General features: G+C 58.1%; 57 protein-coding genes and 4 tRNA genes (2 of these 61 only partly in view). 13 read left to right on the top strand and 48 right to left on the bottom strand.

Annotation, left to right across the window (positions count from 1 at the left end; all coding sequences use genetic code 11):
* The 10 genes from ACQR3R_RS28985 to ACQR3R_RS28940 all read right to left on the bottom strand — a co-directional run.
* Window positions 1-851: the beginning of a molybdopterin cofactor-binding domain-containing protein gene (locus tag ACQR3R_RS28985; protein WP_428277885.1), read on the bottom strand. 1,480 nt of this gene lie to the left of the window's left edge; only the first 851 of its 2,331 coding nucleotides appear in the window; its start codon is at window positions 849-851; its stop codon lies off the left edge, out of view.
* Complete coding sequence (locus ACQR3R_RS28980) at window positions 848-1,387, bottom strand: 2Fe-2S iron-sulfur cluster-binding protein (RefSeq protein ID WP_428277883.1); 540 nt, start codon at window positions 1,385-1,387, stop codon at window positions 848-850. The genes ACQR3R_RS28985 and ACQR3R_RS28980 overlap by 4 nt, the downstream gene beginning before the upstream one ends.
* A 182-nt stretch (window positions 1,388-1,569) precedes the next feature.
* Window positions 1,570-2,589 (bottom strand): UDP-N-acetylmuramate dehydrogenase, encoded by a 1,020-nt coding sequence (gene murB, locus ACQR3R_RS28975; RefSeq protein WP_428277881.1) that lies wholly within the window; start codon window positions 2,587-2,589, stop codon window positions 1,570-1,572.
* Complete coding sequence (locus ACQR3R_RS28970) at window positions 2,586-3,050, bottom strand: arsenate reductase/protein-tyrosine-phosphatase family protein (RefSeq protein WP_428277879.1); 465 nt, start codon at window positions 3,048-3,050, stop codon at window positions 2,586-2,588. The genes murB and ACQR3R_RS28970 overlap by 4 nt, the downstream gene beginning before the upstream one ends.
* Window positions 3,050-3,814, bottom strand: coding sequence for a 3-deoxy-manno-octulosonate cytidylyltransferase (kdsB, locus tag ACQR3R_RS28965; RefSeq protein WP_428277877.1), 765 nt, complete (start codon window positions 3,812-3,814; stop codon window positions 3,050-3,052). The genes ACQR3R_RS28970 and kdsB overlap by 1 nt, the downstream gene beginning before the upstream one ends.
* A complete protein-coding gene (locus tag ACQR3R_RS28960; protein ID WP_187677807.1) occupies window positions 3,815-4,000 on the bottom strand; it encodes a Trm112 family protein in 186 nt (61 codons plus the stop codon).
* A 24-nt stretch (window positions 4,001-4,024) separates the two neighbouring features.
* Window positions 4,025-5,029 (bottom strand): tetraacyldisaccharide 4'-kinase, encoded by a 1,005-nt coding sequence (lpxK, locus tag ACQR3R_RS28955; RefSeq protein ID WP_428277875.1) that lies wholly within the window; start codon window positions 5,027-5,029, stop codon window positions 4,025-4,027.
* Between the two features lie 5 nt (window positions 5,030-5,034).
* On the bottom strand, window positions 5,035-5,466 hold the full coding sequence (locus tag ACQR3R_RS28950) for a biopolymer transporter ExbD (protein WP_428277873.1): 432 nt from the start codon (window positions 5,464-5,466) through the stop codon (window positions 5,035-5,037).
* Complete coding sequence (locus ACQR3R_RS28945) at window positions 5,463-6,098, bottom strand: MotA/TolQ/ExbB proton channel family protein (RefSeq protein WP_428277871.1); 636 nt, start codon at window positions 6,096-6,098, stop codon at window positions 5,463-5,465. The genes ACQR3R_RS28950 and ACQR3R_RS28945 overlap by 4 nt, the downstream gene beginning before the upstream one ends.
* A 98-nt stretch (window positions 6,099-6,196) precedes the next feature.
* On the bottom strand, window positions 6,197-8,419 hold the full coding sequence (locus ACQR3R_RS28940) for a DNA internalization-related competence protein ComEC/Rec2 (RefSeq protein WP_428277869.1): 2,223 nt from the start codon (window positions 8,417-8,419) through the stop codon (window positions 6,197-6,199).
* A gap of 135 nt (window positions 8,420-8,554) precedes the next feature.
* On the opposite strand from ACQR3R_RS28940, the gene ACQR3R_RS28935 reads away from it, so the two are divergent.
* Window positions 8,555-9,073 (top strand): DUF2062 domain-containing protein, encoded by a 519-nt coding sequence (locus ACQR3R_RS28935; protein WP_428277868.1) that lies wholly within the window; start codon window positions 8,555-8,557, stop codon window positions 9,071-9,073.
* Window positions 9,074-9,125: 52 nt separating this feature from the next.
* Here ACQR3R_RS28935 and ACQR3R_RS28930 read toward each other — a convergent pair whose 3' ends face one another.
* The 4 genes from ACQR3R_RS28930 to ACQR3R_RS28915 all read right to left on the bottom strand — a co-directional run bounded on the left by ACQR3R_RS28930 (window position 9,126) and on the right by ACQR3R_RS28915 (window position 12,293).
* Window positions 9,126-9,905, bottom strand: coding sequence for an ABC transporter permease (locus tag ACQR3R_RS28930; RefSeq protein WP_428277866.1), 780 nt, complete (start codon window positions 9,903-9,905; stop codon window positions 9,126-9,128).
* A complete protein-coding gene (locus ACQR3R_RS28925; RefSeq protein WP_428277864.1) occupies window positions 9,902-10,834 on the bottom strand; it encodes an ATP-binding cassette domain-containing protein in 933 nt (310 codons plus the stop codon). The genes ACQR3R_RS28930 and ACQR3R_RS28925 overlap by 4 nt, the downstream gene beginning before the upstream one ends.
* A 132-nt stretch (window positions 10,835-10,966) precedes the next feature.
* Window positions 10,967-11,590, bottom strand: coding sequence for a glutathione S-transferase N-terminal domain-containing protein (locus ACQR3R_RS28920; protein WP_428277862.1), 624 nt, complete (start codon window positions 11,588-11,590; stop codon window positions 10,967-10,969).
* Window positions 11,591-11,633: 43 nt separating this feature from the next.
* The gene (locus ACQR3R_RS28915) at window positions 11,634-12,293 is read right to left on the bottom strand and encodes a transglutaminase domain-containing protein (protein ID WP_428277860.1); all 660 of its coding nucleotides are present in this window, start codon (window positions 12,291-12,293) and stop codon (window positions 11,634-11,636) included.
* Between the two features lie 247 nt (window positions 12,294-12,540).
* Between ACQR3R_RS28915 and ACQR3R_RS28910 the strand changes: the two genes are divergently transcribed.
* Entirely contained in the window at window positions 12,541-14,988 is a 2,448-nt protein-coding gene (locus ACQR3R_RS28910) for an acyl-CoA dehydrogenase (RefSeq protein WP_428277858.1), read from the top strand.
* Window positions 14,989-15,062: 74 nt separating this feature from the next.
* Entirely contained in the window at window positions 15,063-15,470 is a 408-nt protein-coding gene (locus tag ACQR3R_RS28905) for a PA2817 family protein (RefSeq protein ID WP_428277856.1), read from the top strand.
* Window positions 15,471-15,541: 71 nt separating this feature from the next.
* Here the strand turns inward: ACQR3R_RS28905 and ACQR3R_RS28900 are convergent, their stop codons facing one another.
* Window positions 15,542-16,531: a LysR substrate-binding domain-containing protein gene (locus tag ACQR3R_RS28900; protein WP_428277854.1), complete on the bottom strand. Its 990-nt coding sequence runs from the start codon at window positions 16,529-16,531 to the stop codon at window positions 15,542-15,544.
* A 92-nt stretch (window positions 16,532-16,623) separates the two neighbouring features.
* Here ACQR3R_RS28900 and ACQR3R_RS28895 point away from each other — a divergent pair, with 92 nt between their 5' ends.
* The 3 genes from ACQR3R_RS28895 (at window position 16,624) to ACQR3R_RS28885 (ending at window position 18,751) form a co-directional block, all read left to right on the top strand.
* Complete coding sequence (locus tag ACQR3R_RS28895; protein WP_428277852.1) at window positions 16,624-17,250, top strand: hypothetical protein; 627 nt, start codon at window positions 16,624-16,626, stop codon at window positions 17,248-17,250.
* Window positions 17,251-17,340: 90 nt separating this feature from the next.
* Window positions 17,341-18,111 (top strand): 2OG-Fe(II)-dependent halogenase WelO5 family protein, encoded by a 771-nt coding sequence (locus ACQR3R_RS28890; RefSeq protein WP_428277850.1) that lies wholly within the window; start codon window positions 17,341-17,343, stop codon window positions 18,109-18,111.
* Window position 18,112: 1 nt separating this feature from the next.
* Window positions 18,113-18,751, top strand: a complete 639-nt coding sequence (locus ACQR3R_RS28885; protein ID WP_428277848.1) for a LysE family transporter — start codon at window positions 18,113-18,115, stop codon at window positions 18,749-18,751.
* 1,568 nt (window positions 18,752-20,319) lie between these two features.
* Here the strand turns inward: ACQR3R_RS28885 and ACQR3R_RS28880 are convergent.
* The 14 genes from ACQR3R_RS28880 to ACQR3R_RS28815 are packed head-to-tail and all read right to left on the bottom strand — an operon-like array spanning window position 20,320 to window position 32,778.
* Window positions 20,320-20,907, bottom strand: coding sequence for an ATP-binding protein (locus ACQR3R_RS28880; RefSeq protein ID WP_428277846.1), 588 nt, complete (start codon window positions 20,905-20,907; stop codon window positions 20,320-20,322).
* Between the two features lie 12 nt (window positions 20,908-20,919).
* A complete protein-coding gene (locus ACQR3R_RS28875; RefSeq protein ID WP_428277844.1) occupies window positions 20,920-21,969 on the bottom strand; it encodes a hypothetical protein in 1,050 nt (349 codons plus the stop codon).
* Window positions 21,966-23,090, bottom strand: a complete 1,125-nt coding sequence (locus ACQR3R_RS28870; RefSeq protein WP_428277842.1) for a hypothetical protein — start codon at window positions 23,088-23,090, stop codon at window positions 21,966-21,968. Before ACQR3R_RS28870 ends, ACQR3R_RS28875 begins: the two co-directional genes overlap by 4 nt.
* 14 nt (window positions 23,091-23,104) lie before the next feature.
* Window positions 23,105-24,289, bottom strand: coding sequence for a hypothetical protein (locus ACQR3R_RS28865; RefSeq protein ID WP_428277840.1), 1,185 nt, complete (start codon window positions 24,287-24,289; stop codon window positions 23,105-23,107).
* Window positions 24,286-26,172, bottom strand: a complete 1,887-nt coding sequence (locus ACQR3R_RS28860; RefSeq protein ID WP_428277838.1) for a PEP/pyruvate-binding domain-containing protein — start codon at window positions 26,170-26,172, stop codon at window positions 24,286-24,288. Before ACQR3R_RS28860 ends, ACQR3R_RS28865 begins: the two co-directional genes overlap by 4 nt.
* 15 nt (window positions 26,173-26,187) lie before the next feature.
* Window positions 26,188-26,775 carry a dCTP deaminase domain-containing protein gene (locus ACQR3R_RS28855; RefSeq protein WP_428277836.1) on the bottom strand — a complete coding sequence of 196 codons (588 nt, stop codon included), beginning with the start codon at window positions 26,773-26,775 and terminating at the stop codon, window positions 26,188-26,190.
* The gene (locus ACQR3R_RS28850; RefSeq protein ID WP_428278050.1) at window positions 26,772-27,287 is read right to left on the bottom strand and encodes a dCTP deaminase domain-containing protein; all 516 of its coding nucleotides are present in this window, start codon (window positions 27,285-27,287) and stop codon (window positions 26,772-26,774) included. Before ACQR3R_RS28850 ends, ACQR3R_RS28855 begins: the two co-directional genes overlap by 4 nt.
* A complete protein-coding gene (locus ACQR3R_RS28845; protein WP_428277834.1) occupies window positions 27,287-27,625 on the bottom strand; it encodes a fatty acid desaturase in 339 nt (112 codons plus the stop codon). The genes ACQR3R_RS28850 and ACQR3R_RS28845 overlap by 1 nt, the downstream gene beginning before the upstream one ends.
* A 41-nt stretch (window positions 27,626-27,666) precedes the next feature.
* Window positions 27,667-28,266, bottom strand: coding sequence for a fatty acid desaturase (locus ACQR3R_RS28840; protein ID WP_428277832.1), 600 nt, complete (start codon window positions 28,264-28,266; stop codon window positions 27,667-27,669).
* Window positions 28,253-29,413, bottom strand: coding sequence for an SDR family oxidoreductase (locus ACQR3R_RS28835; RefSeq protein WP_428277830.1), 1,161 nt, complete (start codon window positions 29,411-29,413; stop codon window positions 28,253-28,255). The genes ACQR3R_RS28840 and ACQR3R_RS28835 overlap by 14 nt, the downstream gene beginning before the upstream one ends.
* A 1-nt stretch (window position 29,414) precedes the next feature.
* On the bottom strand, window positions 29,415-29,882 hold the full coding sequence (locus tag ACQR3R_RS28830) for an SRPBCC family protein (RefSeq protein WP_428277828.1): 468 nt from the start codon (window positions 29,880-29,882) through the stop codon (window positions 29,415-29,417).
* A 12-nt stretch (window positions 29,883-29,894) separates the two neighbouring features.
* Window positions 29,895-31,151 carry an aminotransferase class III-fold pyridoxal phosphate-dependent enzyme gene (locus tag ACQR3R_RS28825; RefSeq protein WP_428277826.1) on the bottom strand — a complete coding sequence of 419 codons (1,257 nt, stop codon included), beginning with the start codon at window positions 31,149-31,151 and terminating at the stop codon, window positions 29,895-29,897.
* Complete coding sequence (locus ACQR3R_RS28820) at window positions 31,148-31,708, bottom strand: DUF6031 family protein (RefSeq protein WP_428277824.1); 561 nt, start codon at window positions 31,706-31,708, stop codon at window positions 31,148-31,150. The genes ACQR3R_RS28825 and ACQR3R_RS28820 overlap by 4 nt, the downstream gene beginning before the upstream one ends.
* Entirely contained in the window at window positions 31,705-32,778 is a 1,074-nt protein-coding gene (locus tag ACQR3R_RS28815) for a DUF6001 family protein (RefSeq protein ID WP_428277822.1), read from the bottom strand. The genes ACQR3R_RS28820 and ACQR3R_RS28815 overlap by 4 nt, the downstream gene beginning before the upstream one ends.
* Before the next feature lie 408 nt (window positions 32,779-33,186).
* Between ACQR3R_RS28815 and ACQR3R_RS28810 the strand changes: the two genes are divergently transcribed.
* Window positions 33,187-34,302 (top strand): hypothetical protein, encoded by a 1,116-nt coding sequence (locus ACQR3R_RS28810; protein ID WP_428277820.1) that lies wholly within the window; start codon window positions 33,187-33,189, stop codon window positions 34,300-34,302.
* Between the two features lie 128 nt (window positions 34,303-34,430).
* Here ACQR3R_RS28810 and ACQR3R_RS28805 read toward each other — a convergent pair.
* The 4 genes from ACQR3R_RS28805 to ACQR3R_RS28790 all read right to left on the bottom strand — a co-directional run bounded on the left by ACQR3R_RS28805 (window position 34,431) and on the right by ACQR3R_RS28790 (window position 34,844).
* Window positions 34,431-34,506: transfer RNA gene (locus ACQR3R_RS28805), tRNA-Gly, on the bottom strand.
* Window positions 34,507-34,509: 3 nt separating this feature from the next.
* Window positions 34,510-34,585: transfer RNA gene (locus tag ACQR3R_RS28800), tRNA-Glu, on the bottom strand.
* 105 nt (window positions 34,586-34,690) lie between these two features.
* Window positions 34,691-34,766: transfer RNA gene (locus ACQR3R_RS28795), tRNA-Gly, on the bottom strand.
* Between the two features lie 2 nt (window positions 34,767-34,768).
* A tRNA-Glu gene (locus tag ACQR3R_RS28790) sits at window positions 34,769-34,844 on the bottom strand.
* Window positions 34,845-35,233: 389 nt separating this feature from the next.
* On the opposite strand from ACQR3R_RS28790, the gene ACQR3R_RS28785 reads away from it, so the two are divergent.
* Entirely contained in the window at window positions 35,234-35,992 is a 759-nt protein-coding gene (locus ACQR3R_RS28785) for a hypothetical protein (protein ID WP_428277818.1), read from the top strand.
* 94 nt (window positions 35,993-36,086) lie between these two features.
* On the opposite strand, the gene ACQR3R_RS28780 is transcribed toward ACQR3R_RS28785, so the two are convergent.
* From ACQR3R_RS28780 to ACQR3R_RS28765, 4 genes are all read right to left on the bottom strand, one after another.
* Window positions 36,087-38,051 (bottom strand): methyl-accepting chemotaxis protein, encoded by a 1,965-nt coding sequence (locus ACQR3R_RS28780; protein ID WP_428277816.1) that lies wholly within the window; start codon window positions 38,049-38,051, stop codon window positions 36,087-36,089.
* Window positions 38,052-38,159: 108 nt separating this feature from the next.
* Window positions 38,160-38,762 carry an aminotransferase class I/II-fold pyridoxal phosphate-dependent enzyme gene (locus tag ACQR3R_RS28775; RefSeq protein ID WP_428277814.1) on the bottom strand — a complete coding sequence of 201 codons (603 nt, stop codon included), beginning with the start codon at window positions 38,760-38,762 and terminating at the stop codon, window positions 38,160-38,162.
* On the bottom strand, window positions 38,716-39,552 hold the full coding sequence (locus ACQR3R_RS28770; RefSeq protein WP_428277812.1) for an aminotransferase class I/II-fold pyridoxal phosphate-dependent enzyme: 837 nt from the start codon (window positions 39,550-39,552) through the stop codon (window positions 38,716-38,718). Before ACQR3R_RS28770 ends, ACQR3R_RS28775 begins: the two co-directional genes overlap by 47 nt.
* 187 nt (window positions 39,553-39,739) lie before the next feature.
* Entirely contained in the window at window positions 39,740-40,501 is a 762-nt protein-coding gene (locus ACQR3R_RS28765; RefSeq protein ID WP_428277810.1) for an SDR family oxidoreductase, read from the bottom strand.
* A 237-nt stretch (window positions 40,502-40,738) separates the two neighbouring features.
* On the opposite strand from ACQR3R_RS28765, the gene ACQR3R_RS28760 reads away from it, so the two are divergent.
* Window positions 40,739-41,743 carry a zinc-binding dehydrogenase gene (locus ACQR3R_RS28760; RefSeq protein WP_428277808.1) on the top strand — a complete coding sequence of 335 codons (1,005 nt, stop codon included), beginning with the start codon at window positions 40,739-40,741 and terminating at the stop codon, window positions 41,741-41,743.
* Window positions 41,744-41,795: 52 nt separating this feature from the next.
* Here ACQR3R_RS28760 and pyrF read toward each other — a convergent pair whose 3' ends face one another.
* The gene (gene pyrF / locus ACQR3R_RS28755; protein ID WP_428277806.1) at window positions 41,796-42,494 is read right to left on the bottom strand and encodes an orotidine-5'-phosphate decarboxylase; all 699 of its coding nucleotides are present in this window, start codon (window positions 42,492-42,494) and stop codon (window positions 41,796-41,798) included.
* A 293-nt stretch (window positions 42,495-42,787) separates the two neighbouring features.
* On the opposite strand from pyrF, the gene ACQR3R_RS28750 reads away from it, so the two are divergent.
* From ACQR3R_RS28750 to xopAW, 3 genes are all read left to right on the top strand, one after another.
* Entirely contained in the window at window positions 42,788-43,546 is a 759-nt protein-coding gene (locus ACQR3R_RS28750) for a response regulator (protein ID WP_428277804.1), read from the top strand.
* Complete coding sequence (locus tag ACQR3R_RS28745) at window positions 43,546-44,595, top strand: ATP-binding protein (RefSeq protein ID WP_428277802.1); 1,050 nt, start codon at window positions 43,546-43,548, stop codon at window positions 44,593-44,595. The genes ACQR3R_RS28750 and ACQR3R_RS28745 overlap by 1 nt, the downstream gene beginning before the upstream one ends.
* A 112-nt stretch (window positions 44,596-44,707) precedes the next feature.
* On the top strand, window positions 44,708-45,562 hold the full coding sequence (gene xopAW / locus ACQR3R_RS28740; RefSeq protein WP_428277800.1) for a XopAW family type III secretion system calcium-binding effector: 855 nt from the start codon (window positions 44,708-44,710) through the stop codon (window positions 45,560-45,562).
* Between the two features lie 72 nt (window positions 45,563-45,634).
* Here the strand turns inward: xopAW and ACQR3R_RS28735 are convergent, their stop codons facing one another.
* The 10 genes from ACQR3R_RS28735 to ACQR3R_RS28690 form a co-directional block, all read right to left on the bottom strand.
* A complete protein-coding gene (locus ACQR3R_RS28735; protein ID WP_428277798.1) occupies window positions 45,635-46,690 on the bottom strand; it encodes an AI-2E family transporter in 1,056 nt (351 codons plus the stop codon).
* Between the two features lie 69 nt (window positions 46,691-46,759).
* Window positions 46,760-47,566: a DUF4892 domain-containing protein gene (locus ACQR3R_RS28730; RefSeq protein ID WP_428277796.1), complete on the bottom strand. Its 807-nt coding sequence runs from the start codon at window positions 47,564-47,566 to the stop codon at window positions 46,760-46,762.
* A gap of 8 nt (window positions 47,567-47,574) precedes the next feature.
* On the bottom strand, window positions 47,575-47,736 hold the full coding sequence (locus ACQR3R_RS28725) for a hypothetical protein (protein WP_428277794.1): 162 nt from the start codon (window positions 47,734-47,736) through the stop codon (window positions 47,575-47,577).
* Between the two features lie 50 nt (window positions 47,737-47,786).
* Window positions 47,787-48,641, bottom strand: a complete 855-nt coding sequence (locus tag ACQR3R_RS28720) for an alpha/beta fold hydrolase (protein ID WP_428277792.1) — start codon at window positions 48,639-48,641, stop codon at window positions 47,787-47,789.
* A complete protein-coding gene (locus ACQR3R_RS28715) occupies window positions 48,638-49,444 on the bottom strand; it encodes an alpha/beta fold hydrolase (RefSeq protein ID WP_428277790.1) in 807 nt (268 codons plus the stop codon). Before ACQR3R_RS28715 ends, ACQR3R_RS28720 begins: the two co-directional genes overlap by 4 nt.
* 105 nt (window positions 49,445-49,549) lie before the next feature.
* Window positions 49,550-49,993: a hotdog fold thioesterase gene (locus ACQR3R_RS28710; RefSeq protein WP_428277788.1), complete on the bottom strand. Its 444-nt coding sequence runs from the start codon at window positions 49,991-49,993 to the stop codon at window positions 49,550-49,552.
* A gap of 32 nt (window positions 49,994-50,025) precedes the next feature.
* Window positions 50,026-51,693: an AMP-binding protein gene (locus tag ACQR3R_RS28705; RefSeq protein ID WP_428277786.1), complete on the bottom strand. Its 1,668-nt coding sequence runs from the start codon at window positions 51,691-51,693 to the stop codon at window positions 50,026-50,028.
* 113 nt (window positions 51,694-51,806) lie between these two features.
* Window positions 51,807-52,259 (bottom strand): phosphohistidine phosphatase SixA, encoded by a 453-nt coding sequence (gene sixA / locus ACQR3R_RS28700; RefSeq protein WP_428277784.1) that lies wholly within the window; start codon window positions 52,257-52,259, stop codon window positions 51,807-51,809.
* The gene (locus ACQR3R_RS28695) at window positions 52,256-52,603 is read right to left on the bottom strand and encodes a DUF4389 domain-containing protein (protein WP_428277782.1); all 348 of its coding nucleotides are present in this window, start codon (window positions 52,601-52,603) and stop codon (window positions 52,256-52,258) included. The genes sixA and ACQR3R_RS28695 overlap by 4 nt, the downstream gene beginning before the upstream one ends.
* Window positions 52,604-52,621: 18 nt before the next feature.
* Entirely contained in the window at window positions 52,622-53,647 is a 1,026-nt protein-coding gene (locus tag ACQR3R_RS28690; protein WP_428277780.1) for an NAD(P)H-dependent glycerol-3-phosphate dehydrogenase, read from the bottom strand.
* A 196-nt stretch (window positions 53,648-53,843) separates the two neighbouring features.
* On the opposite strand from ACQR3R_RS28690, the gene ACQR3R_RS28685 reads away from it, so the two are divergent.
* Window positions 53,844-55,672, top strand: the 5' portion of a protein-coding gene (locus tag ACQR3R_RS28685; RefSeq protein ID WP_428277778.1) for a TonB-dependent receptor domain-containing protein. The gene runs 295 nt beyond the window's last position; 1,829 of the gene's 2,124 nt are visible here — the first part of the coding sequence; the start codon lies at window positions 53,844-53,846; the stop codon falls past the right edge of the window.

The raw sequence follows: 55,672 nt of genomic DNA, 5'->3' as shown, positions 1-55,672 counted from the left end.
AATTCCGATGGCAGCGCATGACCTTCAATCTGAATAACCTTGATCACACCCGGGACTTTCAGCGCAGCACTGGAGTCGACGGATTTAACCTTGCCGCCGTAGACCGCAGGGCGCGCAATAGTGGCGTAGAGCATGCCGTCGAAATGCACGTCGGCACCGTAAACAGCGCGGCCATTGACGATGTCGTCACCGTCGATGGCTTTGATGCCTTCCTTGCCGATGTAGCGAAACTGCGACGGCTGCTTGAGCAACAGGCTGTCACGCGGTGGCACCGGCAGTGCGCCAGCAGCCACGGCCAATGCGCCGTAACCCAGCTCACGACCGGTCGGCTGGTGAACCACTTTATGCAACTGCGCGTGGCACTCGCCAACGGGCACTTGCCACTGATTAGCCGCCGCTTGTTCGAGCATGGTTCGCGCAGCAGCACCGCAGCGACGCATTGGCTCGTACCAGTGACGCATGCTGCGTGATCCATCGGTGTCCTGGTTGCCGAAGCGAACCTCGTCGCCTGGCGCCTGCTGCACTTTCACCCTGGCCCAATCGGCGTCCAGTTCATCAGCTACCACCATGCTCAGGCTGGTGCGTATGCCCTGGCCCATTTCGGAACGGTTGCAAATCACCGTCACCGTGCCGTCAGCGGCAATGCTGACGTACACCTTCGGATCGTCTACCCAACCATTCGGCATGCCGTCTGCGCCAAACTTTTTGTCTTTCTCGCCAGCAAATGCATCCTGCCAGCCCCAACTGGCGGCAAGCACCAAAGCACTGGTCGCGCCGACGCCTTTAAGAAAGCCGCGACGGCTGAGGTTAGTCAGGTTGCTGAGCGCAAAATCATTGGGCAAGTGGTTCATGCCTTGGCCTCCTTCAGGTGAGTTGAGGCTTGGCGGATGGCGGTCTTGATGCGGTTGTAAGTGCCGCAACGGCAAATATTACCGATCATGGCTTCTTCGATCTGCTCATCGCTGGGGTCTGGATTGATCTTGAGCAGCGCCGTTGCCGACATGATCTGCCCGCCCTGACAGAAGCCGCATTGTGCAACGGCTGTGTCGAGCCAGGCTTGCTGGACGACTTGCCCCACCGGGTCGGCGTGCAGGTTGTCGATGGTGCTGACGTTCTGGCCGATCACCGAACCGATGGGCGTGATGCAACTGCGCGCAGGGGAACCGTCGATATGAATGGTACAAGCACCGCAAAGGCCCATGCCGCAACCGAATTTGGTGCCGTTGTACCCCGCAACATCGCGGATGGCCCACAGCAGTGGCATGTCTTCGGTGACGTCGAGTGAGTGATCTTGGCCGTTGAGTTTCAGGGTAATCATGGGCACGCCCGCATAGGTGTAGAGGTTATGGGGTCGAGCAATCTGCCGCCATTGACTGGCGGTTGGCATCACGCAGATCGACTCAGGCTAAGGAGGCTCTGTTACGCAAACGGCAACGTCTGCATCGGGCCTTTGATGAAACAAATGATTGCATCGTTGGTGAGACACGTTAACTCAGCGTTAACGAAAAAGCCCTGCACACTGGAAGATGTGCAGGGCTTTTCTTTGAGAGGACTCGTGGAAGCGTAGCTTCAATAACGGTTGGGCTCCATTTCCAGGTCAACATGGAAACGCTCTGCAATATCCTTCTGGATACGCTGTGCCAGGTTCAGCAATTGCAGGCCCGTCGCGGCCCCGTAATTGACCAACACCAGTGCCTGTAGCTTATGCACGCCGGCGTCTTCATCGCGAAAACCCTTCCAGCCTGCTCGCTCGATCAACCAGCCTGCCGCCAGTTTCATTTGCCCGTCCGGTTGCGTGTAGGCCACCAGGTCGGGGTACTCGACTTTGAGCCGGGCTACCAATTGCGCCGAAACCAACGGGTTTTTGAAAAAGCTGCCGGCATTGCCCAGTACCGTCGGGTCTGGAAGCTTTTCATTACGAATACTGCAAATCGCCTGGCTGACATCGGTGGCTGTCGGGTGCTCGATACCTTGCTCGGTCAGGCGCTGACGTACCGGGCCGTATTCCAGGTGCAAGTGCTGAGAACGGCTTAACGTAAATCGCACCCGCAAGATCAACCAACGGCCTGGCTGCTGTTTGAACAGACTGTCGCGGTAGGCGAAATTACATTCCTGCAGCGTAAAATCCCGCAGTTCACCGCTCTGGCGATCCAGCGCAGTAAGGCCGGCAAACACGTCCTTGATCTCGACACCGTAGGCGCCGATGTTTTGCATCGGTGCCGCGCCAACGGTACCCGGAATCAGGCTGAGGTTTTCAAGCCCCGACAATCCTTGCGCGAGTGTGTGCTGCACGAACGGATGCCAGGGCTCGCCAGCCTCGGCCTCGATTACCACCTTGTCGCCGTCTTCGCTGAGGACACGAATTCCGCGAGTCGCCATGCGCAGGACCAACGCCTGGATATCTGCGGTCAAGAGCAGGTTGCTGCCTCCGCCAATCACCAGTAACGGCACCTTGTGCTGGGTTGCATAGGCCAAGGCCTCGACAACATCGGCGTCGCTGTGGGCTTGCGCAAACAATTGGGCCTGTACATCTACGCCAAAGCTATTGAACGCTTTGAGAGAAACCTGCGGGCGTACCAGCAAACTCATAGCCGTCCCTTCAATTCGATCACTAGCAGATCAGCCGCGCGCTCAATCAGATCGAGGACGTACTCGAAACCCTGGTCGCCATCGTGATAAGGGTCTGGCACCTCATCGACTTCCGACGTGTAGCGACGCAAAAACAAGTCAAGCTCAGCCTTGCCCCTTGCGGGCCGCAGGGCCTGGAGGTTACGCAGATTATTCTTGTCCATCGCCAGGATCAGATCGTAAGCGGCGAAATCGGCACGAGTCACTTGCTGCGCACGTTGGGCGGACAAGTCGTAGCCGCGCAACTTGGCGGCTGCCTGGCTGCGTTTGTCTGGCGCAGTGCCGACGTGCCAGTCACCGGTACCGGCGGAGGCCACTTCGACTTGATCAGCCAGCCCCGCTTCGCGCAGCTTATGGCGCAACACGCCTTCGGCAGTGGGTGAACGGCAGATATTGCCCAGGCAGACGAACAAAATGCGCATCAGGCCTCCAGCAAGCGCCGAACGCGCTCAAGGTCTTCGGCCGTATCAACACCGGTCGGCGGGGCAATCAGCGCATCGGCGACGTGAATACGCACGCCGTGCCAAAGGGCACGCAACTGCTCCAGCGACTCGGTATTTTCCAGCCAGCACGGCCCCCAGCTAACGAAGTCATGCAGGAAACCGGCGCGGTAGGCATAAATGCCAATATGGCGCCGATACGGAACACCCTCCGGCAATTGTTCACGCGTCTTGGCGAAAGCATCGCGAGCCCAAGGCAACGTGGCACGGCTGAACGTTAGCGCCAGGCCATTAACGTCGCTGACGACCTTGACCACATTGGGATTGAACAGGGTTTCAACGTCTTCAATCGGCTCGGCCAGCGTCGCCATGCGTGCTTCGATATGGGCGGCCAGATTGTCGGCCACCTGATCGATCACACTGGGTGGAATCAACGGCTCGTCACCCTGGACGTTGACCACGATCGCGTCGTGCGCCAAACCCAGTTTAGCCGCGACCTCGGCCAGGCGATCAGTACCGGAGTTGTGGTCTGCGCGAGTCATCACAACTTCAGCGCCAAAGCCTTCACAGGCCGAAGCGATGCGCGCGTCATCAGTGGCGACGACTACGCGTTGGGCGCTGCTTTTACGGGCCTGCTCCCACACGTGCTGGATCATTGGCTTGCCAGCAATCAACAGCAGCGGCTTGCCCGGCAGACGGGTGGAGGCATAACGCGATGGAATGACGACGGTAAAGGCTGTGGTCATTTATTTATCCAGGCGCTCATCGGTGGTCAGGGTGCGGGCTTCGGTTTCGAGCATCACCGGGATGCCGTCACGAATCGGGTAAGCCAGGCCGGCGCCTTTGCTGATCAGCTCGGTTTTATCGGCACTGAGCTTGAGCGGGCCTTTGCAGATCGGGCAAGCGAGGATATCGAGCAATTTGGTGTCCATGAGCATTCCCTGGAAAAAACGGATTTAAGGCAAAAGACGAGCCGGCAACAGGCGCATCAACTGCGTATCGAACCAGGCCACGAAGGCTGGCGATGGCGCAGCATCGACCGCCAGGTACCACCAATCGGCGGCGGCGAAGGCACGGCACTTCACCGCGTCCTTTTCAGTCATCACCAGCGGCAATGACGGTGAGAAATTCAAGGCCTGCGCACTGTATTCGGCATGGTCGGCAAACGCATGCGGAACCGGTTGCCAGTGTAGCGTTTCGAGGGTCTTGAAGAAACGCTGCGGGTTGCCGATCCCGGCCACCGCATGCACTGCCTGGCCAGCGGCAAAATGGTCGAGCGGGCGACGCTCACCACTTTGCAGGTTGACCAGTTCGGTAGGCTGGAGCTGGAAAGCAAAGCCGCCATCGCGGTCCTCGGTGGCGCCGTTGTAAAGCAGCGCATCGACACTTTGCAAACGCTCGACCGGTTCGCGCAAGGGCCCGGCAGGCAGGCAACGCTGGTTGCCCAGGCCGCGTACGGCATCGATCAACACCAGCTCCAGATCGCGGGCCAAGCGGTAATGCTGCATGCCGTCGTCGGACAGAATCAGGTCCAGCTTTTCACTGGCCAGCAAGGCCTGAACGGCGCGACTGCGATCAGGGTCGATCATCAAGGGCACATCGGTGCGCTGCACGATCAGCAACGGTTCGTCGCCTGCGACAGCGGCGCTCTGGTCTGCCTCGACTCGCCAGGGTAATTGCGCTGGCTTGGCACCGTAACCACGGCTGACCACGCCAACCCGCAAACCACTGCGCTGGCAGTGTTCGATCATCCACAGAATAAGCGGCGTTTTACCGGTGCCGCCAACCGTGATATTGCCGACCACGATCAGCGGCACCGCAGGCTGATAGATATCGCCCTCGCCTGCCAGAAAGCGTTTGCGCTTATTCATGACCACCCGCCGATACAGCCATTCCAGCGGCCGCAACAACTTCAGGGCCGGATGACCTTCGTACCACGCGGCGAGTAAACGATCAGACATGGCCATCAGGGCGCGGTCGGTGCCGCTTCGACTGTGGTCATGCGCAAGTGACTGAAACCGAGCTTGCCGGCGGCGTCCATGGCGGTGATGACCGATTGGTGCTGGGTCTTGCCATCGGCGCTGATGGACAGCGGCATGTTGGTGTCACCGCTGGACTCTTTCTGCATCGCTTCCATCAGGCTCGCCAGATCGTTTTTCGGCAACAGTTGATTGTTCACCGAGAACACGCCTTCGGCACTGATGGCGATGTCCAATTGCTTGGCTTGCGGGTTCTCGGCGGGCGTGCCGCTGACCGCTTCCGGTAATTCGACACGCAGCTGAGTTTCACGGGTGAAGGTGGTCGTGACCACGAAAAACAGCAGCAGGACAAACACCACGTCGATCAGTGACACGAGGTTGATGTCCACGTTCTCCCGTTGCTTGCGGCGGAATTTCACGCTTTACCCTCGGTCAGGTCTACGTCCCGGTCGCCCTGCACCACTTCAACCAGCTTAATGGCTTCCTGCTCCATGCCCACCACCAGCTCATCGATCCGGCGTTGCAGGAACCGATGGAAGAATACCGACGGAATACCGACAATCAGGCCCGAAGCCGTGGTGATCAAGGCTTTGGAAATACCGCCAGCCAGCACCGCAGCGTTGGTGGTCATGCCCGTGCCCATGAACGAACTGAAGATGTCGATCATGCCCAGCACCGTCCCCAGCAAGCCGAGTAGCGGCGCCATGGCAGCGATGGTGCCCAAGGCGTTGATGTAACGCTCGAGCTCGTGAATAACTCGCGCCGCCGCCTCTTCGATGCACTCTTTCATGATCTCGCGACCATGCTTGGAGTTGGCAAGGCCTGCCGCCAGGATCTCTCCCAGCGGCGAATTGGCGCGCAATTCCTTGAGTTTGTCCTTATTGAGTTGTTTGTCTTTGATCCAGACCCAGACCTGCCCGAGCAAGTGCTCCGGGGTCACACGGCTGGCGCGAAGGGTCCATAGACGCTCGGCGACAATTGCCATGGCCACGATGGAACTCAAAATGATCGGCAGCATCATCCAGCCGCCGGATTTGACCAATTCCCACACAGTGACAGCCCCCTCGAAAAAGTGCGCCACTCTAACATAGGGGCTTGGCGCACCGAAGACCGTGATGTCGCATCCTGTCGGGCTTTAATAACTCGCGGTTATGGATATTCACGCCAGAAACGCCGTTCCTGGCGCATCGTCCACGGTGGTTCGAAGCGTCCCAGTTGTACGCCGATGGCGCCCTGCTCTGCGCTGTCGTAGATCAGCATCCCGCGTTTTTTATAGCGCGCCATGACCGTGGGATGTGGGTGGCCGAACGAATTGCCTTGGCCACGGGAAATCAGCACCGCTTTGGGCTGTAGAACGTTTAATAGCGCCATTGAGGATGCGCTGCGACTGCCATGATGCGGCGATTGCAACCAGTCGGTGTGAACACCTAGCGGTCCGGCGAGCAGCGCTTGCTCGGCGGCCGTATCTATATCGCCGGTCAACAAGATTCGCTCGCCGTTGGCTTCTATTTGCAACACGCAGGATTTTTGATTGCGGTCGTCGGCATAGGGCCATTGCCAGAGCTGAAAGTTGACGCCGTCCCAGGTCCATTTCCGGCCACTTTCACAGGCTTGCGCGTGCAGTTCGATGGGCAAAGCCTCGGGATCGCCGCTGATAACCCGCTTCACCGGCAGCCCTGCAACGATCGCCCTGGCGCCACCGGCATGATCGGCATCCGCGTGGCTGATCAGTATCACGTCCAACCCATTCACGCCCAGCTTGCGCAACGTCGGCAATACCACACGTTCGCCCAGGTCAAAATCACCGAAACGCGGCCCGGTGTCGTACAGCAGGGAATGATTTTGAGTACGCACCAAAATGGCCAGGCCTTGGCCTACGTCCAGTTGCAGGACTTCGGCAATGCCTTCGGGCAGCATCGGGCGCGGTGGAAAAACCAGCAACAGCAGTAGCGGCCAACCCAATGGGCGCAATGGCACGCCTCGCGGCAGTAGTAATAGAAACGCTCCGAGCAGGCCAAGCACCCAGCACCACAACGGGATCGCCACGGGTACCCATGCGGGCACTCGCCCCGCCAGCAGCGCCAGGCCCTTGAACAGCCAGTCGATCAGACCACCCGCCAGCCACAGCAACCCTTCACCCACATACGGAATGGGCAACATCAGCGTGCCAAGCAATGCGGGCGGCAGCACCACCATGCTGATCCAGGGCACAGCGATCAGATTGGCCAGCGGCCCGCTGATACTGATCGGTAAGCCCAGCACCAGCAACAAGGGACACAGGCCTATAGCGATCAGCCACTGGGCGCGGGTCCAGGTTTGCCACCACCGCCACGGACCTAACCGACCACCAAATGTGAAAATCAATACCGCCACTGCGCCGAACGATAACCAGAAACCCGGCTGCAGGCTCGCCAGCGGCTCCAGCAGCAAAACGCCGTTCAGTGCCAGCAACCACGGCCACCATGCGCCGAGGTGACGAAACCGCAGGCGCCACAACAGCACCAGTCCGATCATCACGCAGGCACGGCGCACCGGCACATCAAATCCCGCCAGAAAGCCGTAACCGAGGGCCGCCGAGAATGCCAGTCCACAGGCCCAAGGCAGCCAGGGCAATCGCTTGGGCCACAGGCCGTAACGGGCCAGCCCGGCAATCAGCAGGTAGACCAAACCGGCAAACAACCCGATGTGTTGCCCGGAGATGACCAGCAAATGTACGGTGCCGGTGGCTTGCAACACTTGCCAGTCTTCGCGACTTAGCCCCGCACCGTCGCCCAATACCAATGCAGTCAACGCGCCGGTTCGACCTTGAGCGTCCACGGCCTGCAAGCGCTGGCGGACACTATCGCGCCAAGCGCCCCGGGCTTCTTTGAGCCGCTGGCCATCCTTGATCGTACCCGTAGCGCCGATCCGTTGCGCCAGCAGCCAGGCGTTATAATCGAAGGCATGTGGGTTAAGCAGCCCAGCAGGCCGCTTCAGTTTTACTGCCAGCCGCCAGTGCTCGCCGCTGTTTACCGGCGGCCCGCCATACCAGGCCAGGCGCATATACCGAGGCAATTGGGTGCGCCGGGACTGACCTCCCGTCAGCTCGAAGCGCACCACCCCCTCGGCAATTTGCGGTAACCCGCTGACACGACCCTCGACCCAGCGCGTTTCGCCGTCGAGCGAAACCGGCAAGCGATCCTGCAGCGCCCAGTGCGCGTTGGCACACGCCCAACTGAGGCCAAACAAGAAGAATGCCAACGGATAAGTCTTGAACGGCAGCAACATCAATCCCGTTACCGGCAACACCAGCCACAACCAGACTGGCGGTAATGCCGGTAAAAAACGCAAGGTCAACAAACCCAACGCCAGCGCCATCATCCCTGTGCGCATACGTCCGTCCTTGAGAGTTCCCCCCTAGGCATAGCCGGCCAAAGGCACCGGCGTCGTTATTAATTGTCACAAAGTCTGAATGGGCGATTCATGGAATCCAGACATACTTGCCGCCTTAACCGACCGAGAAGCCTTATGCCCCGGCGCTTATTCAAACGTTACATGCCAGACCCGACGAGCATCAGGGAACACAAGTCCTTACGCTTTTTGGGCACCCTGCTGCATGACCCAAACCTCTGGCACCTCAATCGCCACTCCGTCGCCCGCGCGATGGCCGTGGGTTTGTTCGCCGCGTTTTTACCCATTCCGTTGCAAATGCTGGTGGCTGCCTTCCTTGCGATCATGGTGCGCGGCAACATGCCGATTTCTGTGAGCCTGGTCTGGCTGACCAACCCGATCACCATGCCGGCTGTGTTTTTTTGCACCTACCAGACCGGCGCCTGGTTGATGGACGTTCCGGCACGGCATCTGCCGGACGCACTCACGTGGGAATGGATCAGCGGCGAGCTGTCTACGCTGTGGAAGCCGTTTTTGCTGGGGTCAGTCGTGACGGGGCTGGTATTGGGAGCGTTGGCGTACTGTGTGGTGATGCTGTATTGGCGCTGGTGGGTGAGCCGGCAGTGGGCGCGGCGCAAGAAAAAACGAATGAAGTGAATGCAAAACGGCCTCCGCAATGGGAGGCCGTTTTTTTTGCGTTTCCAATTAATCAGGTACGCATTCCGCGCCCGCTCACCAGCAACCGTGCGCAGCCGATATACAACACGACGGTGGCCACCAGCATGAAGGTGATCGCGACGCTGATCTTGATGTCCGACACGCCAAGGATGCCGTAACGGAACGCGTTGACCATATGTAACACCGGGTTGGCCAATGACACGGTTTGCCAGAACGGCGGCAACAACGAGATCGAATAAAACACGCCGCCGAGGTACGTCAACGGTGTCAGCACAAACGTCGGAACAATCGAGATATCATCGAAGTTACGCGCAAATACCGCGTTGATGAAGCCTAACAACGAGAAAATCGTCGCCGTCAGTACCACTACCAAAATGGTTACGCCCAAGTGATGCACTTGCAAATCGGTGAAGAACAGCGACAGCAGCGTGACGATGACCCCGACCATCAAGCCGCGCAATACGCCGCCCAAGGTGTAACCGATCAAAATCGTGTGCGGCGATACGGGTGACACCATCAACTCTTCGATGGACCGCTGGAACTTGCTGCCGAAGAAACTCGATACCACGTTACCGTACGAGTTGGTGATCACCGACATCATGATCAGGCCCGGCACGATGTACTCCATATAGGTGAAACCACCCATGCCGCCAATTTGCCGACCGATCAAATTACCGAAAATCACGAAGTACAACACCATGGTGATTGCCGGCGGTAGCAACGTTTGCGGCCAGATCCGCGTGAAGCGTCGGACCTCGCGGTAAACAATAGTATTGAGGGCGACCAGGTTGGGTTGCAGCTCGGAACTCATACCGCCACCTTCGTAAGATTTTTCTCCACCAGAGACACGAACAACTCCTCAAGGCGATTGGTTTTATTACGCAAACTCAGTACTTCAATGTTCTGCTGCGCCAATTGGGTAAACAGCGCCGTGATACCCATGGCCTTGTCGACCTGAACTTCAAGGGTATGACCGTCGAGCAACTTTGTCGGATAACCGAGCAATTGCGGCGCTACGTTCAAATCGTTTTTGATGTCGAGCAGGAACGTTTCTACATGCAACTGACTGAGCAGTTGTTTCATGCTGGTGTTTTCGACAATGGTGCCGTGGTCGATGATGCCGATGTTGCGGCACAACTGCTCAGCCTCTTCCAGATAATGCGTGGTGAGGATGATGGTGATGCCTTTCTGGTTGAGCTCGGTGAGGAAGGTCCACATCGAGCGACGCAACTCAATGTCGACCCCGGCGGTTGGCTCGTCGAGAATCAGCAAGCGCGGTTCGTGCACCAGTGCGCGGGCAATCATCAGTCTACGCTTCATCCCGCCCGACAGTGAACGTGACGGCACATCGCGCTTGTCCCACAGGCCGAGCTGGGTCAGGTACTGCTCGGCGCGCTCCTTGGCGACTTTCGCCGGGATGCCGTAGTAGCCAGCCTGGGTCACGACAATATCGAAGGTTTTTTCGAACTGGTTGAAGTTGAACTCCTGAGGCACCACGCCGATTGAGCGTTTGAGCTGTGCAGGATTCTTGTCCAGGTCATGACCAAAGATATTCACAGAACCGCTGGTCTTGTTCACCAGGGTCGAGAGAATGCCGATGGTCGTGGACTTGCCGGCGCCGTTCGGGCCAAGCAAGGCAAAAAAGTCACCTTCGGCGACATCCAGATCAATACCACTCAGGGCCTGGAAACCGTTGCCGTAGGTTTTGGTTAGCTGCCGGATGGACAGAGCGGAACTCATATCGGATTACGCACCAAGAAGGGAAGAAAGGAATACATAAGTGCGGGCGGCGATGAACACAACCACGGCGCATGCAGGCAATGGTGCTTGTCGCCGCCACACAAGTACAGTCAAGTGTGTCGATAGTAAGTATTAAGTCAACGCGGTCATGACGGCTTTCTGATACGCCGGACGCTGTTTGAGACGGGCGTACCAGGCTTCCAGATGAGGCATTGGCGCACGCTCGATCGGCATCTCGAACCAGGCATAAATAAAACTCCCGAGCGGAATGTCGCCCATGCCGATTTCGTCGCCAGACAAATAAGGTGTGTTCTCCAACGCCTGATCAGGCATTGAGAGCAAGGCTTCGCACACTTTGATCGCCTCTTTGATGGCAGCCCAATCCTGCTTGTCTGCCGGGGTGCGCAGCACGCCCCAGAACACCGTGCGAAATGGGTCGGCAAAACTTGAGGTGGTCCAGTCCATCCACTTGTCCGCCGTGGCCCGGGCTTGCAGATCGGTTGGGTACCAAGCCGAGTCGCTGGCATGACGGGCCATCAGGTAACGCACGATGGCGTTTGATTCCCACAACACGAAACCCTCGTCCTCGATCACGGGCACGCGGCCATTGGGGTTCATCGCACGGTATTCAGGAGTGTCCACTACACCAAATGCGCCGCCCGCATCGATGGCTTCATACGCCAGGCCGAGTTCTTCGGCTGCCCACAAAGGTTTTCTGACATTCGATGAATTTTTCCGACCCCAGATTTTCAGCATGACCGCCTCGCAATGGATGAATGCGCTGGCAGCATACGCCGGATCAGGCGGGACTCAAATCGCTCTGCATGTCACCCAGCAGCGTCGGCAGTTCGTTGCCGAAGAGGTGCGGGTAGCATTTTTCCAGGTGCTCGAAAAAAAACCTTTCTGGCACGTCGGTGAACTGTCCGTGATCCATCACGTATTCCATCATTTTTTCGCCCTGGCGGTTGTAAGGATGGAAAACGCTGTCGTTGATTCCGTCGAACTCCAGTGGCGCGACGTTGAACAATTCGCACAAACCCTGGTTGAACGCCGGCGTGGCTTTGACCCAACGACCGTTGAGGTACAGCTCGGTGTAGCCATGCATGGCAAACACGTCGCTCTTGAGCAATTCAAGCAAACGCGGGGTCGACAAGTGATTGCGTACGTCCGCCAGGCCAATCCGTGCAGGGATCGCGCAATGCCTGGCCGCGCCTGCCAGTAAAGTGGCTTTGGGTACGCAGTAGCTTTCTCCGGTTGCCAAGGCATAACTGCCGCGCAAGGTAGCCGGATCGCGACTGAAGGTGTAAGGGTTGTAGCGCACGGCTTCACGCACTGCGTAGTAAAGATTGACCGCTTGCTTGAGCGGGTCCCGACTAGGGCCGCGATGTTTTTCGGCGAACTCCACCACCGACGGGTGGTCACTATCGATGAAGCGGCCGGGATTCAGGTACTCGTGCATGAGGACAATCTCCATGGGAAGTCCCGAGTCTAGCGACTGGTTCAGCACAGAGATAACGACGTTTCGGCCAAACATGGACGCTTTGCCGCCCGCCTGCCGAACTAATTTCGCAGCCCGATGCCCACCGGGCCTACCCATTCATTCAAGGTTTCCCACGAATTCAAACGCCTTGCCCTGGCCACCCTGTTTGACGGATGCCGTCTAAGCTCTGAAGGTTGGTTTTGCCCTGGTTCACGGAGGATTAAATATGCTGTTGTTGTGGATACTGGTTCTGATCGTCGGCATCGCCTATCTGGCTCACCGGCGCACCGCACCGCTGCCCGCATTGTGCATCGTTGCGGTGTACGTTGTGGCGATGGGTGCCTTCAGCCACGCACCGGGTTGGCTGCTGCTGATTCTGTGGGTATTGATCGCGGCCGTTGCAGCACCGTTGTTGCTGCCGGACCTGCGTCGTAAATTTTTCAGTGCACCACTGTTCAACTGGTTCCAGAAAACCTTGCCGCCGATGTCGCAGACCGAACGCGATGCAATCGATGCCGGCACCGTGTGGTGGGACGGTGAGCTGTTCAGTGGCCGGCCGGATTGGGACAAGTTACTGGCGTATCCAAAAGCGCAGCTGACCGAAGAGGAACAAGCGTTCATTGACGGTCCGACCGACGAACTCTGTGCCATGGTCACTGACTGGCAGATCGGCCAAGCCATGGACCTGCCTCCGCAAGCCTGGGCCCACATCAAGGAAAACGGCTTTTTCGCCCTGATCATTCCCAAGGAATACGGCGGTAAAGGCTTTTCCGCCTATGCGCATTCCCAGGTTGCGATGAAACTGGCGACCCGCAGCGGCGACCTGGCTTCGACCGTGATGGTGCCCAACTCCCTCGGCCCGGCAGAGTTATTGCTGCATTACGGCACCGACGAACAACGCAACCATTACCTGCCACGGCTGGCGCGCGGCGATGACATCCCGTGCTTTGCGTTGACCGGGCCACTGGCCGGTTCCGATGCCGGCGCGATGCCCGACACCGGGGTGATCTGCAAAGGGCAATGGGAAGGCAAGGAAACCCTTGGCCTGCGCCTGAACTGGGAAAAGCGCTACATCACGCTTGGGCCTGTCGCCACACTGCTGGGCTTGGCATTCAAAGCCTACGACCCCGATCATTTGCTGGGTGACGAGGAAGACCTTGGGATCAGCCTGGCGCTGATTCCAACCGACACCGCAGGCGTCGAAATAGGCCGTCGTCATTTACCGTTGGGTGCGGCCTTCATGAACGGCCCGAACTCCGGCAAGGACGTGTTCATTCCACTGGACTTCCTTATCGGCGGCCAGGAAATGCTCGGCAAGGGCTGGATGATGTTGATGAACTGCCTCTCGGTTGGGCGTTCGATTTCGCTGCCCGCCGTCGGTACCGGCGCGGCCAAGTTCACCAGCCTGGTGACCGGCCAATACGCGCAGGTGCGCGAGCAATTCAACGTACCGCTCGCCGCATTCGAAGGCATTCAGGAAGCAATGGCGCGCATCGGCGGCAACGCATGGATGATGGACGCCGCCCGCATGCTGACCGCGAATGCGGTGGACCTCGGCGAAAAACCGTCGGTATTGTCGGCGATTCTCAAGTATCACCTGACCGAACGCGGTCGCGAGTGCATCAGCCACGCAATGGATGTGCATGGCGGCAAGGCAATCATCATGGGGCCGAAAAACTACCTCGGCCGCAGCTGGAACGGCGCGCCCATATTCATCACCGTTGAAGGCGCGAACATTCTTTCGCGCAACCTGATGATCTTCGGCCAGGGCGCGATTCGCTGCCACCCATTCGTGCTGAAGGAAATGGCCCTCGCCGGCCGTGAGGACAAGGATCAGGCACTGGTCGAATTCGATGGCCTGCTGCTCAAGCACATCGGTTTTGCCGTGAGCAACGCGGCCAGCACCTTGGTACTGAACCTGGGCTTCGGGCACTTTGAACGCGCACCGGGCAATACACTCAGCCAAGGCTACTTCCGTGCGCTCAACCGTCAGGCTGCGGCGTTCGCCATGCTCGCCGACCTGAGCATGATGCTGTTGGGCGGCGAATTGAAGCGTCGGGAACGCCTGTCGGCGCGGCTGGGGGATGTGCTGAGCAACATGTACCTCGCCTCTGCTGCGCTCAAGCGTTACCACGATCTTGACTCACCGGAACACATGGCACCGCTGTTTGCCTGGGCCATGGAAGAAAGCCTTGGCCAGTCGGAGCGTGCGCTCGATGAACTGCTGACAAACTTCCCCAACAGGGTGCTGGGTTGTCTGCTGCGGGTCATCGTGTTCCCGTTCGGCCGTCGTCACAAAGGCCCATCGGACAAGCTCGGCGCTGAAGTGGCTGGGGTAATCGGCCGTGCGAAAGGCGATCCGACGCTTGAAGAGTTGCTGGGCGGTTGCTTCCGCCCACAATCAACCGAAGACGCCGTTGGTGCTCTGCAACACGCCTGCGACTTGCTAAACGCCGCGCAACCGCTGCAGAAAAAACTGCATCTGGCGCTGAAAAATGCTCAGGTCAAACCGGCGCCCGGCGAGCATGCAATCGACGCGGCACTGGAGGCCGGCGTGTTGCAGCCGGCAGAAGCACAGACATTGCGCGATGCCGAAGCGGCGCGGCGCAAGGTGATCGATGTCGATGATTTCGACAAAGAGGAACTGCTACTCGCGCAAGGAAAGGTCCGCTAGTCCAGCCCAGCCTGTAAAAACGGGCGCAGGAGCTTTATACTCCGGCGCCCGTTTTGCTCTTGAGGACTTATCTCGTGTCCAACGTCGTTGCCGATCATCTCGTCTTGCTTGACCACTTGCGCAGCATCCTGGTCGCCGTGGGTGAGGCCGAACAGGTTCCCGAAGAAAGCCATGCCTTGTTCCTGGAGCGCTTCGACGAATTACGTGCATTGCTGCCGGTCGACCCGATCGAAAGCCAATACCTGGGCCAGGACATTCTGTGCCAGGTCATAACCCGCTACCCGCAAATTGCCCATCTGGTCCCGCGCGACCTGTTGTGGTATTTCGCCGGCGACTGCCTGCATTACATGCCCGATGACGAAATCGAGTTGTATCAGGCACTGGAAGAACGTCGCTTCGAAGCCGAACAGAACGATGAGCCGTTCGACTGGAATCAGGAAAAACAGTTGCTGTCGATGTCAAATCAGGACAGCAAACACTGATCCCCGATCAGCAATACAAAAGGCCCGCATGGTTATCCATGCGGGCCTTTTTATTGGCCGTGGCAAGCGCTTCACAGCAAACCGTCACTCTCTGGCAACTCATACTGCGCCGAGACTTTGCTGGCCCTGCCTGGCTTGCTCAAGGTCGGTTCCTTCCCCAGGCATTCCACAAGATAGTCGATCAATACCCGCAATTTGGGTGGCATGTAACGGGTCGGTGAATGCAACAACCAGGCGCCGCCGTGGTAAGACGCGAGAAACGCCCAGTCTGGCAAAACCTGCACGATCAAACCCTGCTCCAGGGCATACCTCGCCGTAAAATACGGCAAGCTGCCAATCCCGATGTGCTGCATGACTGCGCCCAATCGCACACCGGTGTGATTGGCGGCATAACGTCCGCGCACACCGACGGTGACCGCTTTTGTGCCTTTTTTGAATTTCCAGCGCGCATCGCTCGGGGTTTCGCCCAGATAGATACAGCTATGGTTGAGCAAGTCGTGGGGATGCGTTGGCGTACCGTGCTCGGCCAGGTACTGCGGTGTCGCGCACAATAAGTGGTCGATGGTGAGTAACTGCCGCCCCACCAGACCGGCGGGCGGGCGATCGGTGATGCGAATGGCCAGGTCGACATTGTCGTCGATCAAATCGACCTGACGGTCCTCCAGCAAGAGTTCCACGTCCACTTTGGGATATCGCCGTAGAAATTCCGGCATGTGCGGATGAATCACGAATCGCCCCACCGCTTTCGGCACGCTGATACGCACCAGTCCTTCCGCCTCATCGGTGAACTGACCGCTGATTTCCATCACTGACTTGGCGGCGCTGACCATCTCTTGGCAACGCTTGAATACTTCTTCGCCACCGTCACTCAGCCGCAGCTTGCGCGTGGTGCGTTGCAGCAAACGGGTGGCGAGGGCCTTCTCCAGCCGCGAAATACTGCGGCTTATGGCCGAGGGCGACGAGCCCAACTGGCGGGCCGCTTCGGAAAAACTGCCGGTTTCGACGACCTTGACGAAAATAGCCATTTCACCGAGCAATGGTAGCGGAAGATTTATGCTCACAGCGCAACAGTCCTTTGATGTTTGAACGGATTATCACGCAAATACTCGCTCCCTATAATAAAAAAACAGAATTTTTATGACGGACATGGAATATGACGCTTCGCCTCTTTTTCCATAGTGATGACCTCAAGGGCGATGTTGAAGTCCTGGAATGTACGCCCCACGAGAATGAATTCGCCGTACTACTGCGCGCCACCCTGTTTCACCCCCAAGGGGGCGGACAACCGTTTGACACTGGCTGGATTGGCGAAAGCCAGGTCCTGCGGGTGGTCCAGGACCCAGACCGGGTGATCCATTTTGTCGACCGCCCGATACCACTCGGCATGACCCAGATCCGGGTAGACGAGGAGCGCCGTCAGTTCAATACACGCATGCATTCTGCCGGCCATCTGATCGGGCATTTCGTCCAGGCCATGGGCTGGATGCCGATCAAGGCTCATCACTGGCCAAACGAAGGCCGCGTGCAGTTCAAACCGACGGAGTCGGCACAAGACGTGGATGCCCAGACTATTAAACAGGGTATCCAACAGTGGGTCGATGCTGACCTGCCGCGCCTGACGTCGCTGCGCGAAGGTGCTCGGGAAATCGGTTTCGGCGAGCTCCCCGCCTATGGGTGCGGCGGCACGCATGTGCGTAGCCTGAAGGATTTGGGCACGTTCACGGTCGCTTCGGTTTCGCAGAAAAAAGGCACGCTGTCCGTTCATTACAGCGTGGACTGAGCATTCCGGCGATGACGCCCGTCATCGCTCCACGCCATCGGGGCCCGCACTCGCAGGCTTCGTTGACTCTCCAATAGATGGACCTAAGACATGATGCTTGACGTCGAGCGTCTCGATGAGACGTGCATAACAAAACTCGCCAACGAAGAAGTACTCGCCATCCGCGTCAAAGGTTTACTGCCCAAGTCGTTGGCGGTGCAGATAGGCGACAGGATTCTAGCGCCCGGTTTCGAAGGCTACATCAACGCGCCGAGTATCGGCCGTATCGGTATGGCGTTCTATGAAGCGGAAAATCAGCCGCTGTTGATCGAGGATTACTTCGAGCGTGCCACGCGCAACATCGCCGAGCTGCGCAACCGTTGTGCGCCCTACGCGTCCCCGGTCGACACCTTGCGCTGCATGCTCGATGAGTCATGGCCTGCCGGCGCGCACCTGGAAAATCTCTACGGACGCAAAATGTATGTCGGGCTTTCGCGCGTTGTGAAACCGGGTGTGTGCTTCCTGGCCCATCACGACATTTTCGCCAAAGACGCCCCGGACTGTTTCCGGGCCCTGAGCCTGGAAGCGCAGTTCGCCTGCAACGTTTACCTGAACATGCCCGACCAGGGTGGCGCATTGCAAATGTGGGATCACGATATTTCCCCCGACCAATTCGACGAAATGCGCGGTGACAGCTACGGCATTGACCCGGCTCTACTTGGCTCTCCAACCCTTGAGGTGCTGCCGGAGCCTGGCGATTTCATCATGTTCAATTCACGCCGCATGCACTCGGTCACACCGGGCGTCGCGGCCCCGCGCCTTAGCCTTTCATTTTTTGTCGGCTATCGCGGCAATGCTTCACCCCTTACCTTCTGGAGTTGAAATGCTGTCGAATTATCTGGGCGAATTTCTGGCATTGGCGATTGTCCACTTTCTGGCCGTGATCGCACCCGGGCCGGACTTCGCAGTCACCATCCGTCAAAGCGTACGTTTCGGTCGTTTGGTCGGGATCTGTACAGCGCTGGGCATAGGCGCTGGGATCTCGGTGCATGTGCTGTACACCTTGCTTGGCGTCGGCGCATTGATGCACACAACGCCATGGTTGCTGACGGTGGCCAAGGTCGTGGGCGCTGCTTACATCTTGTACCTCGGTGTCAGCTTGTTGCGCAGCAAACCTAAATCTGTGCTGGAAGGCGAAAACGGCACCCGCGAAGCTGTCGCCGAGCAAACGCTGATGAAAGCCTTCACCACAGGCTTTCTGACCAATGCAACGAACCCCAAGGCAACGCTATTTTTCCTGGCGATTTTCACCACCCTCATCAGCGCCACCACACCGCTGAAGATTCAGATGCTCTACGGCGTCTGGATGTGTTTCGTCAACGCACTGTGGTTCGTCATCGTTGCGCTGTTCTTTTCCAGTGCCAAGGTGCGATTGCTGTTCCTGCGCCTCGGGCACTGGTTTGAGCGGACGATGGGGGTGATTTTGATCCTGTTCGCTGGCCGCCTGATTTTGTCCATGTAAAAGCCAACGCGAGATAGCCGGCAACGTCAGCACATCGGCAGGCGCCGGCAAACTCGTGGTACTGGCGTCGATCAACATTCCACGCAGCCATGGATCATTGGCATGCACGGTGTGATCGCCGCCCTTTCGGCTAGGCCGCACAAACCGGGTTGACCGGGCTGCCAACAACCGTGCTCCCTTGGGCGCTTGCCAGTAATTTATCCCGCTCCATCCGTGAGCAAACAGCGGCCCACCGAGGTGTTCGAACATCGACCAACCCTCACGCAAAGCGCAGGGTAACGATTGCCGCCATGCCTCAGTCACCGTGTGCGGGTCATCGCCGGATAGCGCAAGGCGTCGCTGATTGAACAACACCAATCCGTTGTCGGCCGGGTGGAATAGAGCAGCGCTTTTATCCAGATCAGGCAAGCCGTCGTGATCGTAGGCCAGCCAGCCCCGAGTTTCGAAAAAAGCATTTGGAAACAGATCGTCATGCACCGCGGCCATACCGTGATCAGAATGTGCAATGCAGCTCACGGGCTGGCCGGCGGCCGCCAGGCAGCGCATCAGCAGGTCATCGACCCACCCCAGCACTTCATCAAACAAGCACTGGCCAACTTGCTGCATGGTTTCGCTGGCCCACGTCGCATCGATGTACTTGAGCAAGTGGTGTGACAGCAGATCAACCACGGGGTAGTAGCCGATGACCCTTTGCGCATCTGCAGCCGCGATGGCGCCGATAATGTCTGCGCAGAAGCTCTCATGCATTTCACGCATCAACTCAAGCAACAACCACTCGGCAGCACCGTGTCCGCCTTCGTCCATTCGAAGGCCCAAATCGCCTGCACGGTAAAGCCGCGTCAGGTCATTGGCGACATAAGCGTTGTGAACCGGTGCCTGTGGAGCCATTGCCCACACTTGCCGAAAGCCAAAACTGACCAAACAGATACGTCCCTCGATGCACACCACGCGCAGCGCGATTGCCTGATAGGCATTACCCGGCGTGGAATGCACCGGTAACGTCACATGCACCGTTGAGCCCAGCGCCAACCAGTAGGTCGAGACGCCATTTTGATCATGCCAGTGCAGCGTCGCGCCATTGGCCTGGCAGTTGAGCCGGGCATGCACCAACAACGGCGCGATATGCAGGTAACCGCCGTGCTCAATGATTTCGGGGTTAACGGTCAGCCCCTCATAGGGGCAGCTTTGGCCAATCAGCATCGCACCCAGCCGTTGCGGCTGCACAAAGGGTACGGCGCACAGTCGAAAACAGATGCCTTGATGGGCCCAATCATCCCAGACCATGGCGATATCCCGCGGCCAAACCTCGAAGGTGTCGGCCACCGCCAACGGTTGCGCCGCGGTCGGTGCCGGCATCGGGTAACCGGTCAGACCGTGACGGTCGACATCCACACCACTGAAAATCGAAAATAGCGACGGAGGTGTCTGGCAATTGGGTGATAGCGGTAAAACCGGGTACAAAGGGCAGCGAGCCAACTGACCGTTTTGCTTGCCACGTACCCGATGTCGTTGCATCAGCTCCCAGGACAATCCGTCGATCAACAGCCAGATCAGCGGATCGGCGCCTTTCATGACCCCAGCCAATGCCGCGATGCGCGCATCGACCACTTGGCAATCACCGCAACATGCGCCTCGAGCCGTTGCAGCGAGTGGTTGTTAGGCAAGGCATAATCGGCGGCGATGCGGCGCATCTGCAGATCGAGCACGCTGTCTGCCACCACATTTACATCGCCCCTCTTGCCCAAACGTGATTGCCTCAAAGAGGCATCGGTGAAGATCTTGATCACCTGAAAACCTTGATCGTGAAGGTACGGCCAGTCGGTCGCATCGTCACGCAGGTCATCGTTGATCACCACGTCAGCTTCACAACACGCCAATCGTTTAGCAAAGTTCATGACCATCGAGCGGCTGTCCAATGCCCGTAGCTGCTGCGCAATGCACTCCAGCAATTGTTGGTTCTGTGCGCCCTCGGATATCGCCAGGCAGCTTTGTTGATAAAACGCTCGCTGCAACTCATAAAGCGGTTCGGCCAGTTTGACCACTTCAACTGAAATGTCGGCGGCCTCGAAATACTGTTGCAGGAGCCGGGCAGTGGTACTTTTGCCCGCACCACTGGGTGCGACCAGCGCCAGGCGCACTTGCGATAGACCGGTCATGACACCTCCTGATCAATCATTGGAAAGCCGTTGTGCGACGCCAACGCGACGTTGCCAAGGAACCCCAAGCAGGCCTTCAACGATCTGAGGGGGAACGGTGTCCGTCAGCGACCGGTGGTCGAGCAGGCCATGCCAGGTGGAGGTGACGAAACGATGTGGGCACTCGAACAAAGTCGATGACCTGATGTGCCCGAGAATCGCCGTGCGATTCAGGCTGTCTACCTGCAACGCGCCGCCACTTGCCACGTTCGGCAGCATGACCATGGACAACCTGCCGCAGCCTTCGGTACTGGTTTTTAACGCCGCCCACAGCGTTTGCGGCAGGCACAAGCATTTGTCGGTGTCGGCATTCGACTGATCGTTCGCGATCTGCGCCAGCTTCAGCCGTTGTGCCAACGCCGGGTGAGCGCGCAACGTGCCGATGCCGATATGCGGATAGTCCGGCCAAGCTCTGGCACGAACATGTCCGTCGACAATATCCAGCAGCAATTTGTCGCCGGAGAAATACCGGTAATCTCCCGACAGCACCAGGTCGAGCATTGTGCTGGTCTTGCCAGCACCTTTGGCGCCACCGATTGCGATGATTGCGCCATCGCGCGCGACTACCGCCGAGGCATGCATGATTACGCTGCCTTTCGCCTGTTCGACCAGCAATCCGTAATAGCGCACCAACTCAATCAGGTGAATGAACGCGCCTTCGCCGCCATAAAAATCGACAGTGTGGCGGGCCCGGTCGATCCGGTAACCGACCTCGGTGGCCGAATCCCAGGCGTAATCCAGCCCCGTTTTCGAGTCATGCCCACGCAACACCCGCAAGGTAAAACCGGGTGCATGGGTTTCGCGAATCAGCATCGGGGTCTGACAGGCATCGCGCCATTGCGCACGGAACGCTGCAACATCATGCAGGCGCAGAATCAAGTCGACCGATGCCACGCGGCCGGGCGGCGGTACAAAAAAGTACGGTGACAGAAAGGTGCGCAAACGTTGAGCCAGCAAACAGTGCGCCGTCTGATCATCAAGCTCGAAACAGTAACGATCGTTGGAAAGATACTGGCTGCTCATGAGCTGCGCCCCGTTGCAATCAACGCGGGAGGGATTGGGGATCGCAGGAACGCGAATCGATCGACCAACGGCTGGCATGTCGCGCCGTACACACCGAGAAACGAACGGAGGCTTATCATCAGGCTGTACAGGTCGGCTTCGATTGCGGCCCTGTCAATCAAAGACCCTGACTTGAGGAAGCGGACTTCGCCGCGCGTGGTCGCCACCGAATTTGGCGCCAATGGCGCGCACGTTTCGAAGGAGACGACAAACACGTTGCCGCTCTCGACCGACTCGCAAGGGACGCTGAACGCATATCGATAATACTCGCCCACAACCTGCAACGGGCCGTCGACCGCGATGCACATTGCCTCAAGGGTCGGCAAATCCAGCGACAATTCACGCGGGGAATGAGGCTCGCCACGGGGGCCACTGCGCAACAGTTGTACCAAGGGCTGGTTGACCGCCAATTTGCGCTGGTGACTGCAATGTTCAACCCAAACGTATCCGCCATCTTCGACTTCGCACGCGGTAACGCGATGATCCCGAATTTGAAACTCGTCCCCACACTGGCTGGTGAAGGGTGCCATCGCCTGGTTGAAGCTTCGGTCGAACCACGACTCCCCCAACATGCGCGCATGGCAACGGGCATCGACGGTAAAGGACTCAACCCAACTGCACGCGCTTTTGCGGTAACGGCATTCCCAGTTGTTGATCGCCAGATGATTGAGCTCGAACGCTTGCCACAGGGCCGGCGCCAGTTCAGCCAGCGTGCCCGGCTGATCAATGACCTGTGGCGGTTGTTCGAACAGCGAGCGATGCACGTCGACACGGCCCAGCAGATGGCTAATGTGCACTCGCCCACTTTGCAGCCTGACAACAGCCAGCGGAATAAAACTGTCACTGAGGTTATGGGTGTCGACATCGCCCAAGCCTGACATCACCGGCGCGCCATCTTCGCCCCAACGCGCAAGCATTGTGTAGCGACCACGAAGGTCAACGACAACCGTGTGTTTTCCCACCAGCGCGACGCCTGCATCTATCGCGTACAGCGTGCAGTCTCTCGCTTCAAGGGGCTGATTGTGACGAATCTTCCAGCTACCAAACACGATAGCGATGTGCGCAGTCGTAGGCGTTGACATGGGCGTCTGCTCTTTTACAAGGGTTTGAAAGTCGCGGTGCGGGCGAAGTCGAGTTTCGAATAGAGATCGTGTTGAAACAGCACGCCCTGCCCGGCGAGAAAGTCGCGGATCAGGTTGGACACCGATTCGAAGTCTGCTTCAACGTCGCGCAATCGATGCAGCGTTCGGCTGCGGCAATACTCGACTTCGACCTGGGCGAATTCGGCGCTACCATCGACCATGCGACACACATCGAAATAAGCACCGAAACCATTACCGGTTTTCAATGACTCAACATTGATGTCGATTCGTGTGCGCCGAAACGGCTTGAGTTGGCATACGTGCGCGTCAGTCATTGCGCGTGCTTTGCTGGCGATATCTGCGAAAACCACAGGCTGGTCGATATTGAAGTCTTCACGGCGGAGCTCGGCGTTCTCGACAAACCATTTGCGCTTGACCGCCATCAAGCCATCAGCTTGCGGGATGAACGAGATATAACCCGCCTCGGCTGGATCGCCAGTCACCTCAAAAATGTGCGACTCGTAGTCATAGGTCTGAAAATCACGGTCGATTTCCAGGATCAGATCCTTCAAGGCGCCTTCGCCAATCGCCCGATGCAGCGCCATGGACAGCCGCCACATGTCGGGGATGTGCAGCCCTGTAAACTTGCGTTCCAGCTCCATTTCCGGCCGCCAGCGCACGTACCAACATTCGTCGCTGAGCAAGGGCTGGACAGTCGCGACCCGAGCACTCACCAACGTCATCACGTGCTGCCACGCGACCCACGAACCGACAGTGATCGGCGCAACATCCATCACATGCAGAAACAATGCGCCCGCCTCGCCTTCATCGATGTAGTGATAAACGCTCGATTTGTCGGGGTGATGAACCACCGCCAGTTTAGCCAGCAAGGTCAGGCCCGCATTCACTCGACGGTACGTCGGGTCGAGCACGTTCATCCGCAGCCGACTCGCGCACGTTCGCTGGCGCTGACAGGCACTGAACACTTGAAAGTCGAAGCCGTGCATTGCCATCGGTACATGAGTGTCATACGCGTTGCAAAGCCAGCGCGAATTCAACGTGCCGCTCGGGATGAACAACCCATTACTGGCATGCCGCGCCAGTGGCGCTTCAACATCGACAGCGGTAACCAACGCAGAATCAAGCTTGCCGTTGCCGACACAGGGATCGAAAAACAGCAGGGACAAGTGAGTACTCATGGAGCCCTCCGTGCGTCGCTGGGCGGGTTCGATGACGACTGCGAGCTGAAGGTGATACGGCACCCCGCGAGTCCTGAGCGATACAACGCCTCGGACTCGACAGCGGGCACCCCGTGCTCACGCAACAGTATCGAAAGATGACAGAGCATCGATGCCTGTTCGAAAACAAAGCCGCGGGCGAAAGGCAACAATGCAGCGAGCGCGGCGTATGGCCGGGCAGAGATGACGATCGCTTGGCCATCGTGTGCCCGTAACTGACGTTCAAGCACTTCAAACCTGACGCCCAGCGACTGCGGGGTAGGAATCGAATTGATCGATACCGTGGCTGAAATACTGAGCTCCTCAAGCTGCCGGCCCGCTTCGACGACGATGGGCGGCCCCTCGGCATACCCCGGTGAAATAACCCGAATGGGCGACATGTCGTCCAGCGGAACGGAGGTCGACAGCGGGGAAAAATCAATTAAATGCAACTGCTTGGCATTGCTGACCCACTCCAGCTGCACAGAACCCAGTCGCTCACAGGCGGCCTGGGTGATCAAGTGCAGTTGCCTGGCATCGGCAGGTTCGCCCGCCCCTTTTGCCGCCAACCGTGCGTGCCGGGTTTTGGCGAGCCCGCGATTGATCGCCAGCAAGCCTTCCTCCGACCATTCGCAAAAGGTCGAGCCATCGTCACAAGCCTGGGTGATCAACCCGGTTTCACCCTTCAAAAACTCGCGTATGACAAAACAGGTAACGCGTTCGTCGCTGAGTTCAAGCAGTCGCTCAAACAAGGTGTCGCGATCAAGAATTTGCTGGCGGACGTGGCCGCCAAAATCCAGTAGCACCTGCGCAGTATTGAATGTCTTAAGCATCGGCCTGCACACCGCCGACTCCGTGAGCCCTTGGCGGTTGGCCCTGACGAGCAGCGCCTTACCTGCCGCGACGCCGTGATCGCGGGCAAAAATCGCCAAGGGCCGGCGCTTGCTACGAAAATGCTGGGCAAAATCGGGCAACGGACGAAAGTCCAGCAACTCATCATCGTCCGCCATGTAAAGCTCGGCCCAGCACAACACTGGCGCAAGACTGCGAGCTTCACGCAGGCTGGTAATGGGCCGCGCCTGAAGGAGCCATAGCTGATGTTCGTCAGCCGCCCATTCAATATCGGCGGGCACCCCGAGTGCCGCCGATGCGGCTTCGGCCAACGCGGCCACCTCAAGCAGCAACGCCTTGTGTGGCGTCAGCTGCGGCCCACAGCTCAGGCGCCGAGCCTGGACGCGCGCCGCCATGCCCTTCTCTACCCCGGATACCATCGTGTCCGCGAGTGACTCGATCGTTTCGATCAGGACCACCGCTTCACCGGTCAACGGGTCATGGCTGAAAGCAACGCCTGCCAGCCGCGCATCGACCATGCGCTGCACGATCACGGTCATTTCGACCGGTGTCTCTATCGTCGCCCCTCGAACGCGTTCCAGAAGCGCCTGACGCGACACCACGGAACGCCAGACATCGAGCATGGCAGCCTTGAGTGGCGGCAACCCCTGAACCTGAAGATGGGTGGTAAAAATGCCGGCAAAACTTCGCTGGCCACCGTCCTCGACATTGGCCGAAGAACGCACTGCAAAAACAGTATCGGCGTCAAATCCTGCCTGGGCCAGGCATGCCTCGAGATGAGCATCGGCCCCGTCAAGCCATTCCATGTCGGCCAGCCGTGCGATGTGCTCCAGATGCTCGTCAAGAAATGCGCCGGCCGTGACCCGTATCGTTTTCAATGCCTCCTCCATGGCCTGCCTGCGCGCCTCGAAGCCATGCCAGAAAAGGCTGAAATCAACCTCGGTAAATGCGCGCAAAGCAGGCACAGGCAGGGTCTTGGAAAGGTTTTGTAATGTCAGGTACTTGTTGGACACATTCACCTCCGACGCCTATTGAAAGGGTGGTTTTACACGGGGAGTTGCGCTGTCGAATGGGAGTGCGGAGGGCGGACATCGCGCACTCTCGAAATCCATGAATATTCGCGAAGCGAACGCTTCGGTCGCGCCTTGATACTTGCCGTTGTACAACTCGATGTCGCCCTTCACGTTCCAGAACATCATCTGACCGATGCTCATCCCCGGGTAAACCCGAATGCGATTCAGGGCATACAGCTGCAGCGTCCAGCGCCCCACGAAACCGATGTCACCCAACGGCGCCGACAGATTGATGAACATTCCCAACCGGGCAATGGAGGAACGCGCCGCGTAAGTCGGAACAAAATGCGTACTGCCCATGGTCTCGATGCTCGACGCCAGGTACAGCTTTCTTGGTTGCAATTCGAAGCCTTGCGGGCCTATTTCAAAAGTGCGAGTAAAAGCCTCGGTGTGCACGTCAATCACGTCGTCTTCGTAGACCTTCAATTGGTTGTGCAGATGAAAGGCGTAACTGTTGGGATTGACGTTCTCATGGGAAAAAGGACTGATAACGATCTCCCCCGAACGCACGCGATTTTCGATTTCACTGCCGGTCAAGATCATGAGCAATCCAGGATGATTTTCGAGGCTTCGGCACTTTTCGAATCCAGGTAGCGGCCCGTATAACCTGCGGTCACACCGAGGTTGGACCAGAAGCAGACTTTGGCAATCTTGATCCCGGCGTATATGCGCACGGGTTGGGTGACCACTATTTCGAGGGTCCAGCTGATAGTTGCCCCCGTGTGGCCAAGTGGTGCGCTGGTCTGAATGAAAACGCCGCAGGAGGCGATAGACATGTTTGCGTAAAGCTCGCTGGCGAAATCAATTCCGCCGATCCGCTCCGCCGTGGCCCCGAGGTAGAAGTGATTAGGGCGCAACACAAAACCCTGGGAAGGAATGCGATGCTCCATCACTTTCAACTCACAGTGAGGATCGATACGGTCACTGCAATACTCCAGCAGTAACGCGCCCAAATGGCAGCCGTAGGAGTTGACCTCCACATGTTCGAGGTCGAACGGTTCTATGACCACGCGGCCTCTCTCACGCATTTTGATAATTTCCGAACCGGTCAACATCATGCGCTGCCATCCCTGAACAACTCGGCCAGCACGCACCGTTTGCCCAACAGGTAACCTTCGGTATTGCACGCTGCTGCGCTGTCCGGCAGCCGCAATGCCAATCGTCGCGAGAGCGTGTCGAGGGCGTAATTGGGCACCCGTTCAAACAGGTGATGTTCCCAGTGGCGGTTGATGTTGCAGGGAGCAAACAGGCAACGCTCCAGCCAACCGGGGCTGACACTGCGTGCGTCGCGCATGACGCTCCGGGCACCAAGCCGCGCATGCTCCGAGAGACTGCGAATGCGCAGGATCGGCGCCAGGAAGAACAACAATGGGGCGACCCAATACAACAGCACGCCCTGCCAGGCTTGACACTAGGCGATGACGATCAAGGCACTTATAAAAAAATGATCGCCTGCAGACGTTCAGCCCGCGAGGATGAAACCGGTGTGCTAAACAGCCCGAACACGCTGAAACGGTCCATCGTGCGTAACGAGTCCAGGGTTGATAGCCCACTGAGGTCGCGCAACAGGGCTCGCCACAAAAACCCTCGACTGGGTGGCGCGAAAGAATCCGCATAATCAGGGTCTGCCGGGGTATTCAGATGTTTGTGATGGTTCATGTGGTGGGTGCGATAGCGTGACGTACTGAGAGTCATGCAGAACGCGAGCAGCACATTGGAGATCAAGTCGTTACGGCGCTTGTCACGGCTGATCAACACATGCGCCGCATCGTGCATCAGCACCAGCAGTGCATGCTGGCGCGTAGCAATAACCAGCATTGCCAACACCGACACCCACACCGCATCGATCATTTCAGCCAACATGACTGCGAGGGTGATCACCAGCCACTGACTGCCTATTTGCAGCGCTCGCCGCCCACGGCTGAGCCGCTTGAGGTCTGCCGCTAAATCCGCATGATCTCGCGCTAACCTGGCGCGCTCGATACTCCTGTCGCGGGCCGTACCGTGTGGCATGCCGCGTTCAAGTGTGTTCATTGAAATCGTTCTCCCGTGAAGCCGTGGAGAGGGTCTGCCGGGAGGAAGTGGCAGCCGATTTCGCGGCGATCCGGCAAAGAATCGCTTGGGCATCCGGTGAATGAGCCAGCCAGTAATCCACTGCTTTAGGCAGAAACGCCTCGGCACTCGGCGCCGGGATTCGAACGTTCAATGGCGGCCTGACGTGATCGCTTTCGGCATAGACGCCGTAGATCTGAAGCAGGCGTTCGAAGTAGCGAAAATCTCGCGTTGAAATACCTTCGGGGCGCCACGCCAGCAACGCGCGTTTTAAAAAGTCCCACTGCCGGCTGCGCAAAATCGGGACCGGCGTCAGCGGCGCTAACCCGGCCTTGTGCCGCACACGGTCAATGCGCGATTCAATGATGCGAATAACCTGTTGATACGGCCTGCGTGCCTCTCCGCTCGAGGCCACCACGTCACGCGGCTCCCCTCCGGCAACACAATCGCTGACAAGGTGAATCAACTCATCCACTACCCAGTCGATCGGCACCAGATCGAACAGACCCCGGCGATTACCCACCAGAAACGGTGGCGACCAGGAGTGGATAAAACGGATTAACGGGTAGAGGCCATGAAACCGACTGATCGCACCGTCAATGCTGTCACCGACCACCAGGCTGCAACTAAACACCGAAATGGGCATCTGGTGACCGTAGAGTTCACGTAGCCCACGCTCGGCTGCCGCCTTACTTTGCTCATAGCCGTTTCGATACACCCAGCCATGGCTGCGGGTAAAAGCTGTCGACACATAGATAAAATGCGGGTGTCGCACTACTTTCCGGACAAACCCGCAAAACCGTTCAGCACCTTGCACATTCAGCTCGCGCATCTGCTCGTACGTCTTGTCCCACGCCACATCTGCCGCCAGATGAACTGCGCAGGCACGCTCCACGCCAGCCATGCTGGCAGCCAGCAGAGTCAGTGAGGCGGCATCGGTCAGGTCGGCAATCTTGCACTGCAGGCGAACCCGACAATTCATCGGCAACGCTTGTATGCATCGGCTGGCCGCTTCGGCAGAACGGAACACAGCGATGACGCCCGACGTCGGGTAACGGCTTAGCCAATCCCGGACGAAGCGCGAACCCAGCGCTCCACTGGCACCGCTGACAATCAAGGTAGAAGACACGTCAGTGCCGTCCGTAAATGGCCAATTGTTTGCGGTGCGCCAGCAATTGGTGACGTATGCCGTCCAGCATCTGGATGTTGTTCGCTCGAATGGCCCGCTCGCCCAGCGGATGAAGCACATCGGCAAGCGAGGGGATGCCCAGGTCGAAGGTGACATTCAGGTCGACATGCAAGCCATCCGGGCGTCGTATCAGCAGCCACTCGCCATACCAGACCTCAAGATCACCTTCGGTCTGGGTGAACTTGATGCGCTCGCACGGTATTAGCCAGTCCCGTTCGGTCCAGGTCAGCTCGCTGCCATTGATCAGCACCCGCCACGAGCTGGTGACGCAGTCATTTTTCCGGTGGGAAACGGTCACCTCCAGCACGTCGTTCATGAACGCCGGGTAGCGGGCGAAGTCGCTAAGAATTGGCCACACTTCAGACGGCTCGAAGTCGCCAAGAAGGACACTGCTGGATACGTCAGGCATTGGAACTCTCCGTCATTGGATTGAGTGATAAGCCGCGTCGACGGCATCGCAAAATGCCTGGATGCCCCATTCGAGATCTTCTCGGGAGATGGTTGCACTGGGGTATACCCGCAAGACATCGGTCGACGTCAGGCAGAACGCGACCAATACGCCGCGATGCGCGGCTTCGATCAGGGTCAGTGCAACGTATTGGCTGGAAGCGAATTCGACGCCAATCATCAGGCCACTGCCGCGCACGTCTTTCACCGCAGGTGAACCTTTGAGTCGTACGCGCAATAGGGCCAGGGCCACCTGCCCGAGTTCACGCACCCGCCAACAGAAGTCGGCCTGCGAAACCACGCTAACCACCGCGCCGGCAACCGCTCCAGCCAACGCGCTGCCAGCAAATGAGGAGGCGTGCACCACAGGATCGCGGGCCGCAGCGCCAAACCGACGCCTGTCATAAATGGCTGCCGCCACTGGAAAAACACCACCGCCCAGGGTTTTGCCGAACACGATGATGTCTGCCGGTGCGCCGCATACCAATGCGCCCGAACGCCCAAGGCCGGACTGGATTTCGTCGTGAATCATGAACGCTGCATGTTTGTGGCAGAGGGCTGACAGTTCAGCCAGAAACGTCACATCTACGGGCCTGATTCCGCCCTCTCCTTGAATGGGCTCGGCAATAATCGCGGCGACATCACCTGCCGCCAAGGCAACTTGGGCCGCCTCAAGATCGCCAGCGTCGATGAACACTGCATCTTCTGCATGCGTCAGCGCGGCACATCCGCGGTAGCCATAACTGATAGCCAGAGCACCACTGGTACGCCCGTGATAGGCGTATTTGAGCGCAATGATTCGGCGTTTTCCCGTCTGCATGCGCACCAGTTTCAGTGCGGCCTCGATCGCTTCCGACCCGCTATTGCCATACAGCACGCCGTAAGCCGGGTATCCGACGCACGTCGCTAATTGCTCCGCAGCCGCCAGGCTCGGCTCATTGGCGAGGATCCGGCTGGAAAGCCCCAACGACGTTAGTTGTTCGCTGAGCGCGGCAACAACCTGCGGGTGACGATGGCCCAGCAGGTGCAAACCGAAAGAGCCGAAATCCAGCCAGCGACGCCCGGTGTCATCAGTGATCCATGCACCCTCGGCCGAGTGTTCGGCAGCCGTCAGGCCCGCCATGCTCAACATCAACCCTTGTTCGCGGCCGAATACCGCGCCGTAACGATCGATAAACAAGGCATTACCTTTTCGCGCCGCAACGGTTGGCGCAAGGCCGGGGATATTCACAATGACCTCATCAAGGGCACCAGGAATGTCGCGTCGCGCCCGGCCAGACGACAGGATTTGTCCCAGTCGCGTAACGTGCGAAGCACTTGCCCCTGGGTGCCGGGCAACAAGGGGTTGAACAGTTCACCGGGAAAAGCCTCAAGCATTTCCCTGAAAAGATTGATCAACCGGTCGGTACTTTCAGATTCCGCGGCAGCATCGACATCGGCCGGAATGCCCAGCCAATCGATACTCACATCACCCGAGCTGGCGATCACTTGCGATAGCCCATACTCCGCGAACAGAGCAAAGTGGTGCAGTTGATGAGGCACAACGGCCCCGGCGAGGCGGCAGTCAATGTCCAGCATCAGCTCGGCCAGTTTGATGCGCAACGCGTCGACGACCTTGGGCTCACTGGCGGCCCCCTGAAGATCCTCCAGGTAAGCTTCAAGCTCGGTCATCAACAACCAGGCCACCGAGATCAGCCTTTCGGCATGCAATCCGGCCGGGTAGACAAACCCTGCGCGAAGGCGTGGGAACCATTGTCGAGGGAGCAATGCATCACGGGTCGAAGTCATGACCCGGCACCTGCTAGTGTTGTGTTGCGCTGCGCCAGCGAGAATTCGATCAGCCCGGCACGCGCGCCGCGTAAGAGGTAATCCGCCATGTGTGGCGACTGCCCGACGAGATCGGAAGGTCGCGTATCGGGAATATCTGCCAGAACCCCGGAAGGCAACAATGTCGCCTGCTGCTCCTCGTTCAGCACAAACGTCACACCGGGCATAAAAGCGCTGGAGGCGTACACATCGACATGAGGCTTGAGACTGGCGTAGTCAGGTTCACAGTTGAATTCGCGTTCCGCCCGTTCGACCAGTTCACACAAACGCATAACATCATCACGTTGCAAACCACCACGACAAGCAGGATAAGTTCGCTGCCATAGTTGCTCCATGGACCTACTGAGTTCGTCCTCCACGAACACCATCAACACAGTAAACGCTGTGTACCAACGCAATAACGTCCACTTTCGATTTGAATTAACCCACCCTTTTTTTGCTAAAACTGCATTCATGAGAAATAGCACGGCATTGCTTGCATACGCCGCGGCAGCGCGGTATTCACCGCTGCGCCAAGCCAATATGCTAAAGCACGCACTTTGTCGAAAATCATCGAAAGCAGCACAAGCCCATACGGAACTTAACGCACTCTGATGCTCAAGGTAAGGCAACTCTTCTTTTGTTGAAACTCCCGATATCAAGCGCTCCATATACTTTTTGGGAATCGGCTGATGTTTTTCCCAGCTCTTGAAAGTGACGAGTTTATCAAGCGTGCTTTGACGTGCTGTGAGTGCTAACTCTGCAAAAGCACGTTCGACGTCTTCCAGAGCAAATGCCACCACCTCCAGATGATGTTCGCCGAGATAAATTTGCGAAGCCATCGCTTGATCCTGCTGCAGTGCAGGCACCAGGCAGATCAGGTCGATATCACTGCCGACATTGGCGATGCCGTGCACCGGCGAGCTGGTGATCAACGCCGTATGCACCTCGGCATACTGGCGCTTCACCACGCCTTGCAGTTGACTGAAAGAAAGTTGGCGCACCGCCAGAAACTGCCGGGTATTATTTAAAAAGAAAGGGTGATAATCCATATACATACACCTCAGATCATCGAAATAACCTGGCGAAAATCAATCCATATATTCGATCCGCTTTGTTTTACGCGCTTACCAAAATTAAGCAATCAACAAATAACCCAGAAAAAAACAACTATTAACTTCCGGCTAAAAACAAACAGATATTGAACGCAACACTAAACACTTTGAAGACCTTTTGCCCTATAGGCCCGACCCGTCATATTTTTATGACCGCTCCCGAAAAAGCAAGAAAACGACTACAGCCCAATACACTTTTTAAACAGAAAAAAATTCTCACTAAACACCGACTCACCTGCCGCATTTTCTTATTAATCAAGAACTCGACCTTTATTCAAAAATATCCTGCTGCGCGAGTACTCTCCATGGCTCGCCCACTTAAATTTTAAAACAAGGAAATACGGCATGGACGACCTGCAAACCCAACTTTCCGATAATACCGTTGATACCTTCTACACGCTGGACCGCCACTGGATCACCGAAAATGCTCGACACTTCAATGCCTGCTTCCCGGGAACCGTGCTTTACGCGGTAAAAGCCAACCCGCTGCCCGAAGTAATCAGCGCTTTGCATCTGGGCGGCATTCAACATTTTGACGTCGCCTCGCTGGCGGAGGTCGCCATCGTCGACAGCGCTCTGCAGAGCTCGACTCAATACCTCATGAACCCGGTCAAATCCCGCCATTGCATTCACGAGGCATACTACCGTTTTGGGGTGCGCTGTTTCGTACTTGATAGCCCGCAAGAGCTGAGCAAGCTTCGTGAAGAACTCCCAAACGACGACAGTTCCATCACTGCTTTTGTGCGCTACGCCCCATCACAATCGAGCGCTGTTTACGATCTGCGGGGCAAATTCGGGGTGGCGGTCGATCAAGCGGCGGATTTGATTCACTTACTGGAATCGAGCACCCAGTGGGACGCAGGTCTTTCCTTTCACGTAGGCTCGCAAGCAATCGAGACCGGCCCCTATCTCAGCGCACTCAATGATGCGCAAACCATTATTCGAGCAGCTCACCAGCGCATCAGGCACCTTGATGTCGGTGGAGGTTTTCCCGGGATCTACCTCAACTCGAAAGGCAATACGCCCGAACTCATTGACGCCATCAGCGATCACATTGCGACCAGCGCGGCATTGAAGGAGTTGAACCTGATCTGCGAGGCGGGCCGCAGCCTGGTCTATGGCGGCATGACATTGTTCGCCCGCGTGATCGCAAGGCACGAGCAGAACGTTTTCTGCGGGGCAGGGATATTCGGCGGGCTGCTATCGGCTCAGCAGTGGTTGCAGTTCCCGGTTCAAGTCTGGCGCGATGGGGAGCCCTACAATGGCGGAGGGAATGATGTCTTCCAGATTTTCGGGCCGACGTGCGACAGCATGGATCGACTGGCCTTCCCCTATACGCTGGTGCACGACCTGGCTGAAGGTGACTGGCTGGAGTTCCAATCGACAGGCGCCTATTCCGTATCTTTGCGAACCCCGTTTAACGGATTTTATGCCGATCGCGTCGTGTTACTGCCGACCTGAAGGCGAAAGCGAAAAAAACCAGACGATTTTCATCTCGGGACTTTTTTCGTGCCTGAGCTGATTTTCGTGCTGAAGCTAAATCACACGCATACAAAAACGCCGCTCAATGAGCGGCGTTTTTGTGAAATTGGAGCGGGAAACGAGACTCGAACTCGCGACCCCGACCTTGGCAAGGTCGTGCTCTACCAACTGAGCTATTCCCGCAAATGGCGTCCCCTAGGGGACTCGAACCCCTGTTACCGCCGTGAAAGGGCGGTGTCCTAGGCCACTAGACGAAGGGGACACGCTAACTGAAACACATGGTGTGTGTTTCAGTGCCCAAATCCGTATCCGAAGATATCGGTTCTGGTTTCACTCAGCCCTGCCCTGAGGCAACGCTGTTTAAAATTGGAGCGGGAAACGAGACTCGAACTCGCGACCCCGACCTTGGCAAGGTCGTGCTCTACCAACTGAGCTATTCCCGCATTGGCGTCCCCTAGGGGACTCGAACCCCTGTTACCGCCGTGAAAGGGCGGTGTCCTAGGCCACTAGACGAAGGGGACACACGTACAACATTCACTTCCTACCGCGTTTCGCTGTGTGCTTTACGCTGTAAGTGGCGCGCATTCTATGGATGGATTGAAGGGTCGTCAACCCCCAGATATAAATTTATTTAAATCAATGACTTCGCCCTGCTTTCAGACGCCAATCCGGGTTTTGCGATGTCCGGCGTTTGGCGCCTATATTCTGACACTCTCCAAGGCGTTATAGTCCGTCCAGCAGATGATGGCAATGTGCAACCCGGCTGCTTGCGCTTATTTATACGCAGTCACGGCCGATAACCATAGAGCGTCGTATTTTTCATCCCGTCGAGCGGCCCTATGCGCTCCCATGCCAAGCCACTAAACTCGCACGCGCACTCCATAAAGAGGTTCTACCGGTGACACCACTCATGATCACCCTGCTAGTCCTAGCCGGGATCGCACTATTGATCGCCATTGGCTACATGAACCATGTGGTGGAAAACAATAAGCTGGAAAAGGCCCGAACCAAGGTTGAACTCAATGATCGCTTGCGTCGTTGCGGCGAGATTACCGAGACATTCCCAGGCCAGTTGATGACACCGGGTCTTAAGCTGTTGCTGACCCGCCTCGAACTGAACGTCTGCCAACGCTTGCTGCACCTGGAAAAATCCAGCGCCAACCTCAAGGCGCGAATTGTGGAGCTGCAAGCGCTTGTGGAACAGGGCGAATCGATACCGGTCAACAACCCACCGGCACCGATCCAGACCGAGGCCAAAGCCAAGGATGTGCGTTTCCTGCTTGAGGCCTTGCACGGGCAAATCACTCGCGCGGCTCAGGACGGATTTTTGCCAACGAATGAAGCCAAGCGCTGGGTGCGCGAAGTCCGCCATATCCTGGTGCTGCTGCACATCGAGTTTTTCAACAACCTCGGCCAGCACTCGCTGCAACAAAATCAACCGGGTCAGGCTCGCCTGGCTTTCGAACGCGGCGTGCAATACCTGCGCAAACAACAAGACCCACAGGTTTACGCCGAGCAACTTCAATACCTGGAAAAACTTCTGGCCCGCGCCAACGCGCAAGTGATGGACAACAACGCCCCGGCCGAGGACGAAGTCAATCAGTTGACTGAAGGCCTCAAAGACGTCGAGGCCGATGCGGACTGGAAAAAGAAAGTGATCTACGACTGATCGGCGAACCACGAAAAAGCCACCGTAGCAGGTGGCTTTTTTTCGCGTCGAACTTGATGAATTCAGGCGTCCGGGAAAGCGTCCGGCGCTGTGGCTAAAGCCGAAAGTGCCCCACCATTCCTTTCAGTTCAACCCCCAGTTGCGCCAGTTCGATACTGGATGCGGCATTCCCCCGCATCGCCAGCGCAGACTGATCGGCACTGGCGCGAATACTCGTCACGCTGCGATTGATCTCCTCGGCCACCGAACTCTGCTCCTCGGCCGCCGCTGCAATCTGCTGGTTCATCTGCTGAATCAACGACACTGCCGCAGCGATACTCCCCAGCGCACTCTCGGTTTGTAGCGCATCACTGACGGCCAGTTTTACCAGATCGCCACTGTTCTGAATTTGCTGCACTGAGGACTGGGCCGCCGCGCGCAGTGCGCTGACCAACTGCTCGATTTCCGCGGTCGATTGCTGGGTCCGTTTTGCCAACGCCCGGACTTCATCCGCGACCACCGCAAACCCACGGCCCTGCTCGCCCGCCCGCGCCGCTTCGATGGCTGCGTTGAGCGCCAGAAGGTTAGTCTGTTCGGCGACACTTTTGATCACTCCGAGCACCGTGCCGATGTTCTGGATTTGCGCACTCAGGCTTTCAATGCTCGAACTGGCAGAGGTGGCCGAGTCCGCCAACTGTTCGATCCGCGCCATGCTCTGGCGCACCACCTGCTGGCCGCTTTCGACCTTGCCGTCCGCGGTTTGCGCGGCTTGGGCTGCCTCCTCGGCGTTACGCGCAACATCGTGAACCGTGGCGGTCATTTGATTCATCGCCGTAGCGACCTGCTCGGTTTCCTCTTTCTGGCTATTGACCTCAAGGTTGGTCTGCTCGGTCACCGCCGACAGCGATTGCGCCGAACTGGCCAACTGTTCGATACCTGCCTGTAAACCACTGACAATGTTGCCAAGCCCCGCGCCCATTTGCTGCATGGCCTGCATCAACTGACCGATTTCGTCACGGCGCGTCACCTCGACGGTTGCACTCAAATCGCCGGCAGCGATCTGCTGGGCAACGAGAATCACACTGCGCAATGGCCCAACGATCAACCGGGTAATCACCCATGCCGCAATCAGGCCCACCACCAAGGCAAGCGCAGAGGAGCCGATGATCAGCATGGCGTTCTTTTTCAGCTCGGTTTGCATCGACAGGTCTTCGGCGACGTACGCCTGATCGACCCGCTCAACCACCTGAGCGGCGCGTTGGTGAAGTTGCTCATAGACGGTTTTTTCTTGGGCGAGCAACCCGGTGTACTCGGCCAGTTTTTCGCTGAAACTCGCAATGTGGCCGCTGACCTCATTAAGAACAGTCTGGTAGCCCTCGTCCTTGACCGTGGTTTTCAACTGCTCAGCCTGGGTCAGCGCCTGATCGGCCTGCTCGATCTTGCCCTGCCCTGCACTGTCATCACCTTTGCGGCTCTGGTCCAGACGCACGCGTGCTTCGTTCATGGCTTGCAACATCAGCCGCGACACCTGGCTGACCTGGCCGGCCTGCTCAATAAATTGCCCGCCGTCCTTACCCTCGGACTCCTTCAACGCATACGCACCGTCATCGGCAAGCCCGGCCTGCAGCACATCAAGGTTGTTGGCCACACTGGACACCGACCAACTGGCCATTTCCAGCGCCAGGTCCTTGGCCTGACTGAGCGAGACAAACTCGTCGAACGCCTTGCGATAGGCGCCGAGAGACTGCTCGACATCGTTCATCACCGGTACGTTTGCGGCAGATTCGGCTTTAAGCCGCGTGGCTTTAGCGATCAAGCTGTCGATGCCATCGTGCAAGGCATCAACGGTTTTAGGATTGCCGTGCAGAGCATATTCCTGCTCCAGCAAACGCACCTTGAGCAAACCGCTGTTGAGCGACGACATTTGCTTGAGGCCATCGAAACGATGGCTGATGGTTTGCAGGGACCACACGCCGATGGCTGCTACCAGTGCGGTTAACAGCAGCACCAGCACAAATCCGACACCCAGTTTTTTCGCCATACCGAGGTTGGCAAAACGTCCTTGCACGGCCGAAATCATTGCACTTAGTCCCCTGACATAGTCTGTTAACGCAGATTCGCAACGGGCCTGTACCAACACAAGTCTCTGGCGTCGGAATAATGGCAAAAAGCTACGTTGACGTCGTTTTCAGGACGTTTGAGGTCGATTAAGGCCTGTGGCCTGAAAAAACGCCCGGGCTCGTGGATCGCAGGCGTAAGCCACATTGATCCGCAGCCATTCACCACCCGTAGCGGTGGCACTGAAAGCCTTCGCGCAAGAGAGCAGGACGCCAAAGCGTTGTGCCTGGATCCGGACCTCAGCGTAGCTGGAATGTCGGGCGCGTGCCCATATGAACAGGCCACCCGAAGGCTTGCCGAAAACCTCCCAATCGGCATCTTCGAGCATTTGCAGCACAGTGCCCCGATCACTGTTCAAACGCTGGCGTTGGCGGTGCACCAATTTACGATACGCGCCGCTGGCCAGAAGAGATGCCAGCACCGACTCGCAAAACCGTGACGCGCCCATGCTGCTGATCATCTTGACCTCGGCCAGCCGAGAAACAAGCTGTGCCCCTGCCACCACAAAACCGACGCGCAGTGAACTGCTGAGGGTTTTCGAATAGCTGCCAACGTAGATCACGTTGTCATCGGTATCCAATGCCGCGAGCCGCATCCCATGACCGCTGTACAGATCGGCGTAGACGTCATCTTCGATCACCAGCACGCCGTGGGTTTTCGCCAGTTGCAGCACCTGTTGTGCGACGAGGGGGTGCCAGATTGCTGCCTGTGGGGTTGTGATAGAAGCTGTTGATGAACAGTGCCCGAGGCTGGTGATTCGCCAGCAGCGTCTCGAGTATGTCGAGATCGGGGCCACGCGGAGTTCGCGGCACTTCGATCATCCGAACACCGTGCAGCCGTAGCAAATCGAACAACAAGGAATAACCGGGGCTTTCGACCACCACGCAATCACCGGGTTTGAGTAAAGTGCGCGCAATCAGGTCCAGGCCTTGGCTGGCCCCCGCCGTGGTCAGGATCTGATTCTCATTGACCACCATGTCGAGCTGTAGCAACTGTTTACGGATCTGCTGGCGCAAGGCTGGCAAGCCTAGCGGCGTGCTGTAGTTGAACAGTCCCGCCATGTCAGTGCGCGTGATTTGCCGAATCGCGTAGCTCAAGTCATCCGGTTCGCGCCAACTTTCAGGCAACCCGCCGCAGCCCAACTTCAGCTCGCCAAACCTGTCACCCGCTGTCTTCTCAGTGCCTTCAAACCAAGGCAAGTCGAGGTGCTCGGGCGCCGACAGCACCGGCGAGGCGACAAAAAAACCGGCGCCATGACGAGCGCCCAATACACCTTGAACCACCAAGCGCTCGCAGGCTTCGACGACACTGGATTGGCTAAGCAAGTTGATTTGTGCGATTTGCCGTACCGATGGCAAACGTGTCCCCGGCAACACCTCGCTACAGCGCAGCCAGCACGACAACGCGTCGACGATTTGCTGCACGACCGGCACTAGCGCCTGTCGATCGATTCTCAACTCCATGAGCAAGCAAACTCCTGTTCTTTTTGGCCCGAAGCAGTTAATCACAGGCACGTCTCAAGGGATGTGCGACAACACCGTCAAAACCACGGGTTCTAACCATTTGAAACACATTGGCCCGTCAATGGAGCAAAAAAAACCCGCACTTGCAGGGCACAAGCGCGGGTTTTCGACACCACAGGGCGTTGTTTCAGAACGCCGTAACACCACCGTCCACTGCCAGTGAATGACCGGTGGTGAACGCTGCGCCATCACTGCACAGGTACAGCACGGCGCTGGCAATTTCCTCGACTTTGCCGATGCGCCCCACCGGATGCATGGCATTGGCGAACTCGGCCTTTTTTGGATCTGCTTCATAGGCGCGACGGAACATATCGGTGTCGATCACTGCCGGACACACCGCGTTCACACGAATTTTTTTCTTGGCGTACTCGATGGCTGCCGATTTTGTCAGGCCAATCACCGCATGTTTCGACGCCGCGTAGATACTCATCTTTGGCGCCGCGCCGAGGCCAGCGACCGAGGCCGTGTTGACGATTGCACCACCGCCCTGTGCCAACAGCAACGGTAACTGGTACTTCATGCACAGCCAGACGCCTTTGACGTTGACGCCCATGATCGCGTCGAACTCGTCGATCGTACCGTCTGCCAATTTACCTTTCTCAATTTCAATGCCGGCGTTGTTAAAGGCGTAGTCGAGACGGCCGTAGGTTTTCACCACTTCGGCCATCAGATTTTTTACATCGTCTTCCAGGGTGACGTTGCAGCGCACGAAGGTTGCTACACCACCCGCCGTACGAATCAGCGCTACTGTGCCTTCGCCACCGGCGGTGTCCATGTCGGCAACCACCACTTTCACTCCTTCAGCGGCGAATGCCTGGGCGGTCGCGCGGCCAATGCCATTGGCGGCGCCAGTCACAACCGCGACCTGGCCAGAAAACGTCATGCTCATTGTTATGCCCTCAAACAGAAAATGTGCGCGGGATCGCCTGCGCCCAGTCTAGTCACAGGCTGCCGTGGCACGTCAGCACTATAAAAAATCCCGTTGGGCACCCATGAGTTGCAGTGATGGCGCGACCACACTGATTATCACTGCACTGGATCGAAGTGCATTCGCCGTATCAGCCAAACTTGCGACATGGGCTCCGAGAGGCTATCAACAAGGCTTCATTCATCTTGAGTGCCTGTCATGACTACCCAGACCAATCGCCAGTTCCTGCTCGCCAAACGTCCGGTGGGTGCGGCAACCCGCGAGACTTTCACGTACCAGGAAATACCGGTCGGCGAACCGGCCTCGGGTCAGATAGTGGTCAAAAACGAATACTTGTCCCTGGATCCCGCCATGCGTGGCTGGATGAACGAGGGCAAGTCCTACATTCCGCCAGTCGCTCTCGGTGAAGTAATGCGAGCGCTGGGTGTAGGCAAAGTAATTGCTTCAAACAATCCGGGCTTCGCTGTCGGCGACTACGTAAACGGCGCAGTCGGCGTGCAGGATTACTTTGTCGGTGCGCCACAAAACTTCTACAAGGTTGATCCAAAACTGGCGCCATTGCCGGTTTACCTATCTGCTCTGGGCATGACCGGGATGACGGCCTACTTCGCGTTGCTCGACGTCGGCGTACCGAAAGCAGGTGAAACCGTCGTGCTATCAGGTGCAGCAGGCGCGGTGGGCAGCATTGCCGGGCAAATTGCCAAAATCAAAGGCTGCCGCGTGATAGGTATCGCGGGCGGTGCAGACAAGTGCAAGTTCCTGATCGATGAACTGGGCTTTGACGGAGCCATCGATTACAAGAACGAAGACGTCCATGAGGGGCTGAAGCGCGAATGCCCTAAAGGTGTCGACGTGTATTTCGATAACGTCGGCGGCGATATTCTCGACGCGGTATTAAGCCGCCTGCGGCTAAAAGCACGCGTGGTGATCTGCGGGGCCATCAGCCAGTACAACAACAAAGAAGCGATCAAAGGCCCGGCAAATTATTTGTCGTTGCTGGTGAATCGGGCACGGATGGAAGGTTTTGTAGTGATGGACTATGCCGATCGATTCGCTGCCGCCGGGCAGGAAATGGCTGGATGGATGGCCAAAGGGCAGCTCAAGAGCAAGGAAGATATTGTTGAAGGGCTGGAAACATTCCCGGAGACGCTGATGAAATTGTTCAGCGGGGAAAATTTCGGCAAGCTGGTTTTGAAGGTTTAACTCACCTCAAACCGCTGTGGGAGCGGGCTCGCTCCCACAGGTTTTACCGCGTTTAAGCGATCTCGGCGACGACGGCGGCCAATGCTTGGGCCGGGTCGGGTGCTTGGCTGATCGGACGGCCGATTACCAGATAATCGGAGCCTGCATCCAGCGCTTGGCGTGGCGTTAGAATGCGGCGCTGATCATCTTGGGCGCTGCCGGCAGGACGAATTCCCGGGGTCACCAATTGCAGCGACGGGTGAGCCGACTTCAAGGCCTGGGCCTCGAGTGCCGAGCACACCAAACCGTCCATCCCGGCTTTTTCCGCCAGTGCCGCCAGCCGCAACACCTGCTCCTGCGGCTCGATGTCCAGGCCGATGGCGGCCAGGTCTTCACGCTCCATGCTGGTCAGCACGGTCACACCGATCAACAGCGGCTGTGGGCCGGTGCGCTGATCCAGGACTTCACGGCACGCTGCCATCATGCGCAAACCACCCGAGCAGTGCACGTTGACCATCCACACGCCCATTTCGGCTGCCGCTTTTACCGCCATGGCGGTGGTGTTCGGAATGTCGTGGAACTTGAGGTCCAGGAACACTTCGAAACCCTTGTCGCGCAGAGTGCCAACGATTTCCGAGGCGCAACTGGTAAACAGTTCCTTGCCGACTTTGACCCGGCACAGTTTGGGGTCCAACTGGTCGGCCAGCTTCAGTGCGGCGTCACGGGTGGGGTAATCCAGGGCGACGATGATAGGAGTCTGGCAGACGGACATGTGCGGGCTCTCAGGCAGGACGAAATCGGCGCGCATTGTAGCGGAACCAGCAGCGCTGCGGGACCCGATGATCGGTAATTCGTCGCCGCGGCTCAAGCAAGACTAGCCCGTCAGCCAATTGTGTCGAGCCGGATACACTCAGGACACGCTCACTACATCCTTCCGCTCTACCCTCGGCAGCCGCAACACGTCCTTACAGCACTTCCCGCCTTCGGGCCGGACGCCTATGCTGAAGCCACAAACCCGCGGCCTATCTTTGTGGTCGGCAGCCTCCCAGGCAGATGAACGCACGCATGCACAACACCACAGCACCTGTGAACGACGATCAAAAAGCGCCTGGCGACGATAAACGCTGGAGCATCCGCGCACTGATTGTCGACGACGACGTCCCAATCCGTGAACTGATGATCGATTACCTGGCCCGGTTCAATATTCACGCCAGCGGCGTCACCGATGGCGCCGCCATGCGCCAGGCACTGCAAGCGGAGCATTACGACGTGGTGGTGCTGGACCTGATGCTGCCCGGCGAGGACGGTCTGTCGCTGTGCCGCTGGCTGCGCGCGGAATCAGACATCCCGATCCTGATGCTCACGGCGCGGTGCGAGCCCACCGACCGGATCATCGGTCTGGAACTGGGTGCTGACGACTACATGGCCAAGCCGTTCGAACCGCGAGAACTGGTCGCGCGGATTCAAACCATCCTGCGCCGAGTGCGCGATGATCGCACCGAACAGCGCGCCAACATTCGCTTCGATAACTGGCGCTTGAACAGCGTGCTGCGACAATTGATCGCCGCCGACGGTCTCGTAGTGCCGTTGTCGAATGCCGAGTTCCGCTTGCTGTGGGTGTTCATTGAACGGCCGCGCCGGGTACTTAGCCGCGAACAATTGCTGGACGCTGCTCGCGGTCGTTCGATCGAAGCGTTTGATCGCAGCATCGATTTGCTGGTGTCACGTCTGCGCCAGAAACTCGGGGACGACCCGAAAGCGCCACAGTTGATCAAAACCGTTCGCGGTGAGGGTTACCTGTTCGACGCTCGAGACATCGGCTGATGCGTGCGCGCTTCGATACGCTGTTCGGCCGCCTGTTTGGCGTATTGCTGATCGCGATTATCCTGGCGCACCTGTTGGCGTTTGCCTGGTTCCATCATTACGGTCCGCCACCTCCGCCGCCACCGCAGGAGTTCTCCCAAGGCGTGAACGGACAGCATCCGTCGATGGACCCGCGCTTCGAAAAGCGGCCCCCGCGCCCATGGTTTGGCGGCCCCTTGGTGCCACTCACGTTTCAGCTTGTTTCATTGATCATTGCCGCCTGGTACGGCGCAAAATTGCTGAGCCGGCCGATCCAGCGCCTGAGCGATGCTGCCGAGCGCCTCAGCGAAAATCTCGACAGCACGCCTTTGGAAGAGTCCGGCCCGCGAGAAGCCCGGCAAGCCGCCTATACCTTCAACCTGATGCAGAAGCGGATTATCGAGCAAGTGCATCAACGATCGCGGATGCTGGGGGCCGTGTCACACGACTTGCGCACGCCGCTGTCGCGGCTCAAATTGCGCCTGGAACAGATTGAAGACGACAAGTTGCAGGGTCAGATGCGCCAGGACCTGGACGACATGATCAGCATGCTCGACGCCACCCTCACCTATTTGCACGAACAACGTACCAGCGAAGCCCGGCAATGGATGGACGTGCAGGCGCTCGTGGAATCGATGTGCGAAAACGCCCAGGACCAGGGCGCCGATGTTCAGGTCAGCGGTCATTGCGCACCGCTGCAGGTACAACCGATGGCTCTGCGCTCAAGCCTGAACAACCTGTTGGACAATGCGTTGAGGTATGCCGGCCAGGCGCTCATTACCCTCGAAGACCATCGTGAACAGTTGATAATCCGGGTCATCGACCATGGTCCTGGCATTGCGCCAGATAAACGTGAAGCCGTGTTCGAGCCATTCTTTCGCCTGGAAGGATCGCGCAATCGCAACTCCGGCGGCGTGGGCCTGGGCATGACCATCGCCCGCGAGGCCGCAGAGCGTCTGGGCGGACAACTGAGCCTGGAAGAAACCCTCGGTGGCGGCCTGACCGCCGTCATTCGCTTGCCGCGCAGCTGAATTGAGCTGTGTGTACCAACCGGTACAAACCTCATATACCCACGACAAACTACCCCTTGAACCTGCATAAGCCGGTGCGCCCACCGGTTTTCCATTCCAGGGAGTGAGCCCAATGATCGGTAGCGTCAGCAACTACACGAGCTATACCAGCAGCACCAGCAGCACCGCCACCAGCAACGCCCGTAGCCAGCAATTTCAAAAAGAACTACTCGCCAAACTCGACACCAACGGTGATGGCGCAGTGGATCAGGACGAACTCAAAAGCGCCTTGTCCGAGAAATCCGACGACGGCTTGTTGGTCAGCCTGAGCAAAAACTTTGCCGACCTGGACAGCGATGACAGCGGCAGCTTGAGCAGCGAGGAAATGGCAGCGATGGCACCACCGCCGCCGCCACAAGGGGATCACGCCCCCGACACCGAGCTTGCTGATGCGTTGATCAGCGCCCTCGACACTGACGGCGACGGCGCCATCAGCAGTGACGAACTCAGCACCGGGCTGACCAGCGCCGGAAGCAGTGCCGATAGCAAAGAGCTTTTCTCGGCACTGGACAAGAACCAGGACGGCACCGTCAGCAAAGACGAACTTGCCGCCAGCCTTGCTCCACCGCCTGCGCCGCCACAACAGGCGTCCAGTGACCAATTGTTCAGCCAACTCGATGCCGATGGCGACGGTACGGTCACCGCCACCGAATTAAGCAGCGCGTTGCAGGCCAGTGATAGCACCTCATCGACCAGCACCGACACCAGCGCGGCATTGCTCAAAGTGCTGGACAGTGACAACAGCGGCGGTGTTAGCAGCAGTGAACTGAAAGCCGCGTTGCAGGCAGGACGCGAGAACAACAGTGACAACTCGACAGATCAGTCGAACGTGAGTGAAGCGCTGAACAAGATGATCGCCAACCTGAGCAAGCAATATTCGCTCGACAAAGTGGCGACCGTGGGCAAGTACTTGAATGTGGCGACCTGAGTAAAAAGCCTCGTCGGAATGCCTGCTGTGGGCGGCATTCCGACGATGAGGGTTTTCGCCTGGTAGATCGCTTTATGGACGGCGATCTTCAACCCGCGCCTGGCTTTTGCTCCAGTCGGTCAACAAGCTATACGCAACGGCGAGCAACGTCGGGCCGATGAACAAGCCGATAAAACCGAACGCAATCAACCCGCCAAACACCCCCAACAACACAATCACCAACGGTAAATTGCCGCCGCGACTGATCAGGTAAGGTTTAAGCACGTTGTCGACACCGCTGATAATGAACGTGCCCCAGATACCGAGGAACACTGCCATCCCGTACTCACCTTTCCACGCCAGCCACGCCGTTGCCGGAATCCACACCAACGGCGGCCCCATGGGGATCAGGCTTAACAGGAAGGTCACAATCCCGAGTACCAATGCACCGGGCACGCCGGCAATCAAAAAGCCGATCAGTGCCAGCACCGCTTGAGCGGCCGCTGTACCGATCACGCCATTGACCACGCGCTGCACGGTACCGGCCACGAGCTCGATGTAATACCCGGCACGGTCGCCGATCAGTCGCTCCAGCAAGCTATGGACAAACGCGGCCAGCCGCGGCCCGTCACGGTAGAAAAAGAACACGAACACGATACTCAAGGTCAGTTCGAGAATACCGCCGCCAATCTGCGCACTGCGCGCCAGCAACCAGTTACCGACTTGCCCCAGATAAGGTTTGACCGCCAGCATCATCGCCGCGCCCTGCTCGTCGATGCTGTTCCACACACCGACCAGGCGTTCGCCGACCAAGGGAATACCGCCCAACCAGGACGGCGCTTCCGGCAGGCCATCGACCTGAATGTCCTTGATCAGCACGGTCGCATCTCGCACATGATCCGCCAGGTTGAAGCCCAGCCACACCAGCGGCACCGCCACCAGCAACATCCAGCCTAAAGTGAGTAATGCCGCCGCTAGCGATTCACGACCGTTCAGCCAGCGGGTCAGCAAACGCATCAGCGGCCAACTGGCAAACGCCAGCACCGCCCCCCAGAACAATGCCGACCAGAACGGCGCCATCACCCAGAAGCTCGCGCCAAACAGCACCAGGAGCAGGATCTGCACCAACAGCCGATCGTTATTGAGCATGTAATGTCTCGAAAAAGTGTGTTCGCAAAAGAGTAGGCGAACGCGCCAGGCGCGTTCACCAGGTGAAGCTTATCGCAATAGTTCGATGTGCAGGCCTGTGCCTTCGACACTGCCGGTTTCCATCCGCGCCGCGCGCACGCCCTGAGCGATCAGGGCCTGGCGCCAAGCCTCGGCTTTGGTACCGGTAAGACTGATGCGCAACGTGGTGTCCAGGTTAAGACCACGAGAAATCAGTCGCAGCCAGGTGTCATCCGGATCAGCGAGCAACTTGGGAAAGTCGAGTTTCCCGGTGCTTTTGAGTTGGCGCAGCAGTGTGGCGGAGGTCGGTTGGAGGTCGCCCAGCGGCGCAGCAGCCTCGAACTGCTCGACGTGCAGGTAGGCTTTGCGATTGCCGCGAGTAATGCTGTAGAGCGCTAACAGGGTGTCGTCGTGAGGTGCCGCCAGGCGCAGCAGCAAGTATGCCTGCTGATCGTCGGCGCCATACAACTTGGCATTACCGAACACTTCATTGGCCCACAGGCTACTCTCGCCGCAATCACGGGCCTGGCACCAGAACAGCAGTTCGGCGCCCTGCGCCTGCAAGGCTTCGCGAGCCGCCGTGAAGGCGTCATTGGAGGAATGTTCGGCAGGCAGTTCGTAGGTTACAGCGGTGGTTTGCCCACGGGCGCTGACCTGGCCATCGAAGCGTAACTGGCCGCTTATCTTGCGGATCGAACCCATCGGATAGATTCGCTCGAGTTCGGTTGAGGGACGATAATCGACGATTTGTGCGTCGGTCATACGCGGCAGGATCGTCAAGTCCTGACTGCCCGGTACATCGGCGGCGAATATCAGAGGACTGAAGCAGCACAGCGCCATGAAGCTGAGTGATCGCATGGGAAGACTCATCGGATGGACATGGCCTGGGCACCTTTGGAGAAGTCAGCAGACTCCTGTTCCTTTTTGTCGAAACCCTGCGCGTGCCCTGTAAAAGGCAGACCGGATTTCTCGAGCACGATAGAGACCTGGTGGCCATTCGGGGTCGCAGCGGTGTAGAGATCTATCATGGTTGTCTCCCATTTCAACCCGCCCAGCCTCGACAGTTGACCGGCGCAAGTCAAGGAGCGGCGAAGAACCGATTGAAACAGTCTGCGACAAGATCGGCGCCGGCCTCGTCATTCAAGTGCAAATGATGGCCTCCTGGCAGCTGTTCATGGCTAAAGGGTAGACGCTCCAGCAACTCTGAGTGTTTAGCCAGCATGCCGTTGGCTGCGACCACCAATGTGGCAGGGCAACTGACACGCTGAACGAAGGACATTGCCTGCTCGGTTGTAAGACGCACCGGCGATGGCAGTGTGAGTCGATTGTCGGTGCGCCAGGTATAACCGCCCGGCACCGGCATCAAACCGCGCTGGGCCAACAACTCGGCGGCCTCGCGACTGACCGCCACCAGGCCTTTCATGCGCGCCTCGATAGCGCGGTCGAGTGTGCTGTAGACCGGTTTGCGCTTCTCCCGCAGATCCAGTTGCGCCTGCAGGGCCATGCCCATCCGTTCGGCAGCATTTTCTGCTTTGTCTGTAGGAGGAATGATGCCGTCGATCAACGCCAGGTGGGTGACACGCTCAGGCATCGCCCCGGCAATGATCACTGACGCGATCGCCCCCATCGAATGCCCCATCAGTGCAAAGCGCTTCAAACCCAGTTGCTCGGCGACTTGCAGTACATCGTGGGCATAGTCCCACATCGCGTAACCGGCGCCGGGCGGACGATGCCCCGAATGACCGTGACCGGCCATGTCCAGTGCAATGACGCGCAAGCCCTTGAGCTTCGGCGCCAGCCTGGCAAAGCTGTTGGCGTTGTCCAGCCAGCCGTGCAAGGCAATCACCGGCAAACCGTTTTCCGGGCCGAACAAATGCGCGGCCAGTTCAATGTGCGGCAGACTCAGGCGGACTTCTTCGACGACGTTGCTCATGCACAATCCTGTTGGCGACGACCTTCCCAGCGGCTGAACAGTGCTTTGAGCAGCGCGGCAGTATCGTGTGGGCGTTCCAGCGGAAACATGTGCCCGCCCGGCATACTCAGCGACTCGCCCAACGGCATGCGCCCTACCGAACGGGTGTGATGGGGCATGACAACGCGACTCTTGTGCCCGCGAACCACGGCCAGCGGCACTTTCAATTGCCGAGCGCGGCCTGGGCTGGTGTGCGGGACGCCACGATAAATGCTGATTTCGGTTGCGGGATCAAAACGCAGCCGCAACGTGTCGCCGACCTTGTGCAAACCATGCTGAAGGTAGGCGTCGAAACATTCCGGATCAAAACCACGAAACAGCGTTTTGCCAGCGAAATACAACCGCGCGGCGTCCAGGTCAGTGAACTCTTCACGACGACCCAGAGTGCGGCCTGCCGGGGTCAGTCGATCAATAAAACCGAAACGTTTGGCAGCACGGATGACCCATTGATCAGCCCGTGTCAGCACTGGCGAATCAAGCATGACCACGCCGCGATAAAGCTCTGGGCACCGTAGCGCTGCATGCAAGTGCAGCACGCCGCCCAAGGAATGGCCGACGCCCCACACCGGTTCTGGCTGCTGCTCAAGGTGATGAATCAGCTCGTCAACCAGGTTGTGCCAGTTATCGTCTGCCGGAAATCGCGGGTCATGGGCGTGTTGCTGCAAATGGGCGACCTGATACTCAGGCGCTAACGCCGCGAACAACTTGCCGTAAGTCCCCGAAGGAAAACCGTTGGCGTGGGCGAAAAATATTTGCTGCGACATAACCGACGAATCCATGAGCGAGAACAGGCGTTGATTGTCCGTAACATGACGTTCAACAACAATGACCATAACTACCAGCAATAGTGGTACTCGCTATCAACGGGATCAACGCGCAGGAGGGTTTTCACCCAACGGCACCACCGCCATGGTCAATCGCGATACACAACTGGCCTTGCCTTCATCGCTGCTCAAACGAATGTCCCAGACATGCGTGGTGCGGCCGATGTGAATCGCCTTGGCCACCGCCGTCACTCGCCCGCTGCGCAAACCGCGTAAATGGTTGGCGTTGATCTCAAGCCCCACGCAATAGAATTTACTGGCGTCGATGCACAGATAACTGGCCATCGAGCCTACGCTTTCGGCCAGTACCACCGAGGCACCGCCGTGTAGCAAACCGTACGGCTGATGCGTGCGGTGGTCGATGACCATGCTCGCCGTCAGGGACTCTTCATCGAAGGTTTCAAAGCGAATATCCAGCACTTCGCCAATAGTGTTTTTCTGGATTGCATTGAGCTGCTCAATGTTGGGTGTGGTGCGCCACAAACTCATCGCCGATGTCCTTTGTTGGTTTTATGCCTGATTCAATCCTGCCACAGCACCGCTTCACTGCGCTCGCTCCATTCTTCAAACCGGGCGCCGTAAGCCGCTTCAATCACGTTACGCTTGATTTTCAACGTCGGTGTGAGGAAGCCGTTCTCCACCGCCCAACTGTCCTTGACCACCACCAGACGCCGCAAACGCTCATGTTTATCCAGCGCGGCGTTGACGTCTTCCAGCAGTTTTTCCAGGCTTGAATGCAAGCCTGCCCTGGCCGTCCCGCTTGCGTCCTGCTGCCCGACTGCAGACAACACACACAGGCCCAACGGCGCGCTCAGCCCGTCCCCGACCACACACACTTGCTCGATACGCGAATGCACCGCCAGACGATTCTCGATCGGGGCCGGGGCCACGTATTTGCCTTTGCTGGTTTTGAAAATCTCTTTTAGCCGGCCGGTCAGGCGCAGGTTGCCTTCGGCGTCTTGTTCACCTTTGTCCCCTGTGCGCAAAAAACCGTCATCGGTCAGGGTTTCGGCGGTTTTTTCAGGCTCTTTGAAATAACCGAGCATGGTCGCGCCGCTGCGCACCAGCACCTCGCCGGACGGTTCAAAACGCACTTCAACTTCAGGACACGGCGTGCCGATCCAACCCGGCTTATTCTGGCCTGGCAGGCAAATGTGCGAGTAACCGCAGCTTTCTGTCATGCCGTAAACCTCCAGCACATCCAGCCCCAACTTGCGGTACCACAGCAACAACGTCTGCGGCACTGGAGCAGCGCCGGACAAGGCAATACGCAATGCATCCAGCCCCAGCCCCGCAAGCACTTTACGGCCTACACGCTTGCCGATGAACGGAAGCCCAAGCAGAAAATCGAGGCGCTCTTGCGGAATTTTGCTGTACACGCCCATCTGGAATTTGGTCCAGATACGCGGCACGCCAAACAGCGCTGTCGGCCGAGCGCGCTGTAAATCGGTGATAAAGGTGTCGAGGCTCTCGGCGAAAAACACCGTTTGCCCGGTGTAGATAGAAGCCAACTCGACAAACATGCGCTCGGCCACATGGCACAACGGCAAATAACTCAGCAACCGATCCGACTCATTCAAACCAAACAACTGAGTGCCACGGGATGCCGCAAACCCAAGGTTGCCGAAACTGTGCATCACGCCTTTGGGCATGCCCGTGGTGCCGGAGGTGTAAATGATGGTTGCCAACTGGTCGGCGGACGGCTTGGGGTCATCCTGGATGGGCGAGCTTGCTTGCAAATCATCCCAACTGAAATCGAAGCTGCCGGAGGGGTGCAGCGGCAGGCTGATGGTCGGCAGGTCAGGCCGCACACCGCGTGACATGCCCGGCCAGTCATCGAGCTTGCCGATAAACGCCAGTGCCGCTTCCGAGTGTTCGAGTACTTGGGCGACGGTGTCGGCCGTAAGGTTTGGGTACAACGGCACCGACACATGCCCGGCCATCCAGATCGCCAGGTCGGCGATGATCCAGTGCGCGCAGTTTTTCGAAATAAGCGCGATGTGGCTGCCTTGCGGCAGTTCCCGCGCTCGCAACCAGTGAGCGGCGCAGCGAGCCTGATGACCGACATCGGCCCAGGTCAGCGTTTCGACCTGACCGCCACCCACCGGCTGAACCAAAAAGCGTTGGCGTGGATGCCGGGCTTCACGCTCGTAGAAAACGTCCAGCGGCAAACGGAAGGCGGCAGACATGCGACTCGCTCCTGTATTTTTGTTCTGGAGCAAGCGTAGTCAACCAAGCAAGTGCTTGGTTGACTATTTCACACAAAAAAACAGGTTCGGCGCACAGCCCTTTTACAACAGGATCAAGGGTGCTTGATGCCGTTGAGTTTCATGGCACCGGCCAGTGGCAAATCCCCTTCAAGCTCTGCAAGGCCCGCAGTTTTCACGGCTTCGGGCTGCTGCACATGACCGTGTTGCAGATAGCCCAATAGATTGCCCACCAACGGGTTGTGGCTCACCAACAGCGCGTAATCCACGGACACCAATTGTTCCGCCACCGCTTGCGGGCGATTGTCGGGCGTTAGCCACTCGACCGTGCGAATGTCCGGCTCGAAGCCCAGGGCCTCACGCACCAGTTGCGCTGTCTGCTGCGCCCGCAAGTAAGGGCTGGCATAGATTGCGCTGATCGGCTGGCCGATCAACTCGGCGGCGCTGCGTAGCGCTTCCTCCCGGCCATGAGCAGTCAACGCCCGCTCAGAATCAGGCTTCGAACCGTAGGGTTCGGCTTCACCGTGACGCAACACCCAGAGTTTCATAGCTTGGGCTCCTCATCGCGGACCGGATGCGGCGCCGCTGCCACGACGTGCGGTGCCTCACCTTCTGGAGTACGCGGCGTTGGCCAGTCCGCGAACGGCCAGGGTTTCTGGTCGCTATGAAAGGTGCCAAACCGGCCGATCTGCGCCAGAAACTGGCTCAGGCTGTCGCCAAAGTTCATCAGGCTGGCGCTCGGCGCACCGTAGATCAATCGGTAGATCAGCTGCACCAGTACCACCGCACCGAGGATGAATTGGGCCACTTGCCAAACCAGCAAGTAAATAATCATCCACAACACACGCAGCAGGATGGATTCGTACCTGGCTTCTGTTTTCGGATCGTTCATGTCTAGCCCTCCTGATGCCTAGTTGAAACCACTGGTGGAAATAAAATCGACGTCGGTTTTCGGCTCGCCGCGCATCAACAACTCGATGACCTGGTTCAGCGTGCGCCCTTCGAACAGAATCGCGTGCAACCCGGCGACCAGCGGCATGTAGACGCCCGCCTCCGCAGCTTTGGCCTTGAGTACCTTCAGCGTGTTCACCCCTTCGGCAACTTCCCCCAACCGCGTGACCGCATCGTCCAGGCTCAACCCCTGGCCCAAGGCGAACCCGACCTGATAGTTGCGACTTTTGGCCGACGAACACGTAACGATCAAATCACCCACACCCGCCAGACCGAGGAACGTCATCGGATTAGCGCCCTGATTCACCGCGAAGCGCGTCATTTCCGCCAGTGCCCGGGTGATCAGCATGCTCTTGGTGTTTTCACCCATGCCGAGCGCCACCGCCATGCCGGCGATGATCGCGTAGACGTTTTTAAGCGCACCGCCCAGTTCAACGCCGTAGCGATCTGCACTGGCGTACACGCGAAAGGTGCGGCCATGCAGCGCGGCCTGAACGCGCTCACACAGTTCTTCATCTTCGCTGGCGACCACCGTGGCCGTCAGCGCGTGCTCGGCGATTTCACGGGCCAGATTCGGCCCCGACAGCACGCCAATTCGCGCTTGCGGGGCAATCTCCTCGAGAATTTCGCTCATCAATTTGAACGTGTGGGCTTCAATACCTTTGGTCAGGCTGACGAGTAACTTGCCGCTCAAGCGTTCGGCCTGCGGCACCAGCACCGAGCGCAACGCACTCGACGGCAGCGCGACGAAGCACAGGTCACAGGCATCCAGCGTGGCTTGCAGGTCTGTCACTGCTTCGACGGCCGGCAGAATCTTGATGCCCTTGAGGTAGCGCGGGTTCTCGCGATTGACGCGAATGGCTTCCGCTTGTTCGGGGTCACGCATCCATTGCCGAACCTGATGCCCGTTCTCGGCCAACAGATTAGCCACGGCGGTACCAAAACTTCCGCCTCCCAGGACCGCAATCGGGCGCTGTTCAGTCATATGCAATCCGTTAATCCATACCAGTGGCGATGTCGGCATTATACGGAGCGGCCCGGTGGCGGCCAGCCCCGGCAACAATTACCGGCACTTGTAGAAAGAAGACCCACAAAACCCTGGAAAATGCCGGCATCGTCAATGGAAAAATTGCCCAGCTCGGTTAACATGCGCGCCAATTGCTCGCTATCAAGGATGTGTCGTGTCTTTTGGGTTCCGGTCGTCTCGTTCGCCGCTGTTTCTGGCGCTGGCTTTCAGCTCGCCATTATTGGCCGACGACTTGTTCCTGGACACCCAATCGCTACCACAGGTACTGACCGCCACACGGCTGAAGCAATCACCCGCTGCGGTGCCGGGCAGCATGACGGTGATCGATCGCGAACTGATCACTGCCAGCGGTACGCGAGACATCAGCGAGTTGCTGCGGCTGGTACCGGGAATGATGGTTGGCAACATCAGCGGCAATCAGGCGACGGTTAACTACCACGGCACCAACGCCATGCAGGCACGGCGCATGCAAGTGCTGATCGATGGTCGCTCGGTATACCGCGCAGGCCTGGCTACGGTGAACTGGAGTGACATTCCGGTGGCCATGGAGGACATCGAACGCATCGAAGTATTTCGCGGCCCGAACACCGTCAGCTATGGCGCGAATGCGCTGATGGCGGTGGTCAATATCATCACGCGCAACCCGGCAGACAGCCATGGCACCCGACTTAAAGTCACCCGGGGCCAGCGCGGCATCAACGATTTTTACGCAAGCCAGGGCACAGGGTGGGACGGAGGCGATATGCGCTTGTCGTTGTCCGGCCAGCAGGACGACGGATTCGACTCCGACCGCAACGGCGCCGATTTCCGCGACAGTCGTCGGCTTAACCGATTTAACCTCGCGGTAAGTCAGGCACTGGATGAACGGCAAAGCATCGATTGGCAGTTAAACGCCAAGGATGGCACCAATCAGCGACCGTACGCCTACCAACCGGTGTTTTCCGGGATCACCTACTCAGGCAACGATTCCGATGTCACTGCCAGGAACTACGCGGGATCGGTGCGCTGGAACCTCGACATCAATCCTGAGCACAGCCTTTACATCCAGGCCTCGGCCCAACACTGGGATCGTCAGCAGACGTGGCGCGCGTGCGATGCCGAAGTTTCTTTCAGCCCGCAACTGAGCAACCTCTGGCAGCTTGATCCGAACTACACCGAACGCCTGGCGCGCAATATCGACCGTTATAGCGGCGCCGGTGCTCCCCCGGGAGACCCGACGCAGCGCACATTGGCCAATCAAGTGCTGGAACAATGGAACAACGGCGCGCGACAAGCCGTGTGCGGCGATATCGACCAAAGCACCCGCGAGACGCGCTACGACGTAGAGCTGCAGGACACCATGAGCCTGTCCGATAGTCTGCGGCTGGTCAGCGCCATGAACTATCGTTACGACCGGGCAGACTCCGAGACCTACTTCAATGGCACGCTCGACGACACCACTTGGCGCACGTTCGGCCAACTCGAATGGCGCGCCACCGAGCATTGGCTGTTGCAGGGCGGTGCGATGTTCGAAAACACGCAAATGACCGGCAGCTCACTGACACCCAGGGTCGCGGTCAACTACCTGATCAACCCGCGCCATGGTCTGCGCGCCGTCTACTCGGAAGCAATCCGCTCGCCGGACCTGTTCGAAAACAGCGTCAACTGGAATTACCGCGTGACCAAGCTGCAGCCCAGCGCCTATGGCCAGCGCAGTGCCCGCTATTTCGTCAGAACGCGTGGGCCTGGCAATCTTGAGCAAGAACACATGCGCTCGCGCGAGCTCGGCTATAACGGCTACTTCAATGACTGGGGTCTGGCGGTCGACGTAAAGCTGTTCCATGACGAAATTACCGGAATGATCAGCGAACCGCTGCGCAATAATCAGTACATCGCCAGCAACTCGAACACGTCGCGATTTTCGGGGGCAGAAACCCAGTTTGACTGGAAGGTCAGCCGCGTAGATCGCTTGCGCCTGACTTACGCTTACGTCGATGCCGACGC

The organism is Gordonia sp. IEGM753 (assembly GCF_050321825.1).
Classification (GTDB): Bacteria; Pseudomonadota; Gammaproteobacteria; order Pseudomonadales; family Pseudomonadaceae; genus Aquipseudomonas.
Note: the sequence above shows the minus strand (reverse complement) of the source record. Positions and strands in the feature narration are given on the sequence as shown.

What these genes read in the sequence shown, in the direction of transcription:
- ACQR3R_RS28910 (WP_428277858.1), top strand. Translation starts at nt 12,541, where the DNA reads ATGCTGTTGTTGTGGATACTGGTTCTGATCGTCGGCATCGCCTATCTG.
- sixA (WP_428277784.1), bottom strand. Translation starts at nt 52,259, where the DNA reads ATGAAACTCTGGGTGTTGCGTCACGGTGAAGCCGAACCCTACGGTTCG.
- lpxK (WP_428277875.1), bottom strand. Translation starts at nt 5,029, where the DNA reads ATGTCTGATCGTTTACTCGCCGCGTGGTACGAAGGTCATCCGGCCCTG.
- ACQR3R_RS28710 (WP_428277788.1), bottom strand. Translation starts at nt 49,993, where the DNA reads ATGAGTTTGTGGCGCACCACACCCAACATTGAGCAGCTCAATGCAATC.
- ACQR3R_RS28770 (WP_428277812.1), bottom strand. Translation starts at nt 39,552, where the DNA reads ATGGAGTTGAGAATCGATCGACAGGCGCTAGTGCCGGTCGTGCAGCAA.
- ACQR3R_RS28930 (WP_428277866.1), bottom strand. Translation starts at nt 9,905, where the DNA reads ATGAGTTCCGAGCTGCAACCCAACCTGGTCGCCCTCAATACTATTGTT.
- ACQR3R_RS28865 (WP_428277840.1), bottom strand. Translation starts at nt 24,289, where the DNA reads ATGAGTACTCACTTGTCCCTGCTGTTTTTCGATCCCTGTGTCGGCAAC.
- ACQR3R_RS28690 (WP_428277780.1), bottom strand. Translation starts at nt 53,647, where the DNA reads ATGACTGAACAGCGCCCGATTGCGGTCCTGGGAGGCGGAAGTTTTGGT.
- ACQR3R_RS28830 (WP_428277828.1), bottom strand. Translation starts at nt 29,882, where the DNA reads ATGCCTGACGTATCCAGCAGTGTCCTTCTTGGCGACTTCGAGCCGTCT.
- ACQR3R_RS28720 (WP_428277792.1), bottom strand. Translation starts at nt 48,641, where the DNA reads ATGAGCAACGTCGTCGAAGAAGTCCGCCTGAGTCTGCCGCACATTGAA.
- ACQR3R_RS28875 (WP_428277844.1), bottom strand. Translation starts at nt 21,969, where the DNA reads ATGAGCAGCCAGTATCTTTCCAACGATCGTTACTGTTTCGAGCTTGAT.
- ACQR3R_RS28940 (WP_428277869.1), bottom strand. Translation starts at nt 8,419, where the DNA reads ATGCGCACAGGGATGATGGCGCTGGCGTTGGGTTTGTTGACCTTGCGT.
- ACQR3R_RS28870 (WP_428277842.1), bottom strand. Translation starts at nt 23,090, where the DNA reads ATGTCAACGCCTACGACTGCGCACATCGCTATCGTGTTTGGTAGCTGG.
- ACQR3R_RS28715 (WP_428277790.1), bottom strand. Translation starts at nt 49,444, where the DNA reads ATGTCGCAGCAAATATTTTTCGCCCACGCCAACGGTTTTCCTTCGGGG.
- ACQR3R_RS28735 (WP_428277798.1), bottom strand. Translation starts at nt 46,690, where the DNA reads ATGCTCAATAACGATCGGCTGTTGGTGCAGATCCTGCTCCTGGTGCTG.
- ACQR3R_RS28820 (WP_428277824.1), bottom strand. Translation starts at nt 31,708, where the DNA reads ATGACTTCGACCCGTGATGCATTGCTCCCTCGACAATGGTTCCCACGC.
- ACQR3R_RS28840 (WP_428277832.1), bottom strand. Translation starts at nt 28,266, where the DNA reads ATGAACACACTTGAACGCGGCATGCCACACGGTACGGCCCGCGACAGG.
- ACQR3R_RS28895 (WP_428277852.1), top strand. Translation starts at nt 16,624, where the DNA reads ATGACGCTTCGCCTCTTTTTCCATAGTGATGACCTCAAGGGCGATGTT.
- ACQR3R_RS28885 (WP_428277848.1), top strand. Translation starts at nt 18,113, where the DNA reads ATGCTGTCGAATTATCTGGGCGAATTTCTGGCATTGGCGATTGTCCAC.
- ACQR3R_RS28815 (WP_428277822.1), bottom strand. Translation starts at nt 32,778, where the DNA reads ATGGATTATCACCCTTTCTTTTTAAATAATACCCGGCAGTTTCTGGCG.
- ACQR3R_RS28925 (WP_428277864.1), bottom strand. Translation starts at nt 10,834, where the DNA reads ATGAGTTCCGCTCTGTCCATCCGGCAGCTAACCAAAACCTACGGCAAC.
- ACQR3R_RS28695 (WP_428277782.1), bottom strand. Translation starts at nt 52,603, where the DNA reads ATGAACGATCCGAAAACAGAAGCCAGGTACGAATCCATCCTGCTGCGT.
- ACQR3R_RS28730 (WP_428277796.1), bottom strand. Translation starts at nt 47,566, where the DNA reads ATGCGATCACTCAGCTTCATGGCGCTGTGCTGCTTCAGTCCTCTGATA.
- ACQR3R_RS28725 (WP_428277794.1), bottom strand. Translation starts at nt 47,736, where the DNA reads ATGATAGATCTCTACACCGCTGCGACCCCGAATGGCCACCAGGTCTCT.
- ACQR3R_RS28855 (WP_428277836.1), bottom strand. Translation starts at nt 26,775, where the DNA reads ATGATCTTGACCGGCAGTGAAATCGAAAATCGCGTGCGTTCGGGGGAG.
- ACQR3R_RS28850 (WP_428278050.1), bottom strand. Translation starts at nt 27,287, where the DNA reads ATGTTGACCGGTTCGGAAATTATCAAAATGCGTGAGAGAGGCCGCGTG.
- ACQR3R_RS28920 (WP_428277862.1), bottom strand. Translation starts at nt 11,590, where the DNA reads ATGCTGAAAATCTGGGGTCGGAAAAATTCATCGAATGTCAGAAAACCT.
- ACQR3R_RS28935 (WP_428277868.1), top strand. Translation starts at nt 8,555, where the DNA reads ATGCCCCGGCGCTTATTCAAACGTTACATGCCAGACCCGACGAGCATC.
- ACQR3R_RS28970 (WP_428277879.1), bottom strand. Translation starts at nt 3,050, where the DNA reads ATGCGCATTTTGTTCGTCTGCCTGGGCAATATCTGCCGTTCACCCACT.
- ACQR3R_RS28705 (WP_428277786.1), bottom strand. Translation starts at nt 51,693, where the DNA reads ATGTCTGCCGCCTTCCGTTTGCCGCTGGACGTTTTCTACGAGCGTGAA.
- ACQR3R_RS28880 (WP_428277846.1), bottom strand. Translation starts at nt 20,907, where the DNA reads ATGACCGGTCTATCGCAAGTGCGCCTGGCGCTGGTCGCACCCAGTGGT.
- ACQR3R_RS28915 (WP_428277860.1), bottom strand. Translation starts at nt 12,293, where the DNA reads ATGCACGAGTACCTGAATCCCGGCCGCTTCATCGATAGTGACCACCCG.
- ACQR3R_RS28765 (WP_428277810.1), bottom strand. Translation starts at nt 40,501, where the DNA reads ATGAGCATGACGTTTTCTGGCCAGGTCGCGGTTGTGACTGGCGCCGCC.
- kdsB (WP_428277877.1), bottom strand. Translation starts at nt 3,814, where the DNA reads ATGACCACAGCCTTTACCGTCGTCATTCCATCGCGTTATGCCTCCACC.
- ACQR3R_RS28980 (WP_428277883.1), bottom strand. Translation starts at nt 1,387, where the DNA reads ATGCCAACCGCCAGTCAATGGCGGCAGATTGCTCGACCCCATAACCTC.
- ACQR3R_RS28960 (WP_187677807.1), bottom strand. Translation starts at nt 4,000, where the DNA reads ATGGACACCAAATTGCTCGATATCCTCGCTTGCCCGATCTGCAAAGGC.
- ACQR3R_RS28745 (WP_428277802.1), top strand. Translation starts at nt 43,546, where the DNA reads ATGCGTGCGCGCTTCGATACGCTGTTCGGCCGCCTGTTTGGCGTATTG.
- ACQR3R_RS28750 (WP_428277804.1), top strand. Translation starts at nt 42,788, where the DNA reads ATGCACAACACCACAGCACCTGTGAACGACGATCAAAAAGCGCCTGGC.
- ACQR3R_RS28890 (WP_428277850.1), top strand. Translation starts at nt 17,341, where the DNA reads ATGATGCTTGACGTCGAGCGTCTCGATGAGACGTGCATAACAAAACTC.
- murB (WP_428277881.1), bottom strand. Translation starts at nt 2,589, where the DNA reads ATGAGTTTGCTGGTACGCCCGCAGGTTTCTCTCAAAGCGTTCAATAGC.
- ACQR3R_RS28780 (WP_428277816.1), bottom strand. Translation starts at nt 38,051, where the DNA reads ATGATTTCGGCCGTGCAAGGACGTTTTGCCAACCTCGGTATGGCGAAA.
- ACQR3R_RS28810 (WP_428277820.1), top strand. Translation starts at nt 33,187, where the DNA reads ATGGACGACCTGCAAACCCAACTTTCCGATAATACCGTTGATACCTTC.
- ACQR3R_RS28785 (WP_428277818.1), top strand. Translation starts at nt 35,234, where the DNA reads ATGATCACCCTGCTAGTCCTAGCCGGGATCGCACTATTGATCGCCATT.
- ACQR3R_RS28760 (WP_428277808.1), top strand. Translation starts at nt 40,739, where the DNA reads ATGACTACCCAGACCAATCGCCAGTTCCTGCTCGCCAAACGTCCGGTG.
- pyrF (WP_428277806.1), bottom strand. Translation starts at nt 42,494, where the DNA reads ATGTCCGTCTGCCAGACTCCTATCATCGTCGCCCTGGATTACCCCACC.
- xopAW (WP_428277800.1), top strand. Translation starts at nt 44,708, where the DNA reads ATGATCGGTAGCGTCAGCAACTACACGAGCTATACCAGCAGCACCAGC.